Source organism: Bacillus cereus group sp. BfR-BA-01316 (assembly GCF_022664195.1).
Lineage (GTDB): Bacteria > Bacillota > Bacilli > Bacillales > Bacillaceae_G > Bacillus_A.
Genome location: NZ_JAKUGX010000013.1, coordinates 57,672 through 104,196 on the forward strand (window position 1 = coordinate 57,672; position 46,525 = coordinate 104,196).

Genomic DNA, 46,525 nt, shown 5'->3' on the forward strand with positions numbered 1-46,525 from the left:
AGATTGATATTTTTCATCTACTAATGGCTTAAATCCAATTTCATTCATTTTGTTCACTAGTAGTTTTTGATTGCTATAATATCGATTGTAACGAGCTCTTACCCCGCCTTCTTCTTCTAATTCCAACAATGCTTGATAGAAGGCGCGTACAATATGGGTTGGTGAAGTAAAGCGCCACTTCCCATTTTGCTCTTCCATCGTTTCCCACTGATCATATAAATCTAATGATAAAGAACGAGCTTGCCCTTTACATTTCAATAGTTCATCACGATTTGCGATGACAAAACCGAATCCCGGAACACCTTGAATACATTTATTCGCACTACTAATTAAAAAGTCAATTTGCAACTCAGCGATATCTATTTCAATACCACCGAAACTACTCATTGCGTCAACCAGTGTAACTTTTCCGTATTGTTTTCCCAATTTACATACGTCTACAATTGGATTAATAATACCTGTAGTTGTTTCACAATGAACAACTACAATATGCGTAATCTCTTTATCTTGTTGCAATAACTTTTCTACTTCTGCAATATTAGTAGGTTCCCACTCTTCTGTTTGACTGACCACCACATCTATATGTAACATCTCTGCCATTTGTACAATCCGCTTACCGTACGCACCATTTGTACAAACTAGTAGCTTTCCGTTTTTAGGAATAACAGAACCAATTACTGCTTCAACCGAAAACGTACCGCTTCCCTGCATTAAAACTGTTGTGTACTTTTCTTCTTCCTTTGTCGCTAACGATACAAGCCTATTTCTTACATCTTGCACCATCGTGTTATATTCAACATCCCACGTACACCAATCGTATAGCATAACTTCTTTTACCGTTTTTGTTGTCGTCAATGGTCCTGGCGTTAATAATAAGTAGTGATTTTCATTCATGATCCTATGCCCCTTTTATGAAATAATAAGTTCTTGTTTCTCGATATGTTCAATTACGTTCTCGAGTTCCTGCATCGTTTCAATCGTAAAATGAGCCCCGTTTTCAACGAAACGGTTACGAACTACTTCTATTTTTTCACGAAGCTCTAACGGATCCATATTCTCAACTTCCTCTTCCGTTAAACCGAGCTCACTACTACCGAGGATTACACCAACTGTCCACATTCCAGCATTTCTGCCCTCTTTCATATCTGACACGGTGTCTCCAACTTTTATCATATGATTCATTGGGTATACACCTAATTCCATCGCATTTTTATAACACATCCACGGATATGGACGACCTGCTAGAACATCATTTGGTGTAACAAGAAAATCGGGTTTATACCCTTGTAGTGCTGCTTCTTTTGCTACAATATCCATCATTTCTCTCGTATATCCAGTTGTTGAACCAATTTTAATGTCTCTTTCACGTAATGAAGCAATCACTTCTTTTACTCCATTAATCGGTTCTGCATAGCGTGGTAAAATAGCGAAGAGAATTTCTTCAAACTCTTCATACATCTCATGAATATCTTCTTCTATTGGTAATTGTCCGAAGACACGCTTCCACTCATTCGAAATACGGGGCATTTCCGTTAATGCCCTAACATGATCAATCTTCAATAACCCCATTGGTTTGCGAGCTTCTTCTGCTGTAATTTCAACACCGCGCTTATGGAAGATTTCCATAAATACTTCCAGTGGTGCAAAACATCCGTAATCAACTGTCGTACCTGCCCAATCAAAAATAACTGCTTCAATTTTCATTCTATCCATCACCCTTCTTACTTATCTTTTTTGCCATTGTGACGTTCGGTTACGAAGTGCTTTCGTTCCCCATTCATATACAACTCTCACTACAATATTTGTAACAACAATAAGTACACTCATTGCAGCTGCTGGTGCTACATTTCCTGCATCATCCATATTTACAATTGATACAGCAGCTAGTTTAAAATCAGCCGCATATAAGAACACTACTGCCGATACAGTTACCATTGAATTTACGAAATAGTACATAACCATTTCTAAAATAGCCGGTAAACACATCGGTACTGTTACTCGAAAGAAAGTTTTATAAAACGGTACGCTCATCGACTGTGAAACAAGTTCAAACTCTCGGTCCAGTTTCTTTAAAGCAGTCGTTGCGGTAACAAACGTTACAGAGTAAAAATGAATGATATTTACTAATACTAAAACAGCAATTGTGCCATATAAGGAATGAAACGGATTTGTTATTGAAAGTCCTAGAATTTGAATTGTTGGTTGACTGAAGAAAAAGACATATCCTAATCCAAGTACTAATCCAGGAATCGCTAACGGTACAATAGAGAAAAAGTAGCCTACTTTTCTGAAAAACTGTAGCTGTTCTATTTTTTCAATCGCATAAGCGAACACAAATGTTAAAAGCGCCCCGATAACTGCCGTAATAGCTGAGACAATTACACTATTTTTAAATGCTTCAATTCCGTCTCCTGTCAAACTTGAAAAATTAAAATGCTCAAGTGTAAAACTCATATTATATGGCCATACTTTCACACTTGCAGCAATACCAACTGCCACAAATAAAAGAATGATCATAAACGTGACTACGCTACAATATACGAATGAAATAACATCTCTTTTCTTATTATTTATTATTCTGTAAGGTACTGCTTTTGAAGATAAGAGATTCGCCTGTTTTCTTTGCGTAATACGATCAACTGCAAATGCGAAAATAGCTGGGATTAATAAAATCATTCCGACAGTTGCGCCCATGGACATATTTTGCTGTCCAATTACTTGCTTATATACGTCAGTAGCAAGTACGTTATATTGCCCTCCAACAATTTTAGGTGCCCCAAAATCAGTGAAACTAAGTGTAAATACAACGAACATCACACTAATTAATCCGTATTTCACACTAGGTAAAGTAACCGTAAGAAACTGTTTCACTTTACTTGCACCTAACATATTAGAAGCTTCATATAAACGATAATCAGAACCTTGGAAAGCAATTAATAAAATAAGGAATGCTTGCGGAAATGTATACATAACTTCAGCCATTACAATTCCTACTGGTCCGTATAACGGTATTTGTATTCCTTCAAATAAACCCAACATCCCTTTTGTTATTAACCCTTGATTACCAAATAAATATGTAAGCGCAATACCGTGCATCATCGTTGGTGCGAATAATGGTAATAATGCTATGTATTGAAATACGCGCTTTCCAAAAACATTTGTACGAGCGATCGCATATGCGTAAGCGAAAGCGAGTGTAACCGAAATAATTGTTGTAGCGCCCGAAATCCATATCGTATTTTGTAGTGATTGAACTAGCGTTGGTGTTGTGAAATATTTACTGAAATTCGCAACACCAACAAAAGCTCCATCTTTATCATAAAAGGCTTGTGTAAACAGTTGTAATAAAGGCAATACAAGCATGATAAAAAATGAAAGAAGCATACCAATAATTAATAGTCTTTGTATCCACTCTTCTTTACCGATACGTCTCTTGATCTTTTTTTTCGTACTCTCTGCCTTAAAGTTTTCTAACATCTCCATCTATACAATGACCTTCTTTCCATATGACAACATATGATTTTCTGAGAAAGAGATTTGAATTGACTTTCCTTTTCTAATAGCAGTTTCCTCTACTTCTGATGCCAATATATCCACTACAATTTTCTCATTATAAAGGTGTGTTTTCTCTTCTATGACCCGCACTTCCGTCCGGTATACAGATCCGCGAAATTCCATGCTTTCTACAACTGTTTTAATACCATTATTTTGTACAACTGTTACATGTTCGGGACGAATTGCATGTTCTTCGTTATTTTTCGAAAAGAAATTAATAGAACCAATAAAATCTGCCACAAACGGATTGGCTGGTCTTTGATAAATCTCCTCTGGTGTTCCAATCTGCATAATTTCCGCATGATTCATTACAACAATTTTATCAGCCATCGTTAATGCCTCTTCTTGATCATGCGTTACCATAATAGTTGTTACTCCCACTTTTTCTTGCAAATCACGCATTTCTCTGCGCAACTTTTCACGCACTTTTGCATCTAAAGCAGATAACGGCTCATCAAGTAACAAAATATCGGGAGACAGAGCGAGCGCACGTGCAAGTGCTACTCGCTGCTGTTGTCCACCAGACATTTGAGCAGGATATTTATCTTTTACATTCAGCAAATCAACAAGTTCTAACGCCAATAGCGCTTTCTCTTTTACTTCTGCTTTTCCATATTTTTTTGTCTTTAAGCCGTATTCAATGTTTTCAAGCGCAGTTAAATTCGGAAATAATGCATACGATTGAAAAACCATTCCGAAGTTCCTCTTTCCAGGTGGTAATGCTGTAATATCTTTTCCATTCACAGCAATACTGCCTGTTGTTGCCTCTTCTAGCCCCGCTAAAATTCGGAGCAACGTCGTTTTCCCACAACCACTTGGGCCTAATAAACAAACAAACTCATTTTTTTTCACAGTAAAAGAAATATCTTTTAACGCTGTAAATGCATCAAACTGTTTTTCAATGTGTTGAATTGATAAATATTCGCTCATTTTTCTCTCTCCCACTCACTTACTTTTTCGGTTCTGCTTTTTGGCCAAACTCTTTTTCCCATTTTTCTAAAATTTTGTCACGATTTTCTGCTGCCCATTTAAAGTCATTCTTTTTATATAACTTTTCTGTCACATCTTTAGGGAATCCATCTGGAAGTTTATAATCATTTTTAATTGTCGCAAATCCATTTTTCTCGAAGTATAACTTCATTACATCATCTGTAATTGCCCAATCTAAAAATGCTTGCGCTAATTTATCATTTTTAGCATTATCTTTCTTAATAAGTGCGTTCGCTTCTACTTCCCAGCCTAATCCTTCTTTCGGCAGTACAACTTCAACTGGTGCACCTTTTTGTTTCTCTTTCAAAGCACTATAAACCATTGATACACCAACTGGATATTCACCTGCACCTGCTAGTTTCGCTGGTTTTGAACCTGAATGAGTATAAGTTGCCATATTATCATGAAGTTTCTTCATGTAATCCCAACCCTTATCTTCTCCCATAATTTGTAGCCATGCAGAAACTGTTAAAAATCCTGTTCCAGAAGAAGCCGGATGCGGCATAACTAGCGTTCCTTTATATTCTGGCTTCGTTAAATCTTCATATGATTCTGGCATCGGTAAATTTTTCTTCTTCAATTCTTCTTTATTTACAGCAATCCCCGTCATAAATGCAGTATTTCCTACCCATTTTTCTGGTTTCTTATCGTCTTTAAATTGCGGAAGGACACGATCTGCTCCTTTTGGAGAGTATCCTTTTAACATATCTTTTTTCTCTAAAGCTAATAGACTAGACGCTGCAGTTCCCCATACAACATCTGCTTGTGTATTTTTTCCTTCAGCTAGCAATTTCGCTGTAGTAACTCCTGTTGAATCACGAATAATGTTCAACTTCACGTCTGGGTACTTCTGTTTAAAAGAATCAAGATAAATCGGTACAAGCTCTTCTTCAATCGCTGTGTAAACAGTTAATGATCCAGATAATTTATCATCTTTCACTTTTGCTCCAGCACTTTCTTCTTTCTTTGCACCACACCCCATTAATAACGAAAATACCATTCCAGTTGCTACAGCTTTAAAGATTGTTTTTTTCACTGTTTCTCTCTCCTTTTACAAATCTTATGTACAACTCAAATATAAACAACTAGTGTAAAAGCAGTATTAAATCAACATTAATCTTTTGTTTGTTGTTTGTTTTTGTGTAATACGTTGCTACTTCTATGTTTTTTCGCATTTTTCTGCTAATATAAAACGTGAAATTTACAAATAATTTAAAAAACCTTTATAATCCCACAAAAAAATGAGGCGTTTGTAAAAAACGCCTCATTTTTGTTTACCTTTTTTTGAATTACGATTTGCATACTTCGCACTATTTTCTCCTTCATACTCTAATGCAAATTCTGCATCTGGTAAGCTTTCTTTCGGAGTTTTATTATTATTAATTGCTGCATTTTGTTTTACTTTTCTTTTTACCAACATACTCACCTGCTCTCACGAAATAACTTTCTATTCTAGTTTGAAACAACTTACAGTAATTATTACTGGGAAGTGTTAACAAGTACATAAGAGCTTATAGATGGAAATACTACATACGAACAAGCCATTACAAAAAGGAGCGATTACTTTGAAAGAAAAAGAAACGATCCAATCGCCAATTTTAGACGAGACGCTCCCGCATCAAATGAATTTCCCATCATTTAAAGGCACAGGAAAACAAATGCAACAACCTTTTATTAATCAATACGATGTTGTAATTGGAGACAGTAAATACGATTCCACTAACAGTCCTCTTAATAATTGGAGTGATGAAATAGATCCTGCCGTTATGGCTGGAGAAGAATGGATCCATCCTACAAATGATATCGGATGGATCTCAGAAGAAAATCAAGAACTACTAAAAAACGAAGTTGATAACAAAAATGATGCTTTTATGCACCCTCAATTTGGAATTAACGATTAAAAAAACCATTCTACCTAACGTAGGTAGAATGGTTTCATACTATCCAATAATAATTCTCTCTTTCGGATATTTATAGCGAGGTGGTTGTTCTCTTCCACCACTAGCTAATATAAATGTTAAAATACCGACGCGTCCGATAAACATAAGTACAATGAGTACAAGTTTACCAACAGTCGTTAACTCTGGAGTAATACCTGTTGATAGTCCAGTCGTCCCGAAAGCAGAACAAACTTCAACTATTAAGCTCATAAAAGGTGCATTCTCCGTAATAGATAAAATAAATAACGCAGATGCACATAATAAAATCCCCATTGTCATAACAACAGAAGCTTTCAACACATCCTCTTCATGCAGTTGGCGTTTAAAAACTCGAACAGTTCTGCCGCCCTTTGCAAATGAATATAAAGACAGTATGCTCACAGCAAATGTTGTTGTACGTATCCCGCCCCCAACTGAACTTGGAGATGCTCCAATGAACATTAATATACTCATAAATAAAAGCGTTGGTTGTGATAATTCACGTATGTCCATTGTAGCGAGCCCACCACTTCGCGTCGTCACAGATTGGAATAATGTATAAAATACTGTTTCATGCCATGACTTTCCTGCTAAAAATTGATTTCGCTCCAATAGGAAAATTACAATTGTTCCAACAACAACAAGTGCAAAAAATGTTGTTGTTGTCAGTTTTGTAAATAAGGAAAAGCGGAATAGTTGATGTTCTTTCTTACTTACATACTGCTTTATTTCCATCAATACAGGGAAACCAATTGCTCCTAAAATAATAAGTAACATGTGGATAATTTGAACCATATAATCTTTTTGATACGGAATAAGCGATTGACCTGTTAAATCGAATCCACCATTCGTTGTTGCACTAACAGCGGCAAAGAAACCGTGAAAATACGCTTCTTGCCAAGTCGGGAAATACAATAGAAATCTTGTACCTAACAGTAACGCTCCAATGAGTTCTATTGAAATAATTACAATTAAAATAGAACGCATCAATTCTACAAGACCTGCTAAATTTCCTTGGTTATGGTCTGCCATAATTAATCTTCTTCTTTGCAAACCAATTTTTTTCCCCGTTATCATCCAAACGAACGTACCAAGTGCCATAATTCCTAAGCCACCTAATTGTAAAATAAGAGCCAAAATAACGATTCCTCCCGTAGTAAACGTATCAGAAATCGTCACAACTGAAAGCCCCGTAACACTTACAGCACTAACAGCTGTAAATAGCGCATCTATAAATGTCCATTTCACACCAGGCTTCGTAACAAATGGTAAACTAAGCAAAATTACCGATACAACTACCGCTAGTAAATAAAATACAACGATAAGTTGCACGGGACGTAACTTTTGTAAAAACTTTTTTATATCTCTCATTCCATCACTTCGCTACCTTTTTTCTATCGATTAAATAAAGAAAAATCATCACTTTCTTCATTTGTAAATAACTGCTGAAATAGTTTCGCAAATACCATTCCGTATACAGTTCCATTTCCCCCATACGGCAGTGCGTAATATAAATTATGTATTTTTTTATCTTCTTTTAAAATAGGAAGACCGTCATGACTGCCACCAAATGCCGCTGCCCAATAGTACTCTGCCTGTATATTTTTATACTGCGGGAACATTTCTTTTACAATGGTAATAAGGAGATTACGCTTATGCAATAATTTCGTATCGCCGATTTTTTGAATTTTCAGCGCCTCATCTAATCCGCCTACAATAATGCGATTTTGATACGTTCGACAATACAAATACGGACGTGCTGTTTCCCAAATTAATGATTGCTCATGCCAGCCTTCAAAATGATCTATCTTATTTGTCACAACGGCATAAGACGTTTCTACTGTTGTATTTTTTTCTTTCTTTCCAAAAATTGCTTCATAACCTGTCGCCATAATAATATTCTTTGCTACGATTTTATTTCCTGTATTCGTGTAACAAATTAAATCATTTTGGATTTGTTTAATATGTAATGCCTCTGTATGTTCATATATAGTCGCGCCCATTTGTTTCGCTTTATGCAAAAGACTATGCGCTAATAAATACGGATTCACTTCTGCATCACCGCTTGTATATAACGCTGCTTGTTTTGCAAATGAATAACGTTTCTTAATATCAGACTCTGTAAAATATTCAACCGGAAATCCATAATGGCGTAACGTATTATATTCTTCTTGTAAAAATGAAATATCCTCATCGCTACTTGCATAATACAAACTATTTCGCGGAATAAAATGGGGATCAATATCGAGAGTTGGCACAACCTTCTCCATTGTTTGCAGCGCTTCATAACAAAGTCTATATGCTCGTACCCCTTTCTCTTCACCAAATGTATGAATAAGAGAGGTCAACGATTTATCATGAACAAATTGTAATAATCCTGTATTTGCAGCTGTGCTACCACATGCAATTGCTCTTTTTTCAATGAGCATAACACGCATTCCAATTTTAGCTAACGAATACGCTATATGAGCACCTGCTTCTCCACTTCCAATTACTAGCACATCACATATCATATCATTTTCTAACATTGGATAACAAGGTACAGAAACTCCAGCACTCCAAAACAACTTACCAGTCATAAGCTTCATAATTATACTCCTACAATGTATTTTTCTCCTTCCTATGTTTCGTCATTTCCCATAAAAAAATCCAACTAACATACGCTAGTTGGATTTTTTCTCTTTAATTAGAACGCTCTGCAAGCCAATTCCCAACCGTCGGATATGTTTGCTTTACAGCCGTTCCACCATACACGATAGACATATGTCCTGTCGGCAAACATACATACTCTTTATCTGTGCTAGAAATATGATCAAGTAAAGCTTCTACTTGACATGGCAGAGCAATGTGATCACGTTTCGCAGAAATATTTAAGACATTCGCCTTAATATTTGCAAGGTCTACCTTTTGTCCGCGAATAACGAGTTCACCCTTCACTAATTTATTATTTTGATAAAAATCACGAATCCATTGTCTATAAGATTCACCTGGGAACGGAATACCATCGCCTACCCACTTTTGAACTAATTTCCAACTTTCGACGAAGCGCTCATTTTCTGAACGATCGACTAAAGCAACATATGGACCGACAAAGTTTGTAATTGGTTTTAACATCTTATTTCCGAAATCAATCATTTCTGGCGGAATATTTCCGAATGTATCAACTGCTTTATCTAAATTGAAATATTTCTCATCTAATAAAGGACCGTATAATCCTGTTTCAGAGAAATCAAAAGGACTTGTCATAAAAATCAAGTTTCGAATTGGCATGTCCGGATGAAGCGCTGCATAAATAGATGTTAACGTTCCACCCATGCAATAACCAAGTAAAGAAATCTCATCCGATTTTGCAGTTCTCATTACTTTTTTCACTGCTTTTGCAATATAATCGAACACGAAATCATCAAACTTCAAATGACTATCTTCTAAACCAAATGTGCCCCAATCAAGCATATACACATCAAAACCACGATCTACTAAATATTCCACTAAACTATTTCCTGGAGTTAAATCCATAATATACGGTTTATTAATAAGAGCGTATATTAATAAGATTGGGACTCTCTGTGTTTTTTCTTGTTTTGGAATGTAACGATAAAGCTTCGTTTTATTCTTCGTCCAAATAACCTCTTTCGGTGTTAAACCAACTTGTGGTTCTGGTTCGCGTAATAAAACTTCGCTCGCTCTTTTCACACGGCGATATGCTTTACGATATTCTTCTGGGTACAACTCCAATTGTTTTTCCCATTCCGTTACGAATGTAGTCATTTTTTCTATCTCCTTTTCGGTCGATTTCTTTCTAAAAAAAGAAGTGCATTCCTGCTATGGATATGCACTTTTTTCTTACTTCATTACATGTATAATCCGCCGTTAATGTTTAATTGCTGACCTGTGATATACGCACCGTCACGGCATAGATATACTACACCTTTTGCAATTTCATCAGCTTGACCAAAACGTTTTTTCGGGATTTTCGCAACGATTTTTTGACGCACTTCTTCTGGTACTTCTGCTACCATTTCAGTATCAATAAATCCTGGGCAAATTGCGTTTACAGTTACATTTGTTCTTGCAAGTTCTAACGCTAATGATTTTGTAAATCCTAACATACCTGCTTTTGCTGCTGAGTAGTTTGTTTGTCCAAATCCACCAGCTTGGCCAATAATAGAAGAAATACTAATGATTCTTCCTTCTTCTGCTTCCGATATGTATGGAAGTACCGCGCTTGTTGTATTAAATACACTGCTTAGGTTCACGTCAATTACGCGCTCCCAATCTTCACGATTTAATTTTTTGAATGTACGATCTCTTGTAATACCAGCATTATTAACAAGAATGTCAACGTTACCAAAATGATTCACAGCTTCTTCCACAAGTCTGTTTGCATCTTCTACTTTAGAAACATCCGCTTGAACTGCATAAACATCATGTCCTTCTTTTCCTAATTCATTTACTAGGTTTTCAGCTGCTTCTTTACTGCTGTTATAGTTAATAACTACTTTTGCTCCCTCTTGTGCTAATGCTACTGTAATTGCTTTTCCAATTCCTTTTGCCCCACCTGTTACGATTGCTACTTTGCCATTTAATTGAACCATTTTTTTTCCCCCTTAAATGAATTTGTGAACGATTGTTATGAATCATTTTGGTACTCATACTAATTGAGTCCATATATTAATTATGTTTCGTTGTTTATACATGAAAAGAGATTCTCCCTCTCTCTTTTACACGTTATAAACAAACGCGATTATCATTTTTTATTTTCTGGCTTATTTATAGGCTTTACTTCTTCTTTTACAGGTACTTGTAGTTTAGCTAGTACTGCATTTTGCTTTTCTAGCAATTCTAAAATTTGATCAACTTTCGTTTCTAACGTGCGCATATCTTGTTTTACTTTCGTAACATCACGCTTTAATGTAGGAGCTTGTCCTAATGAATCCACTTTCTCTTCTAGAATTTCCTCGATGTTATCAACTTTATTTTCTAAGTTAATAACAAGCGTAGCTACTCTAGCGATATCCTCTCTCGTCGGCACATTCACCTGCTCTAAATAATTTTTTGTCGTATCATTTAATGCTTTTTGATAAAACAAATTCAAATCTAGAACGCTGCCCATCCAAGCTGAATATTCTTCTGTTTTAATTGTTTCATTGAGCGCTTTCCCCCAAAATGTTTCGGTTTGTTCATAAGCATTTTTCCATGCTTGCAATGGATCGAATTTTTGATCAATCACTTCGCCTACACTCCCTTTTTCGTTTTTGAAACAATTCAACCTATTCACTATTTTCTAATATTCCGAATAAAACTTCAAGTAAATATTTTATTTTTCTTTATTTTCCAACAAATGAATTGACATTAAAAACAGATAGGTGTAAATTGCACTTATAAGCAAAAAATTCCATCTAACTGATTCATGAGGTGATGCACAATCATGCTACATAATGAACCAGAACACCCAGAAGGTTTGGAAAAAAACCAAGCGAAACAACCAAACTCCATGCCAAAAAACTTCTTAGTTCCTTTCTTACTTCTCTGTCTAAAAGACTGGCGTCTTCATGGTTACAAACTTATTCAAATGCTAATGGACATCGGCTTTTCTTCTGTGGACCAAGGTAATGTGTATAGGACACTACGCAAATTAGAAAAAGAAAATCTTATTTCTTCTACTTGGGATACAAGCGAAGGCGGGCCAGCGAAACGAATTTATTCTTTAACAGAATATGGAGAGCAATATTTAACAACATGTGCGACTTCTTTTGAACATTATCAAAATATGTTGCGGACGTTTTTCACGTTATACACCAATGCATTCTTTCCATTTTCTACTTCTCCAGAAAAGGATGAAAAGGATTCTTCATCTTCACCTGGTGGTACAGCAGAGTAATCTGCGTTCACAATATGCAAAAAAACATTTGGAGGTCAAACAATGGAAACTAAGCCATACGAATTAGTCGATGCATTTTGGAAAAACTGGTCTCAATCTCTTTCCCTCTTCTCTTCAGCTGGGAAACAATTAGAGCAACTTACTTTAGAAACGTTAAAACAACAACAAGACGCTTTGCATAAATTAACATCAGGAGTAGATGAACTAGAAAAAGAACTACACCAATTCACTGCTCAGTTCAATAACCAATATACAGACTATGTGAAGCAATTAACTGGAAACTCCTTAAATGATCAAATTAACGAGTGGCAAGGAAAGTGGAATGAGCTTTCTAATCAAATGCACCAACTTACTGTTTCGCCTACGAAAACATCTTTGTCTATTCTTACTCAAACTAGCGGACAATTTGAAGAAACAACAAAACACTTTATCGAACAACAACAGTCGCAACGTGAAGAGGTTCAAAAACAGTTAGAAGTTTTTTTGGGAGAGTTCAAGTCCAAACAACTAGAACTCGCAAAGCAGTTCGAGGAAAACTCAAAAAATCTATTTACTTCCATCAAGTAAGAAAAATGTGGCAACTAACTGCAGCACAAACAAAACTCTTTCTTCCTCCTACTACATCAAGATGGCTTACATTTTTCGATATGGAAAAGAAGGAGGACAAAATGAATCCATTTCAAGAAGCACAAACTGTTCCGGAGCTTCGTTACGATGAGATTCAAGTCGGTGATCAAGCATCACTTACAAAAAAAATTACGGATGAGGACGTTATCAATTTTGCAAAATTGACTGGAGATGTAAATCCTATTCACATTCTAGACTCTTTTGCAAAAACGACAATGTTCAAAGAACGTATTGCCCATGGCATGCTCGTTTCAAGTTTTATTTCTACCATTCTTGGAACGAAACTCCCTGGCAAAAATACGATTTATTTATCACAAAACGTTTCATTCCGTGCTCCTGTCAAAATCGGTGATACACTTCGCGTTGTGGCAGAAGTTATTAAAAAACGGGACGATAAAAAAATCATCACACTGCAAACAAACATATATAATCAATCTGATGATATTGTCGTAGAAGGTACAGCGACAATACTGAAAAAAGAGTAGCAAATTTGCTACTCTTTTTTCTATCCAAGAACTTCTAATCACACCGTTTACTTCCGTGTATGAGTACGTCGTTTACACATAAAATAACGTTACCAGATAGCACTTAGCTAAACTGGATTACTCTTTAAGGATGTGTATCAACATGGTGAAAACAAACAAATTACTAGTTCCGGGTGCAGAGCAAGCACTTGAACAATTCAAATATGAAATCGCACAAGAATTCGGTGTAAGCTTAGGATCTAATACAGCATCTCGTTCTAACGGATCAGTTGGCGGTGAAGTAACGAAACGTCTTGTTGCTTTAGCTCAACAACAATTACGCGGATAACTATATAACCTATGGCTTAGAGGCAGATATTCTCTGCCTCTTTCTTTTTTAACATACATAATAGTGCTTCTTCACATACTAGTAAGAGCAAATCGAAAGGAACGATATGTGAAATGAAACGGATTAACATTAGCATGAGTCCTCCCCGTGTTCTTACTTTATCTTTTATTATGCTATCAACTATCGGTACATGCCTATTGAAATTGCCAATTGCTACAACAACGTCTATTTCATGGCTCGACGCCTTATTTACAACGGTTTCTGCTTGTACGGTTACAGGGCTTGGTGTTGTGGACACTGGTAAAGTATTTACCTTATTTGGCCAATGTGTCATTTTAACACTTATACAAGTTGGCGGGCTTGGCATTATGAGCTTTGCTGTTTTAATCGCAATTATGCTCGGCAGAAAAATCGGCCTTCAAAACCGAATTTTATTACAACAAGCATTAAACCAAACAAATGTCGGCGGAATCATTCGTCTTGCAAAAGCATTATTTTTATTTTCTTTTACTGTAGAATGTATCGCTACTTTATTTCTCTCTTTTGAATGGGTACCAAAATACGGGGTTGCAAAAGGTATATATTACAGCTTTTTTCATTCTATCTCAGCCTTTAACAATGCTGGGTTTTCTGTGTGGAGCGATAATTTAATGTCGCACTCCCATAGCATTCTCGTCAATCTCGTTATTTCTTCCCTCATTATTTTAGGTGGGATTGGTTTTACGGTTATCGTAGATATAAAAAGAAAGAAAAACTTTAAAAACCTTACTTTGCACTCAAAGCTTATGCTCTCTTCTACTCTAATCATCAATATTATTGCTACAGCTTTTATTTTTATATTCGAGTTCCATAATTCTCTTTCTATGAGAGGATTTACACCATTTGAAGAAGGCATGGCTGCTTATTTTCAAGCAATCTCGACTCGTACAGCTGGGTTTAATACAGTGGATATTGCTGCTCTATCTAAACCATCACTTTTATTAATGATGCTTCTTATGTTTATTGGTGCTGGCAGTGCTTCAACTGGTGGTGGGATTAAGTTAACGACTTTTTTAATTATGTTTTTCGGCGTATTTAAATTTTTGCAAGAACAAGATGATATTGTCGTGTTTAAAAAATCCATTAAAGATACGCTCATTGTCAAATCATTAACGATTACTATTATTTCAATTTCGTTTATTTTTCTTTCCATTTTAATTTTAAGCATCACTGAGAAAGTTCCTTTATTAATGAGTGCTTTTGAAGTATTTTCAGCATTTGGAACTGTCGGCCTTAGCATGAATTTGACGCCACACTTAACAATCATCGGCAAAACAATTATTATCTTTATGATGTTTTTTGGAAAGATGGGGCCTTTAACATTAGCCTTTTCATTTGCACGTAAAAAACAAAGAAAAATAAAATATCCAAACGAAGATATTTTAACAGGTTGACAACCGTATAAATTATCCATATAATGAGAATACAATAGCATATCTCCAAAGGGGAGTAGCGTCCAAGAACTATTTCTTGGAAACAAAGTCGTCATTACGTAGAACCTAGTTCTTCCGGCTTTGTTGGCATTTTCATTACATATGTCTAGCAAGACCTTTGCCTATCAACGGCAGAGGTCTTTTTTGTTTTCAAATTCCTTCCACCGTTGATACGCAGGAGTATGGGGAAACTAAACAGTGGGGAACTTCTTCACTTGTTTAGTCTTTATAGAAATGAGAGGAGAATGTACATGGATGTATCATTATTATTGGAGTATGGTTGGGTATTACTCATCCTAATTGCACTAGAGGGGATTTTAGCGGCTGATAACGCTCTCGTTCTTGCAATTATGGTAAAACATTTACCAGAAGAAAAACGAAAGAAAGCACTATTTTATGGATTAGCAGGAGCGTTCGTTTTCCGCTTCGGATCACTATTTATGATTTCGTTCCTAGTCGATGTATGGCAAGTGCAAGCAATTGGTGCGATTTATCTTATGTTTATCGCGGGGAATCACTTATTTAAAACGTATGTTAAAAAGAAGTCACATGAAGAAACAGAAGAAAAAGAAGCAAAGAAAAAACAAGAGAATTTTTGGTGGACTGTATTTAAAGTCGAAGTTGCTGATATCGCCTTCGCTGTTGATTCAATTTTAGCTGCTGTTGCATTAGCAGTGACTTTACCGAAAACAGGATTAGGTACGATTGGTAGTCTTGATACAGGTCAATTTATCGTTATCTTTACAGGTGGACTTATCGGATTAGTTATAATGCGATTTGCAGCAACTGCTTTCGTACAAATATTAAAACGTAAACCAGGACTTGAAACTGCAGCATTCTTAATTGTAGGTTGGGTTGGTGTGAAATTAGCAGTTTATACATTAGCACACCCTGCATTAAATGTCCTTCCGCATTCATTCCCAGAATCTACTCCGTGGAAGCTTACATTCTGGACTGTATTAATTGGAATCGCAGTTGGCGGTTGGTTCTTCTCGAAAGAAGTAGAAGTAAAAGTAGAAAAGAATTTAGACGAAAAAGCGCTGTAATTACAGTGCTTTTTCTTTTTCTCTCGTTTCAATCCCCTCTCTATTTTTAGAAAAAATTCCATTATACTACCTTTTGTAAGCGTTTTCCAAAGTTTTGTATGTCCTTTTTGTGAAATATTGCACAAACTTATTGAAACTATGAACAAATCCATGTACTTTATTCATATAAGGAGTATTTATAGACGATGTACTAAAGGAGCGTATTACTCATGCTAGAACAAGGATTAGATTATGTTGTAAAACTGGCTAAGAGCAAAAAGCAAATGCTAGATACAAGCCCAATGCAATATTTCATCCGCGCTGCACTCGCGGGCATTTATATTGGATTTATTATTGTACTATGTTTCAAATTAGGTAATTTCTTTCATATTGCAGATTCACCAGCAACATATTTAGCCGCTTCTATGTTTTTCGGAATTGCACTCGTATTAATTATATATGGCGGCGCTGAACTATTTACTGGCAATACAATGTACTTTACAGTGGCAACTTTGAGAAAAGAAACAACTATTTCTGATACACTTCGCAACTGGGTTGCTTGTTATGCAGGTAACTTAGCTGGTGCTTTATTCTTTGCTTTATTATTTTACGCAACTGGAATTTTCGAAGCAATTGGGCACGGTCATTTAATGAATAAAGTCGTTGAAGGAAAGATGAATACACCAACAATGCAATTATTCTTTAAAGCGATTTTATGTAACTGGCTCGTATGTCTTGCCTGCTTCTTACCTTCTCAAGTAAAAGGCGATACAGCAAAAATATTGATGATGATGATGCTCGTTTTCACATTCTTCTTATCTGGCTATGAGCATAGCATTGCAAACTTATCATTGTTTGCCTTATCTTTAGTTTCACCACATCCTGATACAATTACTTTCGCTGGGGCTATTCATAACTTAATTCCAGTTACAATCGGTAACATTATTGGCGGATCCGTATTTGTCGGTATGGTCTATCATTACTTAACAAAGAAAGCACCTGATGTTAAACAAGAGGAAACTGAATTAGTTGCAGCTCAACAAGAAGAAATCATTCCTTTACAAGCACATATGAAACACTAAAAACTCCAAGGTTACGCTTTGGAGTTTTTAGCTCCCTACATATTTCAAGGCAATATAAGGATTAATTCCCCCGTTTTCCTTCCCTCTCTCTATGCTCTTTTTCATCTGATGCATACCGATGACATCATTTGTATGAAAGTGAATTTCATTAACATATAGTCCTTCTTTACAGAAAGCTTCTACAAAATCTAACCCACTTTTTTGTCTCCATCCCATATTATAATCGAGGGAAATAATATTCACCTCATTATCCCTAACAATTTGCAAGGCGGATTCTACTGTAGTTGCCAAAACATATCCGTACGGACAACCTCTTTGATCATCCATATATACATTCATTTTCTATCTCCTCTCTATTTTGCATATGTGACCAACACATAACATATTGCCCCAAGGCTAATAAAAGGTCCAAACGGAATTGGAGTTTTTATTTTTATACGTTTTAACGCTATACCTATTCCGAAAAAACAAAGACTAAAGCAAGATGCTAAAAATAAAGTTATAAAAATACCTTTCACTCCTATTATAAATCCGAGTAATGAAAGTAATTTTGCATCACCTCCGCCAAGACCATCTGGATAAATCTTTTGCATGCAATATAACAAAATAAATATAGTTCCACTGCCAGCTATACTATCTATCCAAGTAACTAACGGTACAAAAATACATTCTAAAATAAGCAAAAGCCCAAACCAAATTAAAATACGATTAGGTATTAGCATATATACTAAATCTGTAACTGAAATAATAAGAAGTAAAGAAAAGAGCGATAAAATGATGATGAGCTCTCGTTCTATTCCAATTACATATACAGTAAGAAAAAATAAACTCCCTGTAACAAATTCAAACACTATGTACAAACTTGAGATTTTTCTTTTACAACTCGTACAACGCCCTTTTTGCATACAAAATGAAATGATTGGAATAAGTTCTTTCGGCTTTAACGTATAGTTGCAGTAATGACAGTATGAACGCGGTGTAATAATAGATTCCCCTACTGGAACTCTCATCGCAATCACCATAAAAAAAGAACCAAACACCATCCCTGTTAACAATACATATAAATAAGTGAACATCCCTTCCTCTCCTTTCCAAAAGAACATAACAAAAAAAGGAGAGAACTTCTACTTTACATTATCTTTATTCTATTAAAAAAGCAGGCCGTTTTCCGGCCTACTTTCCCCTATTTTATACGATGAAATATACTGCTTTTAATGGTCCATGTACTCCGACAACAAGATTCATTTCAATATCAGCAGAGTTACTTGGTCCTGTTATAAAGTTAATACAAGATGCCACTGCTTCACCTTTTTCTACTCGAGAGTTCATGTGTTGAACTGCTTGGGTAATACGAGGTACAAGTGTTTCACGTGGAATAATAGCAAAATATACAGTCGGTAAAAAGTGTAAAGAACGACCTTGCCCTTTATGACTTTGTACAACAATCGTACCAGATTCAGCTAATGTATAATCACTAAATGCAATTCCGATATTTGCTTTTTCCGCTATACGCATATTCTCTTCTTTTTTCTCAGGATCCCATACATTTACTTCAACATTTTGCTTTGGAAGCTCTTCTTTAAATAAAGAAGTCAATCCATAGGAATCAAAACGTTCATCTGCTGATAATATAATAGGTCCCCCGCCGTTTTCAACGATTACTTTTTGAATATCTTCACTTAAACGGTCGTTTGTCGTTTCCACAACAGTTGTATGAATGTTTGTACATTGATTTTTAAATACTTCTAACAATTCTTCTTGTGAATAATCTTTTAACGTTTCTACATTCACATTACTTTTCCATGCTGGACGTTCTACGCCTTCTGTTTTACGCGCGCGCCCAAGTTCTTTTGCGATATTATCTAGAAAGGACTCACGGTTTTGAATTAATCCTGTCATTATTTGTCCCCGCCTTTCTTATGATCTTTATACCAATCACGGAATCGTTCTTTACTTGGAGCCGGGAATTCACGAATATCCGTCCAGTTTTTAAGTGGGCCAACACCTTTTGATACACGGTTACCAGATGTAAATGGACTCATTGCTGCCGGTGCCATTTTTGATCCCATTTTATATAAAGCTGCTGAAGAAGCACCCATGCTAAACATTTTCATTGCTAATTTTTCTGCAAGTGGGGCACGTCCTTCTTGCTCAACGATAACTTGACGATGCTTTAATAATAAATCATGCAATGGAATCTTTACTGGACAAGCTTCTGTACATGCTCCGCATAAACTAGATGCATACGGGAGCTCTTTGTAATCGTCATACCCACCTAAAAGTGGTGTTAATACCGCACCGATTGGTCCTGAATAAATAGATCCATATGAATGCCCACCAACGTGACGATATACCGGACATACGTTAACACAAGCAGCACAACGAATACATTGCAATACTGAACGGAATTCCGATCCAAGAATTTGAGAGCGGCCATTATCAACAACGACTAAATGAAACTCTTCTGGTCCATCTACCTCTTCCTCTTGAATTGGTCCTGCTACTGTTACATAACTTGTTAATTTTTGACCTACCGCACTACGACATAGTAAACCAACTAAAACATCTAATTCTTCCATTGTCGGAACCATACGTTCCATACCCATTACTGCAATTTGTGTTTTCGGAATCGACATAACAAGATCGGCATTACCTTCGTTCGTCACTAAACAAAGAGAGCCAGTATTTGCAACAGCGAAGTTACAACCTGTCACACCAATTTCTGCATCCATAAATTTCTCACGAAGTTGTTTACGAACAAACTTTGTCATTTCGTATGGATCATCAGAATTTTCATATCCAAGTTTTTCTTTAAATACATCACGAATTTGCGTTCTGTTTTTATGAAGTGCAGGCGCAATAATATGTGATGGTGGATCGTTATCTACTTGCAAGATATACTCTCCTAAGTCACTCTCTAACACTTCACAACCAATCTCTTCAAGGGCATGATTCATACTAATTTCTTCAGTTACCATTGATTTTGATTTTACAACTTTCTTCGCTTGTTTCTTTTTTGCAACGTCTTGAATATACTTTGCTGCATCCTCTTTCGTTTTCGCAAAGTAAACGTGACCGCCTCTTTTTGATACATTTTCACTTAACTGCATTAAATAATAATCAAGATTTTCTAACGTATGTTGACGAATTTGTTCACCTAGTTCACGCCATTCTTCCCAGTTTCCCAACTCGTCAGCTGCTTTTAATCGATTTGTATATAAACGCGTTTGTGCAGAAGATACTGCTCCGCGCATAAACGAATCTTGAATTCCATCGCCAACGCGATCATTAAATTTTTTCTCACTGATTTTCATAGACATTGCTTATGTTCCCCCTTCATGAGCGACTATTCAAGACCTCAGCAATATGCATTACTTTTACTTCTTTTCCTAAACGCTCAATACGTCCGCCAATGTTTAACAAACACCCACAATCTGCACCGATTAAATAATCAGCACCTGTTTCCATTACACTATCTACTTTTTCATCTACCATTTGCTCAGAAATTGGAGTCATCTTAACTGAAAACGTTCCCCCAAACCCACAACAATTTTGCACGTTTGGCAGTTCTCTCACAGTTAATCCTTTTACGTTTGATAATAAAATTCCTGGTGCCTCTTTTACTCCAAGCAGGCGTGTCATATGACAAGATTTATGAATAGTAGCTATCCCTGGTAAACTTGCACCAACATCTGTAACTTTTAAAACATCTACAATAAATTGTGTAAATTCATATGTTTTATCAGCAACCTTTTGTGCACGTTTAGCCCACTTCGGATCATCTTTAAAAACATGCGGATACTCATGAAACATTGTCGCACAAGAGCCAGATGGCGTAACGATATATTCTGCATCTTCGAAAGTTTCAATCATATGTTTCATCGCTTCTTTTGCTGCTTCTACATGGCCGCTATTATAAGCAGGCTGACCACAACAAACTTGTGCTTCTGGAAATTCAATTTCACAACCTAAACGCTCCAATACTTCAACTGTTGCTTTGCCGACGTTTGTTTCAAACATATCGACTAAACAAGTAACAAATAAAGTAACTTTCATAACTATAATTCCCCCTTATTACAACTTCGCCAACGATCATATGGTCATCAGATGACTAAGATTAGAAGAAGTAGGCTCAACCATGGCCTATCCTCTCCCTCTTCCAAAGAAAACGTTTACTTAATCTCTCTCTATTTTATCAGAAAATTAGAATTTTAAAAGATTAAATTACGAATTTATATCGCTTTTCCCTGTGACAATATGTTCTACATTTGTTAAATGATTTAACATCGCTTGCTGCGCTAATTCCACATCTTGCTTTAACACCGCATTATATATAGCTCGATGCTCTTCTAAAAGTCGTTCCGATGTTGTTTGTTCACCATATAAAATAATGCGTCTTGATTCACCAATCGTTTCAGCAATCATCTCTGAAACATGATTCATGAGCTCAAGTAAGATATTATTATGCGAAGATTCTGCAATTCCCATATGAAAATGAAAGTCTGCTTTTTCGCCAGCCTTCTCATCTCCAATGCTCTTTGCCATTTCATCTAACCAATGTTTCATATTTTGCAAATTATCATCCGTACGTTTTGCCGCTGCCGCTCGAACTGCCCCCACTTCGAGCACCTTCCGTACTTCTAATAAATTCAAAATATCCTCTTTCTTCATTAATAACTTGTTATTTAATGATTTCGTTAATGAAGAAGGATCGAAATTCTTTACATATGTACCTTCTCCTTGTTTCATTTCAATTAAGCCCATTGCTCTTAGCGCACTTAGCGCTTCACGAACAGCAGATCTGCCAACTTGAAACTGCTCAGCTAATTGATGAACAGGAAGTAGTTTGTCACCAGGTTTTAACGTACCATTTTTAATCATTGTTAAAATAGCTTCAGATACTTCTTCGTAAATTTTTTTCGGTTTAATAGATTTGTACTCCAGTTAAATCACCTCAGTATCTTCCAAACAACAATTGTAACGTTTTATAAGAACTTAGCATCCATAACCATTTTAGAACGAATTAGTAAGAAGTACAAATGTTTTGTTCATAAAATAGTCAAACTTTTGATATTTGTTGAATATTAATTAATACATTTACGCGTAACTATTTACCTTCAATATGAAGAGCATATTCCAAAGGTTAGAATATGCTCTCCTCATCTTGTGCTTTTAATTTAATAATAACTGTCGTTCCCTTACCTTTTTCACTTTCTATTCTCCACTCCCCATCATGTATATGAGCAATTTGCCTTACAATTGCAAGACCTAAACCTGTTCCACCGTGTTGACGACTTCTCGCTTTATCTACTCGGTAAAAGCGTTCCCCGAGATTTTCTAAATGCTCTCTATCAATACCTATTCCTGTATCTTTTATGTGCAATTCACAATAATCATCGATTTGCTTTAATGTTATTATGATATCCCCGTTTTGATTTGTATAACGTATCGCATTATCTAACACATTATGAAGTACTTGTTGCATACGATCCTCATCAATCATTACGATAATTTCAGGATTTAAATTCGTTAAAATACGAAGTTTTTTTTCTATAAACTGTAACTCGTACGTATCTAGTACATCTTCAATAAGCTGTGAAAAAACGATAGGTTGTTTCTTTAGGGGAAAGTGTTCACCTTCTAGCTGCGCTAGATCTAATAAATCATGAACAAGGCGTTGCATGCGACCTGCTTCTTTATGGATGAGTTGCGTTACTTTTTCCTGCTGCGGCCCCTTCGCTACACCGTCTAAAATAGCTTCACTATATCCTTTAATATAACTAAGCGGTGTTCTAAGTTCATGCGAAACATTAGCTAAAAATTCCTTACGCTTTACATCTTCTGTTTCTAAAGAATTTGCCATTTTATTAAAAGCTTTTCCCAATCGTCCAATTTCATCTTCTGAAGAAATTGTAATCCGCTCTGAGAAATCTCCAGTAGCCAAATGATTTGCAACTCGTTCCATTTGCGAAAGCGGTCTCGTAATAGCAATAATAATTTTTCTACCCATCCATATTGTAATTAAAATCATTGCAAGTGCTAACGGCGCTAAAATAAGACCCATATCAAATATTAAGTCTTTTATACTTTTTAAAGGAATATAAGAGTATACAATACCAACTAATTTTTTATCATCTAAAACAGGGATGACAACACCCATAATATTACGATCAAAATGTTCTTCATACCCTATCTTTGTCACGGTTTTCCCATCTAATAGCGCCTGTCTATCCCCTTCACTTATAAGAGAATGATGGTGAACATCAAAAGGCAAACATGCGCTTAAATCACGCGGATTGTATACGAAAAGGACATCTGAACTAGATATTTGATCATATGCCCTTACTTTCTCTTCAAAAGTGGATACTCCTTCACGTTTATCATATTGCGTGGCAAGACGTTTCCCTTCCATTACTAATGAATCTTTTAAATTATCAACGTATAACTTTTCATATGAGTATAAAGATACAAAATAAAGAAAGGAAACTGTTACACATACTGCACATACTACTGTAAGCCAAAGCTTTTGTACCATCGTAAACATACGTTACACCTCAAATTTATAACCTACACCCCAAACGGTTTGAATGTAGTTTCCACTTTCTCCTAGCTTTAGACGCATTGTTTTTACATGCGTATCTACCGTTCTTGTACTTCCTGCATAATCATATCCCCACACCTTTTCAAGCAATTGTTCCCGGCTAAATACTTGTCCATTATGTTGGCAAAGAAAATATAGTAAATCAAACTCTTTTACCGTAAGAGGAATCGTCTCACCATTCGTCTCGATCCTCCTACTTTTTTCATTAATAAGAATCGGTCCAAATTGAATCTCTTCTTGCTGTTCTTGCTTTGTATATCGTCTTAAAACAGCTTCCATACGAGCAATTAGTTCCCCAGGACTAAATGGCTTTACAATATAATCATCTGCTCCCATACGTAAGCCGTTCACCCTATTCCACTCTTCACCTTTTGCTGTTAAAAATATAATAGGTACATCCGACGTTTTTCGAATCTCTTTACAAACTGAAAGCCCATCCATCTCAGGCATCATAATATCTAGTACAACGAAATCGTAATGATCCATCTCTAATTTTCGAAGTGCCTCTTTTCCATTTTCAGCTTCTCCCCACTCGTATCCGAAGTTATCTAAGTACATTCCGACAAGTTGCCTCATATCACTTTCGTCATCTACGACTAGCACGTTATATTTACTCATTGCCCTTCCCCTTCTCTCTCTATGAGTTGAAACGGTCCTTTTCCGACTTTAATTGTTTGTTTTATTTTCATATTCTTCATATCCATTACGCATACTTCATCGCTATCATAACTAGCTACATATCCTTCTGCACCGCTTTTCAAAAATGCAAATGGATTAGATCCTACTTCTGCAAATCCTACCTCTTGATACGTACTTGCATCAAACTTTCTAAGCGTATTCGAACCGTGACTTAGCGCATATACATACTTATCATCCTTTGTTATATTCACAGGCATAAACGGAGCATGTAAAGAACGCATCATCTCTCCGCTCTGTAAAGAATACACTAATACTTTCTCATTCACTTGACTTCCATCACCATGTCCACCAATCCATATTTCTTTCCCATCAGCGCTAACCGTCGCTCCTGTTGATGCTGGCGGAATCATAAAGGACTGTATCACTTCTTTTTTCTTTGTATCAATGGTCGTTAGTTTCGTATCATAAAAGTTTAGTACAGATAACTGGTTATGATGCTCTACCATCGTTATCGGCCCTTTTCCTGTTGAAACACTCCCTGTCTCTTTTCCTTTTATCGTAAAGAACCTTACCTTTTGTTCATTTTGATCGGCAGCAAATAATTGTTTTCCATCATCTGATGCGACAACATTAGCAATTCCTTTTCCAGTCTTATATTTGTCCACTTGTCTTCCTTCTACTAGTGAATATACATACATATATTCTAATTGCTTACCATAAACGAGTATTTCCTCGCCATTTGGAAGTAGCGTAACCCCCGCAATCGGCTCATTTAATTCCCATGTTGTTAATAGCTTCTTTGTTTTTTTATCAATAAAACTAATACTACCTTCCTTTATATTCGTTGTTATAATAACACTTTTATCTTTAGCAATCGGTGTATATGAACTTCCTTGACACCCTACTAATAGAAATAAAAAACAGAGAAGAAAAACATACTTTCTCAAAAGATTCCCTCCATCTTCGGATGATTTCGTTATAATTGTAAAATAACAAATAAATGTGTGGAAAATGTGAAATCTTCCTTTATTAATAAACTTACATATATAATGTACAACAAATAGAATTTGAGGTGTGCAAATTATGCTTTTTCCTGATTTAGCGAATAAAATTGTACGTGAAGTACGCAGATTAATTACTGAAAACATTATTATTATTAATATACAAGGCGTTATTATCGCAAGTACAGATGCGGAAAGAATCGGTCAATTTCATGAAGGTGCACTCCGCTGTGCGAAACAAAAGAAAACTGTCATTATTACAAAAGATGATGAACGACGACTGCAAGGTGTAAAAGCTGGGATGAATCTTCCATTACTATTCCATGACGAAGTAATCGGCGTGATTGGAATTAGAGGAGAACCTGAAAATATTTCACAATACGGAGAAATATTACGTAAGATGACCGAATTATTAATTCATGAAAACTACTTTTTAGAACAACTAGAACTTGAGCACCGTTCTTATGAAGCATTTGTCTTTGATTGGCTTCAAAATACAGACTGGTCTCCAAGTTTTCTCGATCGTGCAAAAACGCTTGGCATTGATTTATATAAGAAGAAACAACTTATTTTATTATCAATCGCCCAAGATAATACGATGCTCCAGCGTAAAATTTGGCAACATATGCGCAACATTTTAGCAAAAGAAAATTTATTTGTTCGTTGGGGAAATGAACGGTTTATTTTGTTTACAACAATGCAATCCAAAGAGCAAACCTTTCAATTTTTAAAACGGTTAAAACAAGACTGTGAAACTTTATTTTCTATTACTTTATATATCGGGATTGGACAAACAGTTACGCCAAGCAATATGAACTTATCGTACGAACAAGCATTACGCGCCCTTTCAGTATCACTTAAAACGAAAGAAATTGTATTTAATGAAGATTTACGTTTAGAAATGTGCTTACAAGATATTTCTACTGAAACTCGGGAACAGTTTCTAGAGCGTACCATTGAAAACTTAGTATCATCTCCTGAGCTTATGCACACTTTACGTTTATTTATCGATTATAACCAATCTTATAAGCAGACAGCTGAGCAATTACATATACACATTAATACACTACATTACAGGCTAAAAAAGATTGAAGAACATACAGGACTTGACCCGAAACAATTCAAAGATTTAAATGTTTTATACTTCGCACTCCTCTTATTAGATAATCATACAAAAAATAACGATAAAATAGATTAATATTTAGATGATTGTACATAGAAAGAATCCCCCGACTTTTTTATCATTATAATGAAAGCACTGTTACAACGTTTTTTATTATGACGAAATACGTTAACAGTTTGAGGGGGATTTCCAATGTTAGAAAAGCAAATTATTGATTCATTCGTATCTATTGTTGGCGAAGATAATGTAGATACATCCAATATGGGGCGTTTAACTTATAGTTATGATGCCACTCCAAACTTCCAAGCGATGCCTGATGCAGTCATTGCTCCTCGTAATACAAATGAAGTAGCAGACGTGTTAAAAGTGTGTAACACTCATAAAATCCCGGTATATGTACGAGGTTCTGGAACGAATCTTTGTGCAGGAACGTGTCCATTAGAAGGCGGTATCGTCCTTATTTTCCGTCATATGAACAATATTTTAGAAATTGACGAAGAAAATTTAACAATTACTGTACAAGCTGGCGTTATTACACTTGATATCATTAAAGCTGTAGAAGAAAAAGGTTTATTTTATCCACCAGATCCAAGCTCTATGAAAATTTCTACAATCGGCGGTAATATTAATGAAAATTCGGGCGGATTACGTGGTTTAAAATATGGCGTAACACGTGATTATGTAATGGGGCTTGAAATTGTCTTACCGAACGGCGATATCATTCGCACTGGCGGTAAATTAGCAAAAGATGTAGCTGGTTATGATTTAACTCGTTTATTTATTGGCTCTGAAGGAACACTTGGTGTTGTTACGGAAGCTATATTAAAACTTGTCCCTATGCCTGAAACGAAGAAAACAATGCTCGCACTATATGAAGATATTAACGAAGCTGCTCGAGCTGTTTCTGCTATTATTGCGAATAAAATTATTCCGGCGACACTTGAGTTTTTAGACCAACCAACAATTGAAGTTGTAGAAGAGTTTGCACAAATCGGTTTACCAACTGACGTCAAAGCAATTTTATTAATTGAACAAGACGGTCCACCTGAGGTTGTCAATCGAGATATCGAAAAAATGGCTAACGTTTGCCGTGCTATGAATGCGGTCGATGTTCGCGTTGCAAAAGATGAAGCCGAAGCAGATGCGCTTCGTACAGCACGCCGTAGTGCACTATCAGCACTTGCAAGACTAAAACCAACAACAATATTAGAAGATGCAACTGTACCGCGTTCAAAAATCGCTCCAATGGTTGAAGCAATTAATGCGATTGCAAAAAAATATAATATTCCTATTTGTACTTTTGGTCATGCTGGTGATGGTAATCTACATCCAACTTGTATGACAGATGCTCGTAACGAAGAAGAAATGCACCGAGCTGAGCAAGCTTTTGCCGAAATATTTGCGAAAGCGATTGAGCTTGGTGGTACCATTACTGGTGAACACGGTGTTGGCGCGATGAAAGCTCCGTATTTAGAAATGAAATTAGGTAAAGAAGGTATTGCTGCAATGCAAGGTATTAAACAAGCCTTTGATCCAAATAACATTATGAATCCAGGAAAGATGTTCGCGAAAGACTCTCGTAAAAGAGTGGTGGTTGAGCGATGACAACATTAAATAAAGAAAAAATTCAAAAGGAATTTAAAGAACGATTAAATGAAGACGAACTATTAAATTGTATGCGATGCGGTTTTTGTTTACCTACTTGTCCTACTTACATTCAATCTGGGTATAAAGAATCACATTCACCACGCGGTCGTATCGCATTAATGAAAGCCGTCGTAGATGGTTTAATTGAGCCAGATGAAGATGTTGAAAATACTTTAAATGTTTGCCTAGGCTGCCGTGCTTGTGAGCCCGTTTGTCCATCTGGTGTTAATTATGGACATTTATTAGAAGAAACTCGTGACATTATTAATCAAAACAAAAAATTCTCGCTGCCAGTGAAAGCCGTTCGTAAAGTTGTATTTGAAGGATTATTCCCTCATCAAAACCGCATGAGAACTTTAACTGGACTTATCGGATTATATCAACGCTCTGGTTTGCAGACGCTCTCACATAAAACGGGGATTATGAAGCTATTCCCTGAAACGATCGCAACGATGGATCTTGTCTTACCGAAAGTTCCTAAAATGAAAGAAATGAAAAATCGCCCTGAATTTTTACAATCTGCAATTACAAAGAAAAAGCAAGTTGCTTTCTTCACAGGGTGTTTAATGGATACTATGTTTTTAGAAACAAATAACGCAACGATGAAACTTCTTCAACTTGCTGGTTGTGATGTCGTTATTCCGAAAACACAAAGTTGTTGCGGAGCATTACACGGACATGCTGGTGAAAAAAGTGGTGCAAAGGAATTAGCAAAACGAAATATACAAGCATTCGAAGATTTACAAATCGACTATATCATTACGAATGCAGGTGGCTGCGGAGCTTATCTCGTAGATTATGATTATTTATTAAAAGATGATCCTAAGTGGGCAGAGCGTGCAAAGCAGTTTGTTTCTAAAATTAAAGATATTACTGCTATACTAGTAGAACTAGATTTCCATAAACGAACTGATTTACGACTTCCACCGCAAATTATTACGTATCAAGACTCTTGTCATTTACGTAATGTTATGCGAACATCTTCTGAACCTCGTATGTTACTAGAGGCCATCAAAGGTGCAATCTATCGTGAAATGAAGGATGCAGACCGCTGCTGTGGTTCTGCTGGTATTTATAATATTGTTCATTCGGAGTTATCAATGGAATTTCTAGATTATAAAATGGATCGTGTGCATGAAACAGATGCAGCGACAATTGTTACTGCAAATCCTGGATGTCTATTACAAATGAAACTAGGTATTGAACGTGAAGGAATTTCTCATAAAATGCGAGGAATTCATATTGTAGACTTATTATTAGAAGCAATTGAAACCAACTCGTAATAACTCGTAACATACGTAACAATAGGAAAACGGCTATCTCCTTCGTCTATGTAAAGAGATAGCCGCTTTTTTGTCCGCTACAACATTAAAAATATGTTACTTTATTATAAAAAAGAACAACAGAAACATTACAGTTTTGTAAAAATCAATCCATTATATTCCTCAAAAAAATGCTCAAACCATTGATACAATAGGATTCTTCATTTTCAATTTAGGTAACTTTATCCAAAATACTCCTCTTAAAACCAAGCATAAAAATGCTGAAAATTCCTTTTATACTCTACGTTTCTCTTATTTCTTCCCTTTTCTCCTCTTAGGATAAATTAGGTAATTTTTAAATCTATGAATTTTTTTCCATCTTATTTCTCGCAAATTGTATGCTACGATGGATTTGTCAGTCAGACAGGCTGTCAAAAACAAATCGTGTGAAAACAAATTAAAACTTTATATAGGGGGACACACATCATGAAAAAGCGTGTTTTATTATCTGTAGCTGCTGCAACAGCTCTTACTTTAGGAGTATCATCTTTAGATGCACAAGCTGCAACAGTACAACCATCTAACATAAAGGTTCAAAATATTCAGCATTCAAAAGTAATGATGAAACAAATGAGCCAACAAGAATTACAAGCATTCTTACAATCTATGGGAGTTGAGTCATTAGCACAATGGAATCAAGGTCAATTCCAACAAGATTGCTTCATTCCTGGTCAACAGCCTACTGAAAATGTTGTAACTGAACAACCAACAGCTAAGCCAGAAGCTCAAAAGCCTGCTGAGGAAACTCAAAAACCAGCGGAACAAAAGCCTGCTGAAGAAGTTGCTAAACCAGAAGCTCAAAAACCAGTTGAAAACAACAATACTCAAAACGAGACACAAAAACCTGCTGAGCAAAAGCCTGCTGAAGAAGCAAAATCTTTAAGCGAATTCGAACAACGCGTTGTTGAATTAACAAACGCTGAGCGTACAAAACAAGGCTTACCAGCATTACAAATTGATACTGAATTAAGCAAAGTTGCACGCGCTAAATCTGAAGATATGCAAAAGAATAACTACTTTGATCATAACAGCCCTACATACGGATCTCCGTTTGACATGATGAAGAAATTCGGTATTTCTTATACATCTGCAGGTGAAAACATCGCACAAGGCCAACGTACACCAGAAGAAGTTGTACAAGCTTGGATGAACAGTGCTGGACACCGTGCAAACATTTTAAATAGTGGCTTCACTCATATCGGTGTTGGTTATGTAGAAAGCGGCAACTACTGGACACAACAATTCATTACGAAGTAAATAGAAAAAAAGAGTCTTCTCCTAGAAGACTCTTTTTTTATGTTTCATAGCTTTCTAATATGTATGCGTATAAAATGTAGAACATAAACAAAATAGACCCGCAGCTTATTACACTAATTAACACATAAAACCCCCACTTTAGGCTCAAAAACAATGAAAGTAATATGCTACACGCCATCACTTGAAAAATTCGTCTACTAACTAAACGAATTTTTTGTAATTTGATCGGTTCTTTCTCCGTACCCTTTACCTTTTTAAACTCTTTGCTAAGCATAAAAAGAAACATACTAATTCCAATTGTTAGTCCTGTTTGAAAGGATATAATACTTCCCGAATTAATAAAGAGAATGAGCATATGGATAAATAACATAAATAAAGTAACACTCTTTATAAATCCACTTATAATGAAATGCTCTTCTTTATCAAATTTATATATATTATGTGAAATAATATACACTAATCCATGTAAGAAAATAATAAGACAAGGAATAAATAATACAACAACTTGTTTACTCATAAACTCGTTGGGCACACCATTCTCGTTCCAATGTACTGCCATACGACTTGATAAATATGGATAGAAGCATAGAGTAAATAAAAGACAAGCGAAAAATATTCCTAGTATATATTTATATTTGACCAAGTGATTCTCACCTCTCTATTCTCTTAACGGCTTCGCCTCTTTTAGAGAAATCCCTGCAAAAATCTAACTTTCTCAATGTAAAACTTACACTTTACGCATTTTCTCTTTGAAATTCTTTCATTGTATTGTTTAAATTTGTAGGGAATTGTACTTCAACTTCGATCTCTTCTTTCGTAATCGGATGCAAAAAATTAATTTTCATCGCATGTAACGCTTGGCGATCCATATATTTTGTTTGTCCACCATATAATACATCCCCAACTAACGGATTTCCATTATAGCTCATATGAACACGAATTTGATGAGTTCTACCTGTTTCTAATTGTAACGTTACCAAGGTAGCATCTTGCTTCTTAAAATATTTTTCTACTTTATAATATGTTATAGCTTGGTCACCATTTGGAGAAACACGGCGCCTCGTAGCATGATGTCGATCTCTTCCAATGGCCGCGTCAATTGTGCCCTGCTTCTTTTTTACTCTTCCTTCAACAAGTGCCGTATACGTTCTTTTAATTTTCCGTTCCATTAATAAACGATCCATAATTGCACCCGCAATTCTATGTTTTGCGAATACAACACCACCTGTCGTATCTTTATCTAACCTATGGATATGACGAACCTTCGTCTCTAAACCTTGCATTTGAAAATGAAAAGCAACAAGATTGGCAAGTGTTCCCGTCCCATTTTTTTCAGAAGGATGTGTATCCATTTGCTCGGGCTTATTTACAATGAGTACGTGATCGTCTTCAAACACTACATTTAATTCACCGTATTCCGGCTCTACGCCGTACTCCTCCTCCATAAACATATGAACTTGTAACTTATCTCCTTCTTTTAAAAGTTCATTCCATCTCCTCTGTTCTCCGTTAACCGTAACACCTTTTTCCATACGAAGCTGATGTAATAACTTTTTTGGTACTTCCCATTCTACTTTTAACAACGACTCAATACTTATACCATTCCACGTCGCTGGAACCGTAATTTCACACCATTCGCCCTTTTTCTTTGTTTCCATACTATAAATCACCTTATTTCTATTGATTCTCTCATTGTAACGGAAAACATACTTTGATGCACCGTCAAAAATAGAGGACAGTCTTATAATCGACTGTCCCCTCACGCTCTAAGCCTTTTCATCTCCTGCAACACTTCTTCAGCTTTTTGTTCATACAATAAATCTTTAAAGAAATCCGCCAATCGTTTATAGTCGTTGTACGTATCTAATAAGTCGTCTATTTTCTCTCCTTTCATAACTTGCTGCTTTTGCTTCATTTTTACTGGATAACGATACCCCGATACTTCTTGTATTTTATAATACTCATCCTCTACTTGAATGACTTTTACAAGTTCCTCTTCTTCCGCATCCATCGTATACCCGTCAAATTCTCTAAGTAGTTCATAAATGATATGAGTCCATTCATCTTTTGGATAAAATCCTTTTTCTAACCGATAACCGACAATGCGATACATATGTCCATCTTTTTCAGCAAACTGTACTGTATCATTTAGCTTAAACTTAAAATAACGAAACATTGCCTTCACCTACTTGTATGTAATGTTCTTATCACATACTATTTGCAAAATATAGGCCTTGCTATTCATAAAAAAATACTCATCTTATAGATGAGTATTTTTTACGACGATTTTTTTCTTTTCTTTCGGAATGGTAACCACCAGTTCCAATCTCCAAACAATTTCATTAAACTTGGTACGAGCATAAGGCGAATAATTGTTGCATCAAGAAATATCGCTATCGCAACACCAATTCCCATTTGCTTTACTGGTAAAATATCGGTGAAGGCAAATGCACCGGTAACAACAATCATAATTAAAGCAGCCGACGTAATGATACGACTTGTAGAGACAAGCCCTTCTAGCGTTGCTTTATCATTATCTTTCGTCTCCTCATATAGCTCGTGAATACGTGAAATAAGGAATACTTCATAATCCATACTAAGACCAAATACGAGACCAAAAATAAAGATTGGTAATACAAATAAAACTGAACTTTCCTCTAATCCGAAATGCCCACCTTCAAATAACCAAATTACAATTCCAATTGTTGCGCTTAAACTAAGTACGTTCATAATAATCGCTTTAATTGGAATGAGTATAGAGCGGAATGCGAATAATAAAATGACAAAGGTTGATCCAAATATAACAGACATACCAATTGCAACTTTATCTTTAATTTCATCTTCTAACTCTTGCTGGAACGTTGTCATACCGCCCAAATAGTAAGTAACATTGTTTTCCTTATAATTCTTTTTGAAATCACGAACCCATTGTTTTGCAGTTTCTGTACTTGGCTTCGTATCCAAAAAGACTTCCATTGTTGTTTTATTTCCTTTCGTATACGCTTCAAATACAGGAGCTATTTTCGCAGCTTCTGGCGACTGCAATATTCCAGCAACTTGATCTGCTTTCATTCCATTTAGCCCGTCATATACACTTTTCACCTTATATACTTGCTTATCATCTTTTAACTTTTGAACGACAGCTTCTATCTTTTGTAAGCTTTCTTTTTCTGTTATATCTTTCTTCGTCTCTACTACTAATGTAACATCAGCGTGTGTTTGGACAGTTTTATTAAAGGTTTCTTCATACTTCTCAAATGCAACTCTCGTATCACTCTTTTCAGGTAACGCTTCAACACCAGGAAACTGCAAGTTAGCTGTACGTAGCGGTAATAAACAAATAACAATAAATGTTATAACAACAATAATCATGACGATTGGATGTTTCATTACAAACTGTGCAAATTTACGCCATACATTTGATGGCGTAGGCGCCGCCTGATTCTTTTTCAATATCCTTTTACCAATTAGAGATAATAGCGCTGGAAGAAGCGTGAGCGAAAACAAAATGCTCATAATAACGACAATCATCCCGCTAATGGCAACAGACTGAATATAGTCTATCTTAAAGAAAAATAAACCGGATAAACCGACGAATACACATAACCCTGAAAATACGATAGCACGCCCTGCCGTTTGATACGTAATCGCTATCGCTTCTTTCACGGTTCTCTTCGCAACTTCCTCTCGAAAACGATTTACAAATAACAGTGCGAAATCAATTGATAATGCGAGCCCAATCATCGGCGCAACATTTAACACGAAAATAGACAGCTCTTTATCACTACCTATAAAATATAAAATCCCCATCGTACTAATGACACTAAGCGCGCCATTTACAATCGGTAAAATAGAAGCAAGCAGACTACCAAATGAGAATAATAGTACGAGAAACGCAATAGGTAATCCAATCATCTCTGCTACTTTTAAATCGTTTTGCGTTCTTTCATTAATCTCTTGATTAATTTTCGGATACCCTGTCGGTGTTACTTTTAGTACTGCACTACTTTCCTTCTCGATTTTGTCGGCGAATTGTAATGTCTTTTCCATTCGTTCTTTATTTGTTTTCCCGGAAAATAAAATCGTCGCATAACCGATATCATCTTGTAACATCTCTTTATTTTGCATTGGATGATGAAAAGATTCGTATGTTTCCTTCTCTTGAATTTGATTTATTATCCCCTCTATACGCTTTTGGAAATCCTCATGCGAAGTATCCTTTTCCTTCTCAAAAACGAGTAAAAGTGTATCTTGAGACTGCTTAAAATCTTTATCTAAAATTTCTTTCGTCCTTTGATAATCCCCTTCTGTTTGGAAACCATCACCACCCAATACTCCTGGAAGTTTTGGAGCAAAAGTACCGAGCACTATCGCAAGTAATAGTAATGCTACGATTACTGTATAACGAAATTGATACAGAAAAGTTCCTATCTTCCCCCACTTATCAATTTTATGTACATTTGTCTTCACACATTTTCACCTACTTTATATAATTCACTTATCATTTATACTGTATCACATCTCCCCATAAACAAAAAACGTCTAGAAAAACTATAATACTAGTTTTTCTAGGCGTTTTTCTATCTCTCGTTATTAAGTCCCAATCTCTCGGTAAGTAAACGATGACAATAAATTGCTATGATTAACAAAATGCCACCTGCGCAGTAACCTGCTAAAATATCGGTTGGATAATGTACATTTAAAATAACTCTACTTAATCCAATCAATATAATTAATATGCCCATCGAAATCGTAATACCACATTTTCCAGCTATACTTTTCAAATTCGCAGCAATGATATAGGCAAGAAAACCGAATGTTATGATAGATAGCATTGCATGTCCACTTGGGAAGCTATACCCAAGTGCGTCAAGTGCCTCATTTAATGATGGGCGGTCTCTTTTTGCAATTTCTTTTATTCCCTTATTAACAAGGTGTGTCGTTAATATAGCCATTGGATACACAATCATAGCAGCATAATAACGCTTTTTCCAAAAAACGAGCAAGCTTATAACTAGTGTCGTTATAACTCCAATTGCAGATCCTAACTTTGTAAAATATGTGAAGAATGTAATTGAGCTTTCTGTTTGTAATCCTTTTACCATCTCTCGGACATATGTATCCACTGCTGTAACTCCGCTTGCTTGTACTCTCCAAGCGATAATGCCGAATAAAGCAAGTAATAAAATCATACACATGAACTCATATCGATGTAACTTTTTCTTCAAACGATTTCCTCCTACTTATGAAAAAATGCGATTTCTACTTTAGAAACCGCATTTTCTTACTTATTTACCTTTTGTTTTCAGCTCTGTCCAGTAACGATCGTAATCTTTTAACTTATCGTCTACATCAACAAGCCATTCTGTACGATTTAATTCTTCTTTCGTTAAGAAAATCATGTGGTTTTCACGATATTCTTTACTATGAAGAGGACGAGCTTTTTCATTTGGATTACTGTAACCAATTGACTCATAGTTTTTCACACTTACTTTTTCATCTAATAAGTAATTCATAAACTTCTCTGCAAGTTCTTTATGTTTCGCACCTTTTGGAATCGCTAACGTGTCAGCCCAAATTGTGCCACCTTCTTTTGGTACAACGTATCCTACATCTTTGTTATCTTTCGCGATAAATGCTGCGTCTCCAGACCAAACTGTCCCGATCCAAGCATCTTCGGTAATGAATTTTTGTTTAATGTTATCTGTATCGAATGCTAATAAGTTTGGAAGTAGCTTCTGTAAATCATTTGACGCTGTCTTTAACTGTGCATCCTCTTTCGTGCTATTAGAGAAACCGTTTTTCTTAAGTCCCATTCCTAATACTTCACGAGAATCGTTTAATAAAGTAACATGTCCTTTATATTTCTCGTTCCATAAATCATTCCAACTTGTAGGTGTTTCTTTCACATACTTTTTATTGTATGCAATTCCTGTTACACCCCAAGTATATACTAAAGAATACTTATTCTCTGGATCAAACGCGGGTGTTTTGAAATTAGAAACAAGATTCTCGATATTCGGGATGTTCTTCTTATCTAAAGGCTCTAACAAGTCCATCTTCGCCATCGTTTTCACCATGTAATCAGACGGCTGAATCAAATCATATGTTGCGCCACCAGCTTGTAATTTCGCAAGCATTTCTTCATTACTTGCATATTTATCATAATTGATTTTCACGTTATATTTCTTTTCAAAATCTTTTAAAACTTGCTCATCAAAGTTGTCAGCCCAACTATAAATATTTAATTCTTCTTTCTTCTCACCACAGCCCGCAAGTACACCTGCAACAAGCCCGAAGCTAATAGCTGCGCCAGCTAATGTCTTCATCAATTTCATTGATTTTTTACCTCCTCGTTCTTTCTATATCATTCGTATTATAAAGGAAGGTGTCCTCCAGAGTTTTCTTCACCGTCTGCACCTTTATTACGGAAGATTTCCGATAGCACCATTAATCCTACAATTACAACAATTAATATTGTAGACAGAGCATTAATTTCAGGTGATACTCCGCGCTTAACCATACTATAAATGTATAATGGCAATGTTGTTGAGCCTGGTCCTGATACGAAGAAACTAATTACAAAATCATCAATCGATAATGTGAATGTTAATAATGCGGCTGAAATAACTCCTGGTGCAATTGCTGGAAACGTTACATAACGAAACGTTTGCCACGGCGTTGCTCCTAAATCGTTTGCAGCCTCTTCTAAATCACGTCCCATGCCAGAAAGACGTGCCGCTAAAATAACAACAACAAATGAAATACTGAATGTAATGTGTGCAATAATAATTGTTGTTTTTCCAAGTTCCATACCTAATTGACTAAATAGGATAAGTAAAGATAATCCCATTAAAATATCAGGAATTAAAATTGGTAAATATACAAGACCGTTAATAGCCCCTTCAAAACGATATTTGTAACGGTGTAATGCAATAGCAAAAATCACACCAAGAACTGTCGTCACAATTGTCGTTATAAGAGCAATCGTAATACTATTTACAAACGCATCAATAACATCTTGTTTTTGAAATAAATCTGTATACCAATGGAGTGTAAAGCCCTCCCATTCCGCATTAATGCGAGAATCGTTGAAGGAATATACCATTAAAACCATCATTGGAAAATACAAAAACAATAAGATTAACCAAGAATAAGAAACTAAAAACTTCTTCATTTTTGCCTATTCCCCTCCGTTTCCATCATATTTATATACTTTCGTTGCACGATAATATAAGTAAATTAACAGAACAGAGAATAGAACAACAATCATAGATAACGCGGAACCAAACGGCCAGTCACGTGAGCCTAAGAATTGGTTTTGAATTACGTTTCCGATTAATGCTACTTTCGATCCACCCATAACGTCTGATACAACAAACATTCCGATAGAAGAAACGAATACTAAAATAGAACCAGTTGTAATCCCTGACATCGTCATCGGTACTGTTACATTCCAAAATGCCTTTACTGGTGTTGCTCCTAAATCATAAGCTGCCTCTAGCTTACGCTTATCAAGCTGCTCAATTGCTGCATACACTGGTAAAATCATAAATGGTAATAAAGAATATACCATTCCGAGTATTACAGAAGGTGTATTATATAGCAGATTTAAAGGTTCACTAATAATACCTAGTTTCAATAGCAATGTGTTTACAAGTCCTTGTGAACGCAAAATAACAATCCATGCGTATGAACGAACAAGAAAGTTAATCCAGAACGGAATCGTTGCCAATAATAGAAGGATAGAACGATATTTACGATCAACAATTGTAATTGTATAGGCAAATGGATAACCGATTAATAAACATAGTACTGTAGTAATAACAGCTATCTTCACTGTTTCCCATAACGTCCCCATATATAATGGATCAAACACACGCGCTATGTTATCTAATGTGAATTTCATCTCCACTGTCCCGTATGCTCCGCGCTGCATGAAGGCAAATGCTAATACGAACAGAAGTGGAATTAGGAAGAAGAGTAACAGCCATACGACTGTAGGTAATGCGAGTAATTTCCCTTTCTTCAATTTAAGGTCACCTCGTCCTCTTGCTCCCAACCTACATATACATTATCCCCAATGCTCCACTGCGTTGCTGCTTCAGCAGTTTGGTATGCCATTAGTAATTCCGCTGTTTTCTCCTCACGTACATATAGCTTTTCCATATTTCCAACAAATTCAATATCTTCAATATGCCCAAGGTGGTATTCTTTTAAAATTGGCTCTTCCACCGAGCGAACTTTTACATTTTCAGGGCGAACTGCTACGTAGTTTTCCCCATTTTTTACGATATTATTTTCACCTATGAACGTCGCAACAAACAATGTTTTCGGCTTATTGTAAATTTCTTTAGGCGTGCCGACTTGTTCGATATGCCCTTTATTCATAACGACAATACGATCACTCATACTCATCGCTTCTTCTTGATCGTGCGTTACATATATGAACGTAATTCCTAAATTACGTTGTAAGTTTTTCAATTCACGTTGCAAATCTTTTCTTAACTTAAAGTCAAGCGCTCCAAGTGGCTCATCTAATAGTAATACACGTGGGTTGTTTACAATTGCTCTTGCAATTGCTACACGCTGCTGCTGTCCACCAGAAAGCTTCGAAGGTTTACGGTTACGGAACTCCAGTAACTGAGTTAAACGCATTGCCTCTTCCGCACGTTCTTTCTGTTCTGCCGCTGATACTTTTTGCATTTTCATACCGAAACAAATATTTTTTTCAACATTCATATGTGGGAATAGTGCGTAATGTTGGAACACTAAATTCATATGACGCTTGTATGGCGGCAAATCGTTAATCTTTTCATCATCTAATAAAAGATTCCCTTTAGTTGGCGTTTCAAATCCTGCGATCATACGAAGTAAAGTCGTTTTCCCGCAACCACTCGGTCCTAAAATTGTTAAAAATTCTCCTTCTTTAATATCTAAAGAAAGAGGGGGGATAATCACTTGATTTCCAAAATGTTTTTCTACTGCTTCAACTTTAATAATCTTTTTCATTTTCCCGTCCTATCTACCTTAAATTTTAATTTTTATATTCATGAATAAATATTTATGTTCTATAGACTATTTTTTGTTTCGATCCAAACAAAAATGGTTGTTTAGCAGCGTTCTCTTCTATTCTTTATGTAGTATGTTTGATTCATTTTCGCATGATACATATGTCGAACAGAAAAACCCCTTCAGTTGCGAAGGGGTTTTTATCATACGGCTACGCCTACTGATAAACACCATCATCATTTTAACAACTTTCGTATGAATTTTAAAGCACTTTTTGTAGAAGAGTAACGAATTTTCATATCGAATGCTGTAGATTGGGACAAAATGCTTTTATAATGGGAAAAAGTCCGAAAACTTTGTTCACCATGATAGCTGCCCAACCCACTACTTCCAACGCCCCCAAAAGGTAAATATGGCGTTGCAAGGTGATATACGACATCATTTATACATCCTCCGCCATATGAAATATTACTCGTCACTTTCTCTTGCACTTTTCTATCTTCAGAAAATACATATAGTGCTAACGGCTTTGGATGGTGCTGAATCGTTTCAATTACCTCTTCTATTTTGTCATATTCTATAATTGGTAAAATTGGTCCGAAAATTTCATCTTCCATAACAGTACTTTGCCATGTAACATTCGTTAACACTGTAGGCTCGATGTGTAATGTTTCTTTCGTATAATTCCCTCCAATCTCAGGTTTACCATCTTGCAAAAATGTACATAAGCGTTCAAAATGACGCTCACTCACAATTCGTACGTAATTGTCATTTTGTAAAGCATCTTTTCCATATTGCTCTGCGATTTCATGTCGTAATGCCTCGATTAACTGCTCTTTCACTGAAGAATGAACGTACATATAATCAGGCGCTACACACGTCTGCCCAGCATTCAAAAACTTGCCCCAAACGATACGTCTTGCGGTTACATCTAGCTTTGCATCTTTATGTACAATACATGGACTTTTCCCGCCAAGTTCTAACGTAAGAGGCGTTAATTTTTTTGCCGCTGCTTCCATCACAACTTTTCCGACGCCAACACTACCTGTAAAGAAAATATAGTCAAACGGTTCCTTTAAAAGTGCACTGCTTTCCTCAACACCGCCTTCTACTACCGATACAAGCTCTTCTGGGAATAATTCTTCTAGCATTCTCGTAAGCACTTTTGAAACGTTTGGCGTTAACTCTGACGGCTTTAAAACGACTGTATTTCCGGCTGCCAATGCTCCTACGAGTGGGGCAATTGCTAATTGAAACGGATAGTTCCACGGTGCGATAATAAGCGTCACACCATACGGTTCTGGCACTACTTTCCCCTTCGATCCAAAATGAGTAAGAGCTGTGCGAACACGCTTTGGTTTACTCCAAGATGAAATATGCTTCATTTGAAAAGAAATCTCTTTTAGTACATATCCAATTTCTGTTGTAAATGATTCGTGAACTGATTTATTCAAATCTAATTTCAACGCTTGAAAAATCTCATCCTCAAAACGCTGAATTCCTTCATAAAGCTTCTTCAAATTATTCTTTCTCGTCTCTACACTTCTCGTATGTCCTTTATAAAAATATTCCTTTTGTTTATTTACAATAGAGGAAATACTCATTCACTCACCTTCTCCCACTATGTTTATCCCGCTATTAACGAGCAGTAAGACTCTCACCTCAAAATCCAGCGAATTCAAGGAAGTTAATAATCAGTGGGGATGGACAAAACCCCCACCGATTAAAGTTTCACTTTATACAATTCTTTCATTATTTATATAGACTTTATATGTAACAAATTTCTATTCGTAAAGTTACATTATATATGACTTTTTACTTTATATAAAATTCATTGCTCACAAAAAAACTACCGAAAGAACATCTCTCGGTAGTTTTACTGTATTAACGGTATAAACGAACAGCACCTGCAGAATTATCATCAGCTTGTCCTACTACTTCAAACTTCAGACCAAGCTTCGGTAAAATACGTCCTGCATCTGGAATCTGCTCATTAATATACTTTTTAGAGTCATCGAACTTCGGTACCCCTGGTAATCCATCGTATACGAATGTTCCACGCGTTGGAGATACAACTTTCCAAGCTGGCGTTTTGTCGAATGAGAACGCCGAATCAGCAATTTGGAATCGCGTACTGCTTTTAAATGTTGGTTTGCCATTTAAAGTTCCTGCAATTGCTTCTGGATGAGAGTCAACTACTCCAAGGAAACCATGTCCTGGATGTATACCAACCCAGTTATCTGTGTAAGCTGAATCCGCATACCATACAACCATACCAGTGTTATATACCGGACCGCGAGCAAATTTCAATGCGTTATCTGAACCAGCATAGTTTCTCCACTCAACATAGTAGTTATGTTTTTTCTTCTCTGTTCCGTTAGATACAACGAAACCATCTAATTTAAATTGTGATGTACCTTCTGCATCATCTGAGAATGCAACTTGACCATCTACTGTTAATGACGCATTATCAAGAGCGAATCCGTTTAACGCTAAACCACCATCAGTAATGTAATCAAATGTTAATTTCACTTTCTTACCTTTGAACTGACTTAAATCATATGATTTATCAATCCATTTTCCATTTGTCGTAGCTGCATTTCCACTATTTGCTTTCTCACCAAGTCTTTCAATTAACGTTTGTTGACCGTCTTCTGTTACAGCGTGTACTTCAAGGAAATCGTACTCTGCTTCGATTTCATACAATGACTTGAAATCAAATTTCGCAGTCGTTGCATTTGTTAAATCGAACAGCGGTGTTTCCATCTTTGTATGAAGATCGTCACCTTTTGTGCTGTAGTAATACTGTTTACCAAATGCAGGCTGAATTCCTTTTACATCTTTATCTGGTAAGTTAACACGAATCAGACCTGGACGATCTGACTTCGTAACACTTTGGTCTAAGTATGTTGCTAGACCGATACCTTTATTTAATTTCTCGTAATCTACCTCTACGATATTTGCCCAGTTACCACCTATTGTTTTTTGGAAAAACTCTTTATTTTGTGGTGATAAACTCGTTGGTGTTGTTCCAGCAATTTTACCAGCCCAGCTACCGCCACTCATAATAGACCAAGCTTCAACCGGCTCACCATCACCGCTATATTGTGTATCATACTCATCTGGAAGACCTAAATCATGGCCATATTCATGTGCGAATACACCAACCGCGCCATCTTCTGGTTCAATTGTGTAGTCGAATGCTGCCATCTTTCCGCCCCAATATGGAACTTTCGCTTGTGTACCTTCAATTGCGAATGGTTTTGGTCCAACTGTCCAGCGATGTGACCAAATTGCATCATCACCTAATTTACCACCGCCTGCTTCTTGTCCAACACCCGCATGAATAATCATTAAGTGATCGATTAAACCGTCCGGTTGATTTTGATTTCCATCACCATTTACATCGTATTGATCGAACTGATCAAACTGTGATAAATCAAGTCCGCTATCTACAGCTGCTTTTAATGCATCTTTTACTAGATCACGTGGTCCTTTTGGTCCTTTATTATCATGACCTGTACCAGCATCAGCACCATAATCAGCTGCTTTACCAGGAACCGTTAACCATTTTGTAACTGTTCCGTCCACTGTGTAGCTACCACCAGATTGCTCTTCGTAATATTGTTTAAACGTTTCAATTTTACTTCCATCATCTAGTGTAAACGGCTCGTTACCGAATAACATTTTTTCATAATGCTCTTTATTAAAATCGTTAGAATACATGTAGCCAGGCTCTTTATCGATATTGTTATGTTTAAAGTCAGCATACTCTACAAGTAAAACGAGTACTTTATCCTTTCGAACTTCACCGTTATATTCTTTTTGCTTTGCTGGAGAAGTTGGTACTTTACCATTTAGACCGCCTTTAACTGGTCCTGTCGCAGCAGGTGTCCCTGTTGCAGGTTTATCTAACTTTTCTTTCGTGTCTGCTTTCGCATCTTTCACTTTCTTTAAAAAGTCAGATGCATCTTTCGTAAGTTGGTCCCCACTTGCCGCTTCTTTCCCAGGATTTTCACCCTTCTTTTTCTCTACATACTTTTCGACAGCTTTCTTTGTTTCTGTCCCTGAAGCAGATGAATCAATTACCCCACGTTTTTTTAGCGCATTTGCTAATCTCTCTTCTGGGATTAAGTGATCATCCACTGGGCTTGTAGCTGTCTTGTTTTCAGGCGTTTCAGCATATACAGACTGGCTTCCAGCACCAAACGACAAGCCTAGAACAGCTGTCAAAGCAATTGATGATAACACTTTAAATGGTTTCTTTTTCATCCCTTATTTCCTCCCCTAATATAAAATATGTATTACATATTTTATATTATTAAAAATTCAATATATTTTCAATATTTAGTTATATTATGTAATCTTTTTAATATATTTGTAAAAATTTCATAGTTAGTATACGAATATATCACAATTCAACAATGTTTTCTGAAAATATTGAAAATTTTTGGCGAAAACATTATAATTTCCATAGAGAGAATTTAATGGGGATTTTATCTTTGTTTCATCTACACAATATTCGATAATTTGACACATAAAATATAAAATTTGGTTAATTATCGTCTACTATGTAGCAGCAATTATGACCAATAATTAGGGAGGAATTACATTTGTACAAAGATAAGGCTGACTCACTAGATCAAGAATGGATTGATTTAATACTTGAAGCTCTAGATGCTGGCATTGCCCTGCAAGATATTGAACACTTTTTCCAACGTATGAAGCATACGAGCCAGGCTCAATAGCCTCGTTCTTTTTAACGAAGTTTATGTTATAATAATCACATCATAAGACGACTACATATTGATAGAAAGGTGCGCAAATATGATAGGAGAACGTATAAAACGCCTTCGTTTACAAAAAGGCATTTCACTAACAGAACTCGCCGAAAAAGCTGGTGTAGCTAAATCTTACATTAGTTCTATAGAACGGAATTTACAAAAAAACCCTTCTATTCAGTTTCTTGAAAAAATTGCAGCTGTTCTACAAATTCCAATTGATACTTTACTTCACGATGAAACAACAACAGAAAGTCATCTAGACTCCGAATGGACACAACTCGTTAAAGATGCGATGAGCTCCGGTGTCTCAAAAGAACAGTTTCGTGAATTTCTCGAATTTACACAATGGAAGAAAAATCAACAATAATACATATGAAAGAGTGCTTAAAACTGGCACTTCTTTTTTTCTTTATAAAAAAAAGCGGGGGAATCCCCGCTTTTTGATTTATTATTTTTCTTCGCCATCTGTTTGGCTTGCGTTGAATGTCCATTCTAAGTTCAATGAATCGCCTTGGAATTTGTTTTGATCTTTACCATCATCTTCGAATACAAATTGTACCCATAGATAGTCTTCTGAATTTGGTGCTAGACCACCATTCTCTGCCCACTCTGGAGCAAAGATGTCTTTAGCTAAAACATCTGGATCCACATTTTGTAACTCAGCTAAAGTTGTTTCATATACAGGCTCACTTTGTTTATCCCAGTTCCAAAGGAATTTCACTTTAATATGCTTACCAAAGTCTTCACCAGCATTATCACCTTTTGCATCTGTAATACTGTACTTTGTCGCTAATTTAACATCTTTAATTGCTAAAGTACCGTCGTTCTTTAATAAGAACTCTTTCTTAACAGAATCCCCTGGTTTTAAATCTTTAATATCTACAAGCGTTTTAGGGTTTAATGTAAGATCTAACGTCCCAGCTGCAAATGTATTATTTGACACTTCTTTATCGCTAAAGAATGCAAATGTTCCTCCCCCAATTAAAGATAACCCCAATGCTGCTGATGCAACTCCCATACCTAATTTCTTTTTCAGACTCACAATCAATTCCCCCTAGCTGTTTTTTGTATTTTTATCTCTTATTTCAAAATAAGAGGTGTAACTAAAACTATATTAGCTAAGCTTAGCTAATATTTGTTCTTTTTTTAAAACCTTAAGTTCATTATAACGAACAAAACTATATAAATACAATATATTTTTTGATTATTTTTATTTCTCAACAATTTTTCCTTTTTTTCAGAAAAGTATTGAGAAATAAAGTGACACTTTAATCAGTAGGGATTTTGTTCATCCCCCACTGATTATTAACCTTCACCAAGTGGTGGGCTGCCAACTAACTTCCTCACATTCGTTAAATTTTTGGGTGAAGGCCTTATACCCACGAATAGTGAAATAAGAAAAACAAAGCAAATAGGTGAGTAGTAGGGCTCTCTCACCTATTTGCCTTATGATTGTATTTATTCCTTCCGAAATGCTGCTGTATTTTACTTACTATTCCTATTTCTTCTGTTCTTCTTGTTTCTTACTTTCTTCTAGCTTTTTTGCTTCTTCCTGTTTCTTACTCTCTTCTAGCTTTTTCGCCTCTTCTTGCTTCTTACTCTCTTCTAGTTTTTTTGCTTCTTCTTGCTTCTTACTCTCTTCTAGTTTTTTTGCTTCTTCTTGCTTCTTACTCTCTTCTAGCTTTTTCGCTTCTTCTTGCTTCTTACTCTCTTCTAGTTTCTTTTGCTTCTCAGCCTCACTCACTTGCTTTGCTGTTTCATCTACTAATAATTTC

The 46,525-nt window shown here is 35.9% G+C and carries 46 protein-coding genes, 1 pseudogene and 1 riboswitch (1 of these 48 running past the window's edge); of the genes and pseudogenes, 14 read left to right on the forward strand and 33 right to left on the reverse strand.

Features of this window, described 5'->3' with window-relative positions; all coding sequences use genetic code 11:
* The 6 genes from phnW to MR071_RS12560 all read right to left on the reverse strand — a co-directional run.
* Positions 1-894 carry the 5' portion of a 2-aminoethylphosphonate--pyruvate transaminase gene (gene phnW / locus MR071_RS12535; RefSeq protein WP_242236246.1) on the reverse strand. It extends 204 nt beyond the left edge of the window, so 894 of the gene's 1,098 nt are visible here — the first part of the coding sequence; the start codon lies at positions 892-894; its stop codon lies off the left edge, out of view.
* A 15-nt stretch (positions 895-909) separates the two neighbouring features.
* Positions 910-1,704 (reverse strand): phosphonoacetaldehyde hydrolase, encoded by a 795-nt coding sequence (gene phnX / locus MR071_RS12540; protein WP_105584154.1) that lies wholly within the window; start codon positions 1,702-1,704, stop codon positions 910-912.
* 21 nt (positions 1,705-1,725) lie between these two features.
* A complete protein-coding gene (locus tag MR071_RS12545) occupies positions 1,726-3,483 on the reverse strand; it encodes a putative 2-aminoethylphosphonate ABC transporter permease subunit (RefSeq protein WP_242236249.1) in 1,758 nt (585 codons plus the stop codon).
* On the reverse strand, positions 3,484-4,485 hold the full coding sequence (locus MR071_RS12550) for a putative 2-aminoethylphosphonate ABC transporter ATP-binding protein (protein ID WP_242236251.1): 1,002 nt from the start codon (positions 4,483-4,485) through the stop codon (positions 3,484-3,486).
* 19 nt (positions 4,486-4,504) lie between these two features.
* Positions 4,505-5,581 carry a putative 2-aminoethylphosphonate ABC transporter substrate-binding protein gene (locus MR071_RS12555; protein ID WP_242236253.1) on the reverse strand — a complete coding sequence of 359 codons (1,077 nt, stop codon included), beginning with the start codon at positions 5,579-5,581 and terminating at the stop codon, positions 4,505-4,507.
* A 228-nt stretch (positions 5,582-5,809) separates the two neighbouring features.
* Positions 5,810-5,965 carry a hypothetical protein gene (locus MR071_RS12560; protein ID WP_002011566.1) on the reverse strand — a complete coding sequence of 52 codons (156 nt, stop codon included), beginning with the start codon at positions 5,963-5,965 and terminating at the stop codon, positions 5,810-5,812.
* Positions 5,966-6,062: 97 nt separating this feature from the next.
* Here MR071_RS12560 and MR071_RS12565 point away from each other — a divergent pair, with 97 nt between their 5' ends.
* Positions 6,063-6,446 carry a DUF3905 domain-containing protein gene (locus MR071_RS12565; protein WP_002158745.1) on the forward strand — a complete coding sequence of 128 codons (384 nt, stop codon included), beginning with the start codon at positions 6,063-6,065 and terminating at the stop codon, positions 6,444-6,446.
* Positions 6,447-6,485: 39 nt separating this feature from the next.
* Here MR071_RS12565 and MR071_RS12570 read toward each other — a convergent pair whose 3' ends face one another.
* The 5 genes from MR071_RS12570 to phaR form a co-directional block, all read right to left on the reverse strand.
* On the reverse strand, positions 6,486-7,835 hold the full coding sequence (locus MR071_RS12570) for a TrkH family potassium uptake protein (RefSeq protein WP_242236255.1): 1,350 nt from the start codon (positions 7,833-7,835) through the stop codon (positions 6,486-6,488).
* 23 nt (positions 7,836-7,858) lie between these two features.
* Positions 7,859-9,052, reverse strand: a complete 1,194-nt coding sequence (locus MR071_RS12575; RefSeq protein WP_242236257.1) for an NAD(P)/FAD-dependent oxidoreductase — start codon at positions 9,050-9,052, stop codon at positions 7,859-7,861.
* A 94-nt stretch (positions 9,053-9,146) separates the two neighbouring features.
* Positions 9,147-10,232, reverse strand: a complete 1,086-nt coding sequence (gene phaC / locus MR071_RS12580) for a class III poly(R)-hydroxyalkanoic acid synthase subunit PhaC (RefSeq protein WP_105584160.1) — start codon at positions 10,230-10,232, stop codon at positions 9,147-9,149.
* Between the two features lie 83 nt (positions 10,233-10,315).
* On the reverse strand, positions 10,316-11,059 hold the full coding sequence (locus MR071_RS12585; protein ID WP_105584161.1) for an acetoacetyl-CoA reductase: 744 nt from the start codon (positions 11,057-11,059) through the stop codon (positions 10,316-10,318).
* A gap of 152 nt (positions 11,060-11,211) precedes the next feature.
* Positions 11,212-11,694, reverse strand: coding sequence for a polyhydroxyalkanoic acid synthase subunit PhaR (gene phaR / locus MR071_RS12590; protein ID WP_242236259.1), 483 nt, complete (start codon positions 11,692-11,694; stop codon positions 11,212-11,214).
* 198 nt (positions 11,695-11,892) lie between these two features.
* Between phaR and phaQ the strand changes: the two genes are divergently transcribed.
* The 7 genes from phaQ to MR071_RS12625 all read left to right on the forward strand — a co-directional run bounded on the left by phaQ (position 11,893) and on the right by MR071_RS12625 (position 17,364).
* Positions 11,893-12,345: a poly-beta-hydroxybutyrate-responsive repressor gene (gene phaQ, locus MR071_RS12595; protein WP_242236261.1), complete on the forward strand. Its 453-nt coding sequence runs from the start codon at positions 11,893-11,895 to the stop codon at positions 12,343-12,345.
* A 42-nt stretch (positions 12,346-12,387) separates the two neighbouring features.
* Positions 12,388-12,912: a polyhydroxyalkanoic acid inclusion protein PhaP gene (gene phaP / locus MR071_RS12600; RefSeq protein WP_105584162.1), complete on the forward strand. Its 525-nt coding sequence runs from the start codon at positions 12,388-12,390 to the stop codon at positions 12,910-12,912.
* A 101-nt stretch (positions 12,913-13,013) separates the two neighbouring features.
* Positions 13,014-13,457 carry a MaoC family dehydratase gene (locus MR071_RS12605; protein ID WP_001067911.1) on the forward strand — a complete coding sequence of 148 codons (444 nt, stop codon included), beginning with the start codon at positions 13,014-13,016 and terminating at the stop codon, positions 13,455-13,457.
* A 142-nt stretch (positions 13,458-13,599) separates the two neighbouring features.
* The gene (locus MR071_RS12610) at positions 13,600-13,785 is read left to right on the forward strand and encodes an alpha/beta-type small acid-soluble spore protein (RefSeq protein WP_000241212.1); all 186 of its coding nucleotides are present in this window, start codon (positions 13,600-13,602) and stop codon (positions 13,783-13,785) included.
* A gap of 113 nt (positions 13,786-13,898) precedes the next feature.
* The gene (locus tag MR071_RS12615; protein ID WP_242236264.1) at positions 13,899-15,218 is read left to right on the forward strand and encodes a TrkH family potassium uptake protein; all 1,320 of its coding nucleotides are present in this window, start codon (positions 13,899-13,901) and stop codon (positions 15,216-15,218) included.
* Positions 15,219-15,256: 38 nt separating this feature from the next.
* A riboswitch (yybP-ykoY riboswitch) is annotated at positions 15,257-15,429 on the forward strand.
* 79 nt (positions 15,430-15,508) lie between these two features.
* Positions 15,509-16,303, forward strand: coding sequence for a TerC family protein (locus MR071_RS12620; protein ID WP_242236266.1), 795 nt, complete (start codon positions 15,509-15,511; stop codon positions 16,301-16,303).
* A gap of 209 nt (positions 16,304-16,512) precedes the next feature.
* Complete coding sequence (locus MR071_RS12625; protein WP_242236268.1) at positions 16,513-17,364, forward strand: formate/nitrite transporter family protein; 852 nt, start codon at positions 16,513-16,515, stop codon at positions 17,362-17,364.
* Between the two features lie 27 nt (positions 17,365-17,391).
* Here MR071_RS12625 and MR071_RS12630 read toward each other — a convergent pair whose 3' ends face one another.
* The 9 genes from MR071_RS12630 to MR071_RS12670 all read right to left on the reverse strand — a co-directional run bounded on the left by MR071_RS12630 (position 17,392) and on the right by MR071_RS12670 (position 25,551).
* Entirely contained in the window at positions 17,392-17,703 is a 312-nt protein-coding gene (locus MR071_RS12630; RefSeq protein WP_105584166.1) for a cyclic-phosphate processing receiver domain-containing protein, read from the reverse strand.
* A 14-nt stretch (positions 17,704-17,717) separates the two neighbouring features.
* Entirely contained in the window at positions 17,718-18,440 is a 723-nt protein-coding gene (locus MR071_RS12635; RefSeq protein WP_242236271.1) for a prepilin peptidase, read from the reverse strand.
* Between the two features lie 112 nt (positions 18,441-18,552).
* Positions 18,553-19,263, reverse strand: coding sequence for a LutC/YkgG family protein (locus tag MR071_RS12640; RefSeq protein WP_242236273.1), 711 nt, complete (start codon positions 19,261-19,263; stop codon positions 18,553-18,555).
* Complete coding sequence (locus tag MR071_RS12645; RefSeq protein ID WP_000061921.1) at positions 19,263-20,684, reverse strand: LutB/LldF family L-lactate oxidation iron-sulfur protein; 1,422 nt, start codon at positions 20,682-20,684, stop codon at positions 19,263-19,265. The genes MR071_RS12640 and MR071_RS12645 overlap by 1 nt, the downstream gene beginning before the upstream one ends.
* A 16-nt stretch (positions 20,685-20,700) precedes the next feature.
* A complete protein-coding gene (locus tag MR071_RS12650) occupies positions 20,701-21,420 on the reverse strand; it encodes a (Fe-S)-binding protein (RefSeq protein WP_000869145.1) in 720 nt (239 codons plus the stop codon).
* A 168-nt stretch (positions 21,421-21,588) separates the two neighbouring features.
* Entirely contained in the window at positions 21,589-22,278 is a 690-nt protein-coding gene (locus tag MR071_RS12655) for a FadR/GntR family transcriptional regulator (protein ID WP_258166007.1), read from the reverse strand.
* 229 nt (positions 22,279-22,507) lie between these two features.
* Positions 22,508-23,908, reverse strand: coding sequence for a sensor histidine kinase (locus MR071_RS12660; protein ID WP_242236278.1), 1,401 nt, complete (start codon positions 23,906-23,908; stop codon positions 22,508-22,510).
* A 3-nt stretch (positions 23,909-23,911) separates the two neighbouring features.
* On the reverse strand, positions 23,912-24,583 hold the full coding sequence (locus MR071_RS12665; RefSeq protein ID WP_105584170.1) for a response regulator transcription factor: 672 nt from the start codon (positions 24,581-24,583) through the stop codon (positions 23,912-23,914).
* The gene (locus tag MR071_RS12670; protein WP_242236280.1) at positions 24,580-25,551 is read right to left on the reverse strand and encodes a YncE family protein; all 972 of its coding nucleotides are present in this window, start codon (positions 25,549-25,551) and stop codon (positions 24,580-24,582) included. Before MR071_RS12670 ends, MR071_RS12665 begins: the two co-directional genes overlap by 4 nt.
* Positions 25,552-25,687: 136 nt before the next feature.
* Here MR071_RS12670 and MR071_RS12675 point away from each other — a divergent pair, with 136 nt between their 5' ends.
* From MR071_RS12675 to MR071_RS12690, 4 genes are all read left to right on the forward strand, one after another.
* On the forward strand, positions 25,688-26,803 hold the full coding sequence (locus tag MR071_RS12675) for a CdaR family transcriptional regulator (protein ID WP_242236283.1): 1,116 nt from the start codon (positions 25,688-25,690) through the stop codon (positions 26,801-26,803).
* A 117-nt stretch (positions 26,804-26,920) separates the two neighbouring features.
* Positions 26,921-28,333: a glycolate oxidase subunit GlcD gene (glcD, locus tag MR071_RS12680; RefSeq protein ID WP_242236285.1), complete on the forward strand. Its 1,413-nt coding sequence runs from the start codon at positions 26,921-26,923 to the stop codon at positions 28,331-28,333.
* Positions 28,330-29,658, forward strand: coding sequence for a (Fe-S)-binding protein (locus MR071_RS12685; RefSeq protein ID WP_242236287.1), 1,329 nt, complete (start codon positions 28,330-28,332; stop codon positions 29,656-29,658). Before glcD ends, MR071_RS12685 begins: the two co-directional genes overlap by 4 nt.
* A 465-nt stretch (positions 29,659-30,123) precedes the next feature.
* Positions 30,124-30,954 (forward strand): CAP domain-containing protein, encoded by an 831-nt coding sequence (locus MR071_RS12690; RefSeq protein WP_002202710.1) that lies wholly within the window; start codon positions 30,124-30,126, stop codon positions 30,952-30,954.
* Between the two features lie 37 nt (positions 30,955-30,991).
* Here the strand turns inward: MR071_RS12690 and MR071_RS12695 are convergent, their stop codons facing one another.
* From MR071_RS12695 to inhA1, 11 genes are all read right to left on the reverse strand, one after another.
* Positions 30,992-31,597: a DUF1648 domain-containing protein gene (locus MR071_RS12695; RefSeq protein WP_242236289.1), complete on the reverse strand. Its 606-nt coding sequence runs from the start codon at positions 31,595-31,597 to the stop codon at positions 30,992-30,994.
* Positions 31,598-31,688: 91 nt separating this feature from the next.
* Positions 31,689-32,612: an RluA family pseudouridine synthase gene (locus MR071_RS12700; RefSeq protein WP_105584176.1), complete on the reverse strand. Its 924-nt coding sequence runs from the start codon at positions 32,610-32,612 to the stop codon at positions 31,689-31,691.
* Between the two features lie 101 nt (positions 32,613-32,713).
* On the reverse strand, positions 32,714-33,130 hold the full coding sequence (locus MR071_RS12705; protein ID WP_002149692.1) for a hypothetical protein: 417 nt from the start codon (positions 33,128-33,130) through the stop codon (positions 32,714-32,716).
* A gap of 101 nt (positions 33,131-33,231) precedes the next feature.
* Positions 33,232-35,424: an MMPL family transporter gene (locus MR071_RS12710; RefSeq protein WP_242236291.1), complete on the reverse strand. Its 2,193-nt coding sequence runs from the start codon at positions 35,422-35,424 to the stop codon at positions 33,232-33,234.
* Between the two features lie 110 nt (positions 35,425-35,534).
* Complete coding sequence (locus tag MR071_RS12715; RefSeq protein WP_242236293.1) at positions 35,535-36,182, reverse strand: phosphatase PAP2 family protein; 648 nt, start codon at positions 36,180-36,182, stop codon at positions 35,535-35,537.
* A gap of 60 nt (positions 36,183-36,242) precedes the next feature.
* Complete coding sequence (gene potD, locus MR071_RS12720; RefSeq protein WP_242236295.1) at positions 36,243-37,292, reverse strand: spermidine/putrescine ABC transporter substrate-binding protein PotD; 1,050 nt, start codon at positions 37,290-37,292, stop codon at positions 36,243-36,245.
* Between the two features lie 38 nt (positions 37,293-37,330).
* Positions 37,331-38,131, reverse strand: coding sequence for a spermidine/putrescine ABC transporter permease PotC (gene potC, locus MR071_RS12725; protein WP_002149696.1), 801 nt, complete (start codon positions 38,129-38,131; stop codon positions 37,331-37,333).
* 6 nt (positions 38,132-38,137) lie between these two features.
* On the reverse strand, positions 38,138-38,986 hold the full coding sequence (potB, locus tag MR071_RS12730) for a spermidine/putrescine ABC transporter permease PotB (RefSeq protein WP_002126118.1): 849 nt from the start codon (positions 38,984-38,986) through the stop codon (positions 38,138-38,140).
* Positions 38,983-39,966, reverse strand: coding sequence for a spermidine/putrescine ABC transporter ATP-binding protein PotA (gene potA, locus MR071_RS12735; protein WP_242236297.1), 984 nt, complete (start codon positions 39,964-39,966; stop codon positions 38,983-38,985). The genes potB and potA overlap by 4 nt, the downstream gene beginning before the upstream one ends.
* 236 nt (positions 39,967-40,202) lie before the next feature.
* Entirely contained in the window at positions 40,203-41,570 is a 1,368-nt protein-coding gene (locus MR071_RS12740; protein ID WP_242236299.1) for an aldehyde dehydrogenase, read from the reverse strand.
* Between the two features lie 280 nt (positions 41,571-41,850).
* Positions 41,851-44,238, reverse strand: coding sequence for a M6 family metalloprotease immune inhibitor InhA1 (gene inhA1 / locus MR071_RS12745; RefSeq protein WP_242236301.1), 2,388 nt, complete (start codon positions 44,236-44,238; stop codon positions 41,851-41,853).
* 341 nt (positions 44,239-44,579) lie between these two features.
* Between inhA1 and MR071_RS12750 the strand changes: the two genes are divergently transcribed.
* Positions 44,580-44,714 (forward strand): anti-repressor SinI family protein, encoded by a 135-nt coding sequence (locus MR071_RS12750; RefSeq protein ID WP_002011474.1) that lies wholly within the window; start codon positions 44,580-44,582, stop codon positions 44,712-44,714.
* Between the two features lie 79 nt (positions 44,715-44,793).
* Complete coding sequence (locus tag MR071_RS12755) at positions 44,794-45,117, forward strand: helix-turn-helix domain-containing protein (RefSeq protein WP_242236304.1); 324 nt, start codon at positions 44,794-44,796, stop codon at positions 45,115-45,117.
* An 81-nt stretch (positions 45,118-45,198) separates the two neighbouring features.
* On the opposite strand, the gene calY is transcribed toward MR071_RS12755, so the two are convergent.
* Both calY and MR071_RS12765 read right to left on the reverse strand, forming a co-directional pair.
* The gene (calY, locus tag MR071_RS12760) at positions 45,199-45,792 is read right to left on the reverse strand and encodes a biofilm matrix protein CalY (RefSeq protein ID WP_242236306.1); all 594 of its coding nucleotides are present in this window, start codon (positions 45,790-45,792) and stop codon (positions 45,199-45,201) included.
* Between the two features lie 456 nt (positions 45,793-46,248).
* Positions 46,249-46,525: pseudogene (locus tag MR071_RS12765) on the reverse strand (DUF4047 domain-containing protein); the annotation flags it as partial.

What these genes read in the sequence shown, in the direction of transcription:
- phnX (WP_105584154.1), bottom strand. Translation starts at nt 1,704, where the DNA reads ATGAAAATTGAAGCAGTTATTTTTGATTGGGCAGGTACGACAGTTGAT.
- MR071_RS12545 (WP_242236249.1), bottom strand. Translation starts at nt 3,483, where the DNA reads ATGGAGATGTTAGAAAACTTTAAGGCAGAGAGTACGAAAAAAAAGATC.
- MR071_RS12550 (WP_242236251.1), bottom strand. Translation starts at nt 4,485, where the DNA reads ATGAGCGAATATTTATCAATTCAACACATTGAAAAACAGTTTGATGCA.
- MR071_RS12560 (WP_002011566.1), bottom strand. Translation starts at nt 5,965, where the DNA reads ATGTTGGTAAAAAGAAAAGTAAAACAAAATGCAGCAATTAATAATAAT.
- MR071_RS12565 (WP_002158745.1), top strand. Translation starts at nt 6,063, where the DNA reads ATGGAAATACTACATACGAACAAGCCATTACAAAAAGGAGCGATTACT.
- MR071_RS12570 (WP_242236255.1), bottom strand. Translation starts at nt 7,835, where the DNA reads ATGAGAGATATAAAAAAGTTTTTACAAAAGTTACGTCCCGTGCAACTT.
- MR071_RS12575 (WP_242236257.1), bottom strand. Translation starts at nt 9,052, where the DNA reads ATGAAGCTTATGACTGGTAAGTTGTTTTGGAGTGCTGGAGTTTCTGTA.
- phaC (WP_105584160.1), bottom strand. Translation starts at nt 10,232, where the DNA reads ATGACTACATTCGTAACGGAATGGGAAAAACAATTGGAGTTGTACCCA.
- MR071_RS12585 (WP_105584161.1), bottom strand. Translation starts at nt 11,059, where the DNA reads ATGGTTCAATTAAATGGCAAAGTAGCAATCGTAACAGGTGGGGCAAAA.
- phaQ (WP_242236261.1), top strand. Translation starts at nt 11,893, where the DNA reads ATGCTACATAATGAACCAGAACACCCAGAAGGTTTGGAAAAAAACCAA.
- phaP (WP_105584162.1), top strand. Translation starts at nt 12,388, where the DNA reads ATGGAAACTAAGCCATACGAATTAGTCGATGCATTTTGGAAAAACTGG.
- MR071_RS12605 (WP_001067911.1), top strand. Translation starts at nt 13,014, where the DNA reads ATGAATCCATTTCAAGAAGCACAAACTGTTCCGGAGCTTCGTTACGAT.
- MR071_RS12610 (WP_000241212.1), top strand. Translation starts at nt 13,600, where the DNA reads ATGGTGAAAACAAACAAATTACTAGTTCCGGGTGCAGAGCAAGCACTT.
- MR071_RS12615 (WP_242236264.1), top strand. Translation starts at nt 13,899, where the DNA reads ATGAAACGGATTAACATTAGCATGAGTCCTCCCCGTGTTCTTACTTTA.
- MR071_RS12620 (WP_242236266.1), top strand. Translation starts at nt 15,509, where the DNA reads ATGGATGTATCATTATTATTGGAGTATGGTTGGGTATTACTCATCCTA.
- MR071_RS12625 (WP_242236268.1), top strand. Translation starts at nt 16,513, where the DNA reads ATGCTAGAACAAGGATTAGATTATGTTGTAAAACTGGCTAAGAGCAAA.
- MR071_RS12630 (WP_105584166.1), bottom strand. Translation starts at nt 17,703, where the DNA reads ATGAATGTATATATGGATGATCAAAGAGGTTGTCCGTACGGATATGTT.
- MR071_RS12635 (WP_242236271.1), bottom strand. Translation starts at nt 18,440, where the DNA reads ATGTTCACTTATTTATATGTATTGTTAACAGGGATGGTGTTTGGTTCT.
- MR071_RS12640 (WP_242236273.1), bottom strand. Translation starts at nt 19,263, where the DNA reads ATGACAGGATTAATTCAAAACCGTGAGTCCTTTCTAGATAATATCGCA.
- MR071_RS12645 (WP_000061921.1), bottom strand. Translation starts at nt 20,684, where the DNA reads ATGTCTATGAAAATCAGTGAGAAAAAATTTAATGATCGCGTTGGCGAT.
- MR071_RS12650 (WP_000869145.1), bottom strand. Translation starts at nt 21,420, where the DNA reads ATGAAAGTTACTTTATTTGTTACTTGTTTAGTCGATATGTTTGAAACA.
- MR071_RS12660 (WP_242236278.1), bottom strand. Translation starts at nt 23,908, where the DNA reads ATGTTTACGATGGTACAAAAGCTTTGGCTTACAGTAGTATGTGCAGTA.
- MR071_RS12665 (WP_105584170.1), bottom strand. Translation starts at nt 24,583, where the DNA reads ATGAGTAAATATAACGTGCTAGTCGTAGATGACGAAAGTGATATGAGG.
- MR071_RS12675 (WP_242236283.1), top strand. Translation starts at nt 25,688, where the DNA reads ATGCTTTTTCCTGATTTAGCGAATAAAATTGTACGTGAAGTACGCAGA.
- glcD (WP_242236285.1), top strand. Translation starts at nt 26,921, where the DNA reads ATGTTAGAAAAGCAAATTATTGATTCATTCGTATCTATTGTTGGCGAA.
- MR071_RS12685 (WP_242236287.1), top strand. Translation starts at nt 28,330, where the DNA reads ATGACAACATTAAATAAAGAAAAAATTCAAAAGGAATTTAAAGAACGA.
- MR071_RS12690 (WP_002202710.1), top strand. Translation starts at nt 30,124, where the DNA reads ATGAAAAAGCGTGTTTTATTATCTGTAGCTGCTGCAACAGCTCTTACT.
- MR071_RS12700 (WP_105584176.1), bottom strand. Translation starts at nt 32,612, where the DNA reads ATGGAAACAAAGAAAAAGGGCGAATGGTGTGAAATTACGGTTCCAGCG.
- MR071_RS12705 (WP_002149692.1), bottom strand. Translation starts at nt 33,130, where the DNA reads ATGTTTCGTTATTTTAAGTTTAAGCTAAATGATACAGTACAGTTTGCT.
- potD (WP_242236295.1), bottom strand. Translation starts at nt 37,292, where the DNA reads ATGAAATTGATGAAGACATTAGCTGGCGCAGCTATTAGCTTCGGGCTT.
- potC (WP_002149696.1), bottom strand. Translation starts at nt 38,131, where the DNA reads ATGAAGAAGTTTTTAGTTTCTTATTCTTGGTTAATCTTATTGTTTTTG.
- potA (WP_242236297.1), bottom strand. Translation starts at nt 39,966, where the DNA reads ATGAAAAAGATTATTAAAGTTGAAGCAGTAGAAAAACATTTTGGAAAT.
- MR071_RS12740 (WP_242236299.1), bottom strand. Translation starts at nt 41,570, where the DNA reads ATGAGTATTTCCTCTATTGTAAATAAACAAAAGGAATATTTTTATAAA.
- inhA1 (WP_242236301.1), bottom strand. Translation starts at nt 44,238, where the DNA reads ATGAAAAAGAAACCATTTAAAGTGTTATCATCAATTGCTTTGACAGCT.
- MR071_RS12755 (WP_242236304.1), top strand. Translation starts at nt 44,794, where the DNA reads ATGATAGGAGAACGTATAAAACGCCTTCGTTTACAAAAAGGCATTTCA.